We start from the raw sequence: 55,252 nt of genomic DNA, 5'->3' as shown, positions 1-55,252 counted from the left end.
AGGTCCGCGCCGCCTGTGCCCAGCGATCGAGCGCGGCGTTGTCATAGCCGGTGGCGATCTCCTCGACCGCATTCTCCAGCCGGGCGTAGACGAAGTCGCCAGTGATATCGGCGATCGCCGGATATTCGGCGGCGTCGGCATAGACAATCGCGACCCCGACCTTGCGCGCCATGCTCACGAATTCAGGGACATGGAAGCTGTCATGGCGGACCTGTACCGCATGGCGCAGCTTGATGCCGGCATGGGTTGCGGGGAGCAAAGCGAGGAAGGCGGCGAAGTCGTCGGCGTCGAACTTCTTCGTCGCCATGAATTGCCACAGGATCGGACCCAGCTTGTCACCGAGTTCGGTAATGCCCGAGCCGACGAATTTCGCGATCGATTCCCCGGCTTCGGCCAGCACCTTGCGATTGGTGCAGAAGCGCGACGCCTTTACCGCGAAGACGAAGCCATCGGGCGCGGTCGCGGCCCAGTTGGCGAAGCTCGCCGGTTTCTGCGTACCGTGATAGGTCGCGTTGATCTCGATCGCGGTCAGTGCGTGGCTCGCAAACTCCAACTCACGCTTTTGCGGCAGTTTTTCGGGGTAGAAGCTGCCGCGCCATGGCGGGAAGGTCCAGCCGCCGATACCGATGCGAATGGGTGCTTGGGACATGGTGACGAAGGTGTCGCGTCAGCGTGGGTCTGGCAAGGGTCAGTGGGCGGTCACGTCGCTGGAAGTCGTCAGTATTTTCGGATCGACGGTCAGCACCGGCGGCTGTGCGGCGGTCCAAGTTGACAGGGCCGCGCGATATTCGTCGTAGGCGCGGTAGAAATCGATGAACGGCGCATCCAGCGCGGCGATCCCCGGAGTGGCGAAGGCGTCCAGTTCGCCCGCGGGCATGTCCGCCACCTGTGTCAACATCGGCAGCGCCCGCGCGCAAAAGGGTTCGCGGACCGGCGGCTGGGCGAAATAATTATAGACGCGGGTCATCGCGTCGTCGAACCGGTCCTGCCAGTCGCCACCGCCGCGCTTATATTCGGTTTCCAGTGCCTTGAACGCGGCGGCGAAGCGCGCGGCATGGGCCTTGAGCAGCCGGTTGTACGCCGCGACCCCGGCCGGATCGCCGATATTGCACTGGAGCGCGGCAACATTGAGCGCGGCGCGCAAATGCCACAGCGCCGCGTCGGACGTCAGCCCCCGGTTGAGCGTGGCATAGCCGCCATCGGGCGTCGCCGCCGGAATGGTCAGGTTCGGCGCAGCCCCCTGTGGCGGCTTGGGCTTCGGGGCGGGCGGGGGGACCAGGATCGGCGGCGGGGTGACGGTCGCGACCTCGGGCGTCTTGCGGGCGCACCCGCCGAGCAGGGCGACACTGCATGCGATGACCAATAGCAGGCGGGTACGCATGACATTCACTCCCCTTCGTCGCCCCTTCTTCCCCGGCGCGATCAACGTCGCAGCAGGAACACCGCATGTTCGGCGCGGAAATTGGCCGCTGCCGCTGTGGTACGCTTGCCCCCCGACAGGAACCACGCATCGACGACGGTGATCCCCCGCTTTGCGACGAACGCCCGGAAATCGTCGATGGTGACGTGGTGGATGTTCGGCGTTTCGTACCATTCGAGCGGCAACAGCGCGGTCACCGGCATCCGTCCGCCCCACAGCAGCGACGCGCGCACCCGCCAATGCGCGAAGTTCGGGAAGGACACGAATGCCTGCGCGCCGATGCGCAGCAGATGGTCGAGCACGACATGCGGCCGCATCGCGGTCTGCAACGTCTGGCTGAGGATCGCATAGTCGAAACTGGCGTCGGGATAATCGGCAAGGTCGCGATCGGCATCGCCCTGCATCACCGACAGCCCGCGCGCCATCGCATCGGCGACATTGCCCGGATCGATCTCCAGCCCGCGTGCGTCGACGTCACGCGTGTCGCGCAGCGCCGCCATCAACTGCCCGTCGCCGCACCCGACATCGAGCACGCGCGAGCCGCGCGCGACATGGGCGGCGATGATCGCGAGGTCGGGGCGCAGGCTCATATCGTCGCCTCCAGAAAGCCGCGCATGATCCGGTCGAGTTCGGGCGAATCGAGCAGGAACGCGTCGTGCCCGAAAGGCGAGGACAGTTCGACGAAGCTGGCCGGCGCGCCGGCGGCGTTCAGCGCGTGGACGATATTGCGCGACTCCGCGGTCGGATAGAGCCAGTCGGTATCGAAGCTGACGATGCAGAACCGCGCCTTCGTCTGCCGGAAGGCGTTGGCGAGCACGCCGCCATGTTCCTCCGCCAGATCGAAATAATCGAGCGCGCGGGTGATGTAGAGATAGGAGTTGGCGTCGAACCGGTCGGTAAAGGCCAGCCCCTGATGCCGGAGATAGCTTTCGACCTGGAAATCGGCGTCGAAGCCGAAGGTCTTGGCGCCGGCCTGTCCATCGGCGCGCGCCTGCAGCTTGCGGCCGAATTTGGCGGTCAGGCCCGCTTCGGACAGATAGGTGATGTGCGCCGCCATCCGCGCCACCGACAGCCCGGCGGCGGGCGGCGATCCGTCGGCATAATAGTCGCCGCCGCGCCAGTTGGGATCGGCCATGATCGCCTGCCGGCCGACTTCGTGGAACGCGATATTCTGCGCCGAATGGCGCGCGGTCGAGGCGATCACCACCACCGCCTGCACCCGGTCGGGCAGGGTCGCCGACCATGACAGCGCCTGCATCCCGCCCATCGACCCGCCGACCACCGCACGCAGCCGATCGATGCCGAGATGGTCGAGCAGCATCCCCTGCGCGCGCACCATGTCGCGGATGGTCAGCACCGGAAAGCGCATCGCCCATGGACTGCCGGTGGCAGGGTCGATGCTGGCGGGGCCGGACGAACCCATGCAACTGCCCAGCACGTTCGAACAGATGACGAAATGCTTGTTGAGGTCGATCGGCTTGCCCGGTCCCACCATGCGCGACCACCAGCCCGGCTTGCCGGTGCGCGGATGGGTGGAGGCGACATGCTGGTCGCCGGTCAGCGCATGGCAGATCAGGATCGCATTGTCGCGCGCCGGCGACAGTGTGCCATAGGTTTCATAGGCGATGTCGATCGCGGGCAGGGTCGCGCCGCCATCCAGCGCCAACGGGGTGGCGAGGGTCGCGCGGCGATCGGGACCGAAACGGGAATCCATGGGCGCTGCGGTAGATGCGCGGGGCGGCGGGTTCAAGCGTCGCGGCCGGGTTCAGCCGAACGGCGGATGTCGCTACGCCGCCAATGGAAAGCGTAGCAGCCGGTCCTCGAGCGCAATCAGCGCCTCGGCCCCGCCGCCGACCGCGCGGACGATTTCGGGATGATGTGCGTCCAGTCCGCCGGTCAGCGATCCGAAGGCGGGCAGGATCAGCTTGGTCGCGGTCGCCACGAAACAGCGCCGCGACACGCCGCGCCCGCGCAGCTTCACGCGCAGCTTGGGATGGAAATGGCCCGACAGCTCGGGTCGGGTCTCGCGCGGATCGGCTTCGTGGCGCAGCACCAGACCGTCGACCACCGCTTCGTCGATCACCCGCCCGCCGCAATGGTCGGCGACGATCCGGTCGTGATTGCCGGTGATCCACGTCCAGTCGCTTGCCGCCGTCAGCGCGCGCAGCCGCGTCTGCGCTTCGTCGGACAGCCGGTCGCAGCCGCCGATATCGTGGAAACTGTCGCCCAGACACCAGATTTCCGCCGGCTGCGTCCGCGCGACCACCGCCTCGATCCCCGCCAGCGTCTCCAGCGTGTCATAGGGCGGCAGCATCTGCCCGAACTGCGCGAACCAGCTCGCCTTCTCGAAATGCAGGTCGGCGAGCAGCAACGCGCGCCGCGCCGGCCAGAACAAAGCGCCGGCGGCAAGGGCGTCGAAAGCGTGACCGGCGAACGAAAGGCGAACCATGGCGTGCCTATAGCGCAGCCGATGCGGCGCTCAAGCCATGGGGGCGTAACGATCCGCCTGTTTCGATCGGCCGTCGGCGGTGCGTGCGGGCGGCTGGGGCGCTTCGGCCGCCGTTTCGGCCCTTGTGCGGAGCGTTGGGGAGAAAAAGTAGGTTGATTTGCGCAAAGGCGCAAAGGACGCGAAGAGGATGCGTATGCCGCGACTGCGGCTTTCCGTCTGAGCGGGCCGAAAGGAAGCGGCTTCGCTAGGCAGGCTGCGATCGCCTGCTGGATGACGCCTTTGCGTCCTTTGCGCCTTTGCGCGAAACAATCTTCTTCGACAGCGGGACGGGTAGACGCAATCGGCGGTGCAGGCGGGCGAGCGCTGCCGCAGTTTCGCCCTCATGCGGCACGTTCGGGATACAAAGTAAGGTTGTTTCGCGGAGAGGCGCAAAGGCGCAGAGGGGTAGTGTTGCAGGCGATCACGGGCTGCCCGGCGAAGCCTTTCTTCTTATGGGTTGCTCGAATGAAGCGCCGCAGTTGCGGCATGCGCAGCCTATCTGCGCCTCCGCGCCTCTGCACGAAAAACCCTTCTTCTGTACGTATCGGTAAGAACCGCCTCGCCGGACCCTCGCGACGATCGCGCACTACAGCCAGATATCGACGACATGGATCGCAAGGCCCACGGTGCCGCCGACCAGCGTGCCGTTGATGCGGATGAACTGCAGATCGCGGCCGACGGCATTTTCCAGCCGGCCGGTGATCGTCCGCGCATCCCAGCCGCGCACCGTGTCCGACACCAGCCGGACGATGCCGTCGCCATAATCGGCGACCGCGCCCACCACCGCGCGGCGGACGAAGCGATTGACCTTCGCCTTGAGCACCGGATCGTTCTGCAGCGTCTGCCCCAATTGCCGCATCGCGTCGCCGATCGGCCCGGCCAGCGCCCGGTCGGGGTTGCGCGCCGCATTGAGCAGGCCGCCCCGGATCCGCTCCCACACGCCCATCCACCAGCCGGCAAGCGCGGGGTTCTCGATCAGGTCGTTCTTCAGCCGTTCGACCTTCGCCTGCATCTCGGGCGAATGCTGCAGGTCGTGGGCGAGCAGCGCGAGGCCTTCGTTCGCCTTGGCGCGCAAGGGGTGGGCGGGGTCTTCGGCGACATCGGCCAGCATCTTGTGCAGGCCGTTCAGCACCGACGTCGCCAGCGTCGCATCCAGCCCGGTCCAGCGCAGCACCGCGCCCGCGCGCTTCTGGATCATCGCCCGGACCAGTTCCTCGTTCGCGTCGAGTGTCTTGGACGTCCAGCGGATGATCGCATCGATCAGCGGCAGGTGCCGATCCTCGGCGATCGCCGCCTCGAGCGTGCGGCCGAGCGCCGGGGACACCCGCATCGCGCGCAGCCGGTTGGCGAGCGCGCCGCGCACCATCGTCCCGAACTGATCGGGGTCGAGCCCTTCGAGGACGTTCACCGCGAGGCGCGAGGCACCGTGCCGCAGCCGCCCGCTGCGCGTCGCCGGCTCGGCCAGCCATTTGCCGGCGATCGCGGCGGCGTCCATGCGGAACATGCGGCGCGCGACGACATGCGCGGTCAGGAAATTGTCGCGTAGAAAGGCGGCGAGCGTGTCGCCGATCCGGTCCTTGTTGCGCGGAATGATCGCGGTATGCGGGATCGGCAGGCCGAGCGGATGGCGGAACAGCGCGCTGACGGCGAACCAGTCGGCCAGCCCGCCGACCATCGCCGCCTCGGCAAAGGCCTGGACGAAGCCCCATGCCGGATGCACCCCCTCCATCCGTCGCGACAGCAGGAACAGCGCCGCCATCGCGACCAGCATGAGGGTCGCGACCCGTCGCATCCGCCGCAGGGGCAGGGGAACCGTATCGCTGCCATGGGGAAGGGTCGGGGATCGTGGCATCGGCGAAACAATCGCCGGCTGCGGGGAAAGTTCAATAGGCAGATCCCGTCCGGTTCGCTTGTCACGAACCGGACGGGAAATGGATCACTCCGCGGCGGGCAGCGATCGCGGCCCGTCACCCGGCGGCAATTGCCCGCCCGGCTGATGCTCGATCGCCGGGCGGTCGGCGTCGCCCGGACGATAGGTGAGCAGCCGCCGCGACAGGCGCGGACCGACCCAGCGCTCCAGCCCGACGGCAAGGCTGAACGCACCCGGCACGATCAGCAGCGTCAGCAGCGTCGACAGGGTGAGGCCGCCGATCACGGTGATGCCCATCGGCCCGCGAAACGATGCGTCCCCCGACAGCGCCAGCGCGGTCGGCACCATGCCCGCGACCATCGCGACCGTGGTCATCACGATCGGCTGGGCGCGCTTGTGCCCGGCGTCGAGGATCGCGACCTCCTTGTCGACGCCCTTCTCCATCTCCTCCAGCGCGAAGTCGATCAGCAGGATCGAGTTCTTGGCGACGATGCCGAGCAGCATCAGCAGCCCGATATAGACCGGCATCGAGATCGGATTGCCGGTGACCCACAGCGCCAGCAGCCCGCCGAGCGGCGCCAGCAGCAGCGACCCCATGTTCACGAATGGCGGCATGACCCGCTTGTAGAGCAGCACCAGCACGCCGAAGACGAGGAAGATGCCCGATATCACCGCGACGATGAAGTTCTGGATCATCTCGCCCTGCCACTTCGCCTGACCGACGGTCAGTTCGGTGACGCCAAGCGGCAGGTTCTGCATGATCGGCAGGTCGTGGATCGCCTTTTGCGCGACGCCCGACACCACGCCCGGCGCCAGATCGGCACCGACGACCAGACGGCGTTGCTGGTTGATGCGGTCGATCTTGGTCGGGCCCGCGCCGAAGCCGATATCCGCGACCACCGACAGCGGCACCGATCCGCCATTGCCGGTCGGGACCGGCAGGTTCTGGATCGTCGACAGCCGCGACCGCGCATCGCGCGACAGGGCGACGCGGATCGGAATCTGCCGGTCGGACAGCGAGAAGCGCGCGCTGTTCTGGTCGATATCGCCCAGCGTCGCGATGCGGATCGCGCCCGACAGCGCGGCAGTGGTGACGCCGAGGCTGGCAGCGAGGTCGCTGCGCGGACGGATGATGATCTCCGGCCGCTTCAGGTCGCCCGACACGCGCGGGGCGACGATCATCGGCAGCTTTTCCATCTGCTTGACCAGCTGGTTGGCGGTCTCGTTCAGCTTGACCGGATCGTCGCCGCCCAGCGTGATCGACAGGTCGCGGTTGGACCCGCCCCAGCCGAATTGCGACCGGAACGACACCCGCGCATCGGGGATCGCCGCCAGTTGCGGGGCAAGGCCACGCTCGAACTCGGTGCTCTTGGTCGTGCGCTTCGCGGCATAGGTCGCGTCGTCGACCAGGCCGAGGCTGTGGCGCAGCCGTTCGCCAAAGCTCGGCTTGTCGATCAGCTCGGCGGTGACGCGGCCATTGCCGGCATAGCTCGACGAATAGACCGATTTGACCAGCGGCTGGGCGCGCAGCAGATTCTCGACGCGCTTCACGACGACCGCGGTCTGTTCGAGCGTGGTGCCGGGCACCATCTCGACGCTGGCGGTCACGCGCTCGCGATCCTGCGGCGGTTGGAAGGTCTGCGGCAGGACCATGAACATCACCACGGTCAGCACCAGCGCGACGACCGCACCGACGATCGTCGACCAGCGATGGCGCAGCGTCCAGCGCAGCACGCCCATATAGCGGTCCATCAGCCAGCCCTCGCCATGGCTGGCATGCCCATGCGCCTTCAGGAAATAGGCGGCGATCATCGGCGTGATGAGGCGCGCGACGGCAAGGCTCATCAGCACCGATGCGACGACGGTCAGGCCGAAATTCTTGAAGAACTGGCCCGAAATGCCCGGCATCAACCCGACCGGCAGGAAGACCGCGACGATCGCCATCGTCGTCGCCAGCACCGCGATGCCGATTTCGTCCGCCGCGTCGATCGATGCCTGATAGGCGGATTTGCCCATGCGCATGTGGCGGACGATATTCTCGATCTCCACGATCGCGTCGTCGACCAGCACGCCCGCGACCAGGCTGAGCGCCAGCAGCGTCATCTGGTTCAGGGTGAAGCCCAACATGTCCATGAACCAGAAGGCGGGGATCGCCGACAACGGGATGGCCAGCGCCGAAATGATCGTCGCCCGCCAGTCGCGCAGGAACAGGAACACGACGACGATCGCGAGCAGCGCGCCTTCGACCATCGCGGTCATCGCCGAATGATACTGGATCTCGGTGAACTTCACCGAATTGGACAGCAGCGCGAAGCGGACCTGCGGATTGCGCTTCTGCAACTCGGCAATGCGCTTTTCCGCCTCGTGGAACACGGTGACGTCGGACGCGCCCTTGGCACGCTTGATATCGAACGCCAGCACCGGGCGGCCATTATATTCGGCGCGGCTCTTCGGCTCGGCATAGGCGTCGCGCACCTCGGCGATGTCGGCGAGGCGGACCGAGCGGCCACCGCCGACCGGCACCTGCGTCTGCGACAGGGCATAGGCGGTGGCGGCGTTGCCCAGCACGCGGACCGATTGCTGCGACCCGGCGATTTCCGCCTGCCCGCCCGCCGCGTTCAGATTGACCTGGCGCAGCGCCTGATTGACCTGGCTCGCGGTCAGGCCCTGCGCCTGCAGGCGCGCAGGATCGAGCGTAACCCGAATCTCGCGGTCGACGCCGCCGACCCGCTCGACGGTCGCCATGCCGTCGATCGACAGCAATTCCTTGGCGACGGTATTGTCGACATACCAGCTGAGCTGTTCGGGCGTCATGTCGTCGCCAATCGCGGTCCACGACGCGATATCCGAATCGGTCGTGTTGGCGCGATAGATTTGCGGTTCCAGAATGCCGTCGGGCAACTGGCTGCGGATCTGGTTCACCGCCTCGCGCACGTCGTTCACGGCGCGGTCGATCGGCGTGCCGATGTCGAGCTGGATGACGGTGGTCGAGGTGCCTTCGGTCACGCTCGATTCGATCTGGTCGATACCCTGCAACGCGCGCACGGCGGACTCGACGCGCTGCGTCACCTGCGTTTCGAGTTCGGTGGGGGCGGCGCCGGGCTGGGTGATGACGACGATCGCGACCGGGAATTCGATGTCCGGGTCCTGGTTCACGTCCATGCGCATGAAGCTGACGATCCCGGCGATCGTCAGCGCGAGGAACAGCACCAGCGGCGGTACCGGGTTGCGGATCGCCCATGCCGAAATGTTGCGAAAGCCCATGGCGCTATTCCTTGCGAGCGGCGGCGGCGGCGGCGCGGATCGGCACCACCTCCTGCCCGACATTGAGGAACGCGCCGGCGCTCGCCACCACACGTTCGTCACCCATCAGCCCGGAGGCGATGAGAGCTCCCTCGTCCGACACCTCGGCCACGCGGACGTCGCGGCGCACGACCTTGTTCTGCGCATCGACCAGATAAACATAGCTGCCCTTGTCGTCGCTCAGCACCGCCGATTCGGGCAGCAGCGGCGCGGTCGACGCCCCGGCACCGATGCGGGCGCTGGCGAAGCCGCCGGGGCGCAGGGCAGGGTCATAGTTGAGCGCGATGCGGGCGATGCCCTGCCGCGTCTGCGGATCGATGACCGGCGCGACCTGCCACACCTGCCCCTTGAATACGCGGGTGTCGCCGACCGGCACGACCTGCGCCACCGAACCGGCACGGACATTGGCCAGATCGGCTTCGGAAAGCTGCGCGCGCATTTCCATCTGCCCGCCCATCGCGATGCGGAACAGCACGCCGCTGCCGCTGCCGACGACCTGTCCCGGCTCGACCGCGCGGGTCAGCACCAGCCCGGCGGCGGGCGCGCGGATGTCTAGGCGACGGTTGCGCGCCTGCGTCTCGGCAAGCTGGGCCTGCGCCACGCGGACGCGGGCATTGGCGGCGTCGCGGGTCGCGGTCTTGCGATCGATATCGGCCTTCGACACGAAGCCGCGCTCGACCAGCTGGTTCGACCGGTCGAGTTCGGTCTGCGCGATCTGCGCATCGGCGCGGGCGACGCGGACCTGCGCCGACAGCGATTCGGCGGTTTGCGCCTGTACCGAGCGATCGACCGTGGCGAGAATTTGTCCAGCGCTTACCCAGCTACCCGGCTCGACCAGCACTCGCGTGACCAGACCGCCTTCGCCGACGACCCCGACCGGCATTTCGCGCCGCGCGGCGAGCGATCCGGTGCCGGTCACCGCACGGGTCACCGTATCGCGGCCGGGGACGACCACCGTCACCTTGGGCAGCGCGCCCGCCGCCGCAGGCGCCGCACCCTTTGCAGCAGGCGCCTCCGATCCCTTGCGACCAAATGCCCAGACGGCGCCGACCATGACGAGCAGGACGATCACGATCCCGACGATGACGGCGCGGCGGCGCGACCGCGGCGCGCCGTCGGGTCCGGTCAGCAACTGGCGGTCACCCGCGATCGACGTCGATTCGTAATTCATCCACCCCATCCTGTTGGAGGGCCCCCAGCCCGTTTCGTGCTGTATTACATCAATACAGCACTACCCTCAAGCATAGACATCGCGTTTTTCGATAAGAACAGCAAGCGCTGCATCGATTGCGTTCATGTCACGTTTTACGGCGGGTGCGTAACGACCGATCGTTCGTCGTGATTGTATTCGAAAGGGAAATGTCGATGCTCCGTTCCGTCTTGATCCTCGCCGCCATCGGAACCGCGCTGCCTGCGACGGCACAGCAGGCGGTGCCGGCATCGGCCCCGATGTTGACCGACGGAACGCTGCTCGACGTCAGCGCGACGGGAAAGGCGACGCGCGTACCCGATATCGCCACCATCCGTTCGGGGGTGGTCAGCCAGGCGGCAACCGCCGCCGCGGCACTGTCGGACAATGCCCAGCGCATGACCCGCGTCGTCGCCGCGCTGCGCCGGGCCGGCGTCGCCGATCGCGATATCCAGACCGCGCAGATCCAGTTGCAGCCGCAATATCGCTATGCCGAGAATCAGCCGCCGGCGATCACCGGCTATCAGGCGAGCAACAGCGTCTCGGTCCGCTTCCGCGACGTGGCAAAAAGCGGCGCGATCCTCGACGCGCTGGTCGCACAGGGGGCGAACCAGATTGACGGGCCGACGCTGTCGGTCGATGCCGCCGACGCCGCGCTCGACGAAGCGCGCACCGACGCGATCCGTCGCGCCCGCGCCCGCGCCGACCTCTATGCGCGCGCCGCCGGGCTGCGCGTCGATCGCATCCTGCTGATCTCGGAAGATGGCGGGCAGTTGCCGCAGCCGCCGATGCCGATGCTGCAAATGGCGCGCGCGGCGAAGATGGCCGATTCGACTCCCGTCGCGGCGGGGGAGCAGGATCTGACGGTCAATGTCTCGGTGCGGTTCCTGTTGCGGTGAGCATGGTCACCCACCGTTCGTGCTGAGTAGGGGCTGAGCGCAGTCGAAGACCCGTATCGAAGCACTTGGTCAGCGGTCCTTCGATACGCCGCTTCGACAAGCTCAGCGGCTACTCAGGACGAACGGGGACACCCGGGCGATTCAGATCAGCGCGTAAACCGCTCCACCACCTCGGCCGGTACGCGCAGCAACCGGCCGCTCGCCCGGTCGAGCAACGCCCATGTCGTCCGCGCCTCGACCTTCACCCGGCCATCGGCCCCGGTGAAGCGCATCAGCCGGTCGAACCGGGCACCCTTGGGCGCATCGTCGACCCACGTCTCCGCCGTCACCGTCTCTCCGGCCACCACATTGCCCCGATAGTCGATCTCGTGGCGGGTGATGACCCAGACATAGGCGGCATGCTGTTCGGGCGTGGCCAGCGCATGCCAATGCTCGACCGCCACGTCCTGAATCCAACGGACCCAGACCGCGTTGTTGACATGGCCCAGTTCGTCGATGTCGTCGGGACCGGCGGTGATCGTCCGGGTATAGCGGGGCGAGGTCATTGCTGCGTGGCGGGGTCCGTTGCGGGGCGCGGCTTCAGGCCGCTGGTCTGGATCCGCCATGAACGTTGTTCGGCGGTCGCGCCATCGATATCGCCGGAACGGTGCAGCGTGACCGGCCCGGCCAGCGACACCGGCGTCCCGTCGCGCAGGCGTCCGGTAACCCGCACCGGTATCTCGATATAGCGCTGTCCCGCACCGGCATCGATCCGGCCGGGCGTGCCGATCGTCGCACGATACTCGGCATATTTCGCGAAGGAGTCGGCGAACGCCTTGGCCGACATGCCCGATGCTTCGCCCCGGCCGTTCCACAGGCGATAGGCATCGTCGTAACGCCGGGCGGCGATCGCGGCAAAATAGTCGGTCAGCACCGCCACGGCCTCCTGCGGTCCGGCCTCGGTCGCGACCGGCGCGCCGGCGTCGGCCGGGCGAACCTCGTTGGCGGGCAGCGGTGCAGAGACTCCCGGAATGCCATCGCCGGCGGGCAGGGGCGTCGACGGCGTCACCGGCGTCGGCTGACCCGCGATCGGCGTCGGTTCGGCCGCGGCGGCGTTGTCCGCCGCCGCCCCGTTGCCTTCATCGCCACCGCCGCAGCCGCTCAGCAGCAGCGCCAGCCCCGCGACGGCAAGCGTCCTCACGGTTCGATCGCGTCGCGATCGGCGTCGTTGAGATCGCCGTCTTCGGCAAGATTGTCGTCGTCGAAATCTTCCTGCAACTCGTCCTCGGTCTGGTCGCCCTGACCGGTGATCGTCACATCCTCATCCTCTTCGGCAAGTTCGTCGTCGACCATGTCGAGTTCGTCCTCATCCTCGTCGTCGGACATGCCGAGATCGGGTTCGAGGTCGGTCAGGATCGTGCCGTCGCTGGGTCCGTCGCGGGTCGCTTCGAGGATTTCGGCGCGCTGGCTTTCGTCATAGCCGTCCTCGTCATAGCCGTCGTCGCCCGATCCCTGACCATTTACCTGATGACCGCCCATCGAATGACTCCTGCTGGTTAGGACAGGGAAACCCGTTGCGGGCGGCGCCGGTTCCTATCCGCGACGGAACAGCCGGCCATGTTCGGTACGAAACACGACGAATACCGCGATCAGGCCGAGGAACAGGAACCCGCCGTACAGCGGCACGGTGGTCCCGTCGAACGCCTGCCCGATCACCGCCCCCAGCACCGCCCCGCCGAGCATCGACACGAAACCCTGCAGCGACGACGCCGTACCCGCGATCGACCCCATATTCTCCATCGCCATCGCCGAAAAATTGGAGGAGGCGAGGCCGAAACAGGCCATCATGATCGCCTGCAGGATGATGAAGCTGGTCAGCGACTCGACCCCCGCCAGCGTGATCGCGAGGTGGATCGCCGCGACCGCGACCAGCCCGAGCAGGGCCGCGTGCGAGATCAGCCGCGTGCCGAAGCGCATCACGATCCGCGAGTTAAAGAACGACCCCGCCGCCATCGTACCGGCGACACAGGCGAAGACGACGGTCAGCAGCTTGGGCTTGCCGAACGTCACCTCCATGATCTGCTGGATCGATCCGACGAACCCGAACAGTCCGCCCGACAGCAGCGCCGCCGCGACGGTATAGCCGACCGCATAGCGATCGCGCAGCACGATGCGATACCCCTCCATGATCCGGCCGGGGTCGAGCGGCTGGCGTTCGGCAACGGGCAGCGTCTCGGGCATGCGCAGCACGAACCACGCGAACACGGCGGCGGTGACGATCGCGATCCCGCCGAAGATCCACCGCCACGAGGCGAAGGCGAGCACGAATTCGCCGAAGGTCGGCGCCAGCACCGGGGCGGCCATGAAGAAGATGAAGGCGAGGCTCATCACCCGTGCCATCGCCCGGCCCGAATAACAGTCGCGCACCAGCGCCACCGTCACCACACGCCCGCCCGCGACCGCCGCACCCGATGCGAAGCGCGCGATCAGCAGCAGCAGGAAACTGCCCGATACCGCCGCGACCAGATTGGTGATCGTGCTGGCGATCAGCGCGAAGATCAGCACCGGCCGCCGGCCATAGCGATCGGCGAGCGGACCATAGGCCAGCTGCGCGATCGAGAAGCCGAGCAGGAACGAGGTGACGACGAACTGCCGCGTATTGGGTTCGGCGACGCCCAGCGCGTCGCCGATCGCGGGCAGCGCCGGCAGCATGGAATCGATGCCGAGCGCGGTTAGCGCCATCAGCGCCGCGATCAGCGTCACGAACTCGCCGAACGGCAGCGGTGAACGGTCCGCCGACCCACTGCCGCTCGGGGCAGGAGCGGCGTCGGTCAGCGCGGCGGAGGTATCGGGCGACAGGGGATCGGTTCTTTGTTGCATCGCATCATCCCCATGCCGCAACTCGCGGCTCGCGTCACGTAAAGGATGACCCTGTTCGGCGGCGGGCCGTGCGTCTATCTTGATGGCTTCGTTCCGGTATCTTTCAGGATTTGAGACCAATGGCCGACACGCCGCTTTCGCAGGTTCCGCTGATTTCGATGGCGCAGGCCGAGCGGGACCCCGATGGCTTCGCCCGCGACTTTGGCGAGTCGTTTCAACGCTTCGGTTTCGCGATGGTATCCGACCATGGCGTCGACCAGGGCGTCATCGACCGCGCCTGGGCGATGACCAAGGCGTTCTTCGACCTGCCCGAAGCCGAAAAACGCGGCTATTTCGTTGAGGGCGGCGGCGGTGCGCGCGGCTATACCCCGTTCAAGACCGAGATCGCCAAGGGTGCGACCCATGTCGATCTGAAGGAATTCTGGCATGTCGGTCGCGAGCTGGCCGCCGGCCACCGCTATGGCGACGTCATGCCCGCCAATGTCTGGCCCGACCGGCCCGAGGGGTTTCGCGAGGCGTTCCTTGACCTGTTCGCCGCGCTCGATGCCGCGGGCGACCGGCTGCTGTCGGCGATCGCCCGCTATTTGGGGCTGGAGCCGAACTGGTTCGACCGCGCGGTGAAGGACGGCAACTCGGTGCTGCGCCTGCTCCATTATCCGCCGGTCGCCGCCGATGCGCCCGAAGTACGTGCCGGCGCGCATGAGGACATCAACCTCATCACCCTGTTGCTGGGGGCGGAAGAGGCTGGGCTCGAACTGCTCGACCGCGACGGGCGCTGGCTGCCGGTCGCGCCGCCGCCGGGCGCGATGGTCGTCAATGTCGGCGACATGCTGCAGCGACTGACCAACCACGTCCTGCCCTCGACCACCCACCGCGTCGTCAATCCGGCGCCCGAACGGCGCGGCCATTCGCGCTATTCGATGCCGTTCTTCCTCCACCCCGCGCCCGATTTCCTGATCGAGACGCTGCCCGGCTGCATCAGCGAGGAACGCCCGAACCGCTATCCCACCCCGATTAGTTCGCACGACTATCTGTACGAGCGGCTGGTCGAGATCGGCCTCATCAAGAAATAGCGCCCTTCCGGCGGCGGCAGGCAAACCCTTCCCCTCCCGCGCCACAGCTACTAGAGACACGAAACCGGCCGGGGCGATGCTCCGGCCGCAATTTTGTTACGTCAACAAGTTGAGGGACCTATGACCGAACCGCTCCGCGTCGCCATCGCCGGCCTTGGAACCGTGGGTGCGGGCGTGATTCGGTTGATCGAGACTAATGGCGAACTGATCGCGCGCCGCGCCGGTCGCCCGATCGAGATCGTCGCGGTATCGGCGCGCGACCGCAGCCGCGACCGCGGCGTCGATCTGTCGCGCTATCAATGGGTCGACGATACCGCTGCGCTGGTGCAGGCGGGCGATGCCGATGTCGTCGTCGAGCTGATCGGCGGATCGGACGGACCGGCGCTGACGCTGGCGCGCGGTGCGCTCGCGGCGGGCAAGGGCTTCGTCACCGCCAACAAGGCGATGATCGCGCATCACGGCCTCGAACTCGCCCAGGCTGCTGAGGACAAGGGCGTCGCGCTGAAGTTCGAAGCGGCGGTCGCCGGTGGCGTCCCGGTCATCAAGGGGCTGCGCGAAGGGGCGGCGGCCAACGAGATTTCGCAGGTCTTCGGCATCCTCAACGGCACCTGCAACTTCATCCTCTCGAAGATGGAGGCGGAAGGGCGCGACTTCGCCGAGGTGCTGGCCGAGGCGCAGGCGCTGGGCTTTGCCGAAGCCGACCCCAGCTTCGACATCGACGGGGTCGATGCCGCGCACAAGCTGTCGATCCTCGCCAGCCTCGCCTTCAATACACAGCCGGCGTTCGATGCGGTGGCGGTCACCGGCATCCGCCACGTGCTGGCCGCCGATATCGCCGAAGCCGCGGCGCTCGGCTATCGCATCCGGCTGGTCGGGGTCGGCGAAGCGGGGCCGCGCGGTCTGTTCCAGCGGGTCCATCCGCACCTCGTGCCGCTCGACCATCCGCTGGCGCATGTCACCGGTTCGCTCAACGCCGTCGTCGCCGAGGGCAATTTCGTCGGACGGCTGTTCTTCCAGGGGCGTGGGGCCGGCGACGGTCCGACCGCGAGCGCGGTGGTCGCCGACCTGATCGATATTGCTCGCGGCGAATTCGGCCCGCCCTATGCGATGCCGGTCGCCGACCTGACCCCCGCCGCACCCGAACCGACCGGCGAACGCCGCGGCCGCGCCTATCTGCGCCTGCAGGTCGCCGACAAGGTCGGGGTGCTGGCGGAGATCGCAGCGGCGATGCGCGATGCCGGAGTGTCGATCGAAAGCCTGATCCAGCGCGGCGCAAATGCCGATGGTAGCGTGCTGGTTGCGATCGTGACGCACGAAGGGCCGGAACGCTGCGTCGCGCAGGCGCTGGAAAAGCTGGAAAGTTCGGCCAGCGTGCTCGGCCAGCCGATGTGGATGCACGTGCTCGGCGGATAAGATCCGGGCGCCGGGCCCGACGGCGGATCAGGGCAGCGGGATTGCCGCTTCCGCATCCCGCCGCGCCCGGCGTTCCGCCCGTGCGGCATTGGCGCGCTGGATGAAGCAGCCCGTCTGTCCGCCGACCCCGGCGGTCGAGCAGCTGCCGATCCCGCTCGACCCGGCGTTCAGATTGTCCTGCACCCGCGTCGCCCAGCTTTCGCCGTCGCGGGTCGGTTCGACGTCGCGCAATTCCTTGGGGATACGGAAGCGTTCCTGCTCGCCCCGGCGGACGCAGACCACGATTTCCTCGCCATCGGCGTTGGTCGGGCATTTGTCGTTGCCATAGATGACGAGCGTGCCGTTGCGGACCTGCGCAGCGGCGGGCGCGGTCGGCATGGCAAAGGCGACGATCGCGGCGGCACCGGCCAGAAGCGTGCGGGTCATCACAAAATCCTCCTGTCCGGGTAACGCCCGGACGATCAAATGCGTTTCGAAACTTCGATGGCGATGCGGCAGCCCGCGCGGATCGCCGCCGACAGCAGGGGATAGGCGGGCGCGCGTTCGGCGCCATGCGCCAGCGCCGCTTCCTTATGCTCCAGCTCCTCGGCCTGGAACTTGCGGATCGCGGCACCCAGTTCGGGATCGTCGTCGCCCAGTTCGGCGAGCTGATCCTCATAATGTTTGTCGATTTCGGTCTCGACCGCCGCCGTGCAGGCCATTGCCGCCTCCGGCCCGATCGCCGCCGTCGCCGCACCCAGCGCAAAGCCGGCCACGTCCCAGATCGGCTGGATGATCGTCGGGCGTACGCCGCGTTCGGCGATCAGCGCGTCGAAATAGGCGCGATGTTCGGCCTCCTGCAACGCCATGCCCTGGATCGCCGCCGACATCGGACTGCGGTCGCCCATCACCGCCAACTGTCCGGCATAGATGCGCGTCGCGCCATATTCGCCGGCTTGATCGACGCGGATCATCGATTTGATTCCGCCGGGCCGGGGATCGCCGGGTCGCCACTTGCTCATGTCCGCCTCCGTGTCGCCAGCATCAGCACCACCAACGCGCCGACGATCGAAAAGATCGCGTTGAATCCGGCCAGCGAGATGCCGAGGAACGACCATTGCGGCACGTCGCAGCGGACCACCGGTTGCCGCACGATCGCCGCCAGCAGGTCGTCGCCGGTCGCGTGCAGCGTATTGGCGCAGGCGGTGACCCCCTGCCACCAATGATATTCGACGCCGGCATGGAACACCCCGATCGCCCCGCTGGTCAGGATCGCCAGCCCGGCAAGGATCACCAGCAGCCGCTTGGCCGAGGTGCGCGGCGCGAAGAAGGACAAGGCCGCCAGCACGATCGCCGCATAATGCGGCCAGCGCTGCCAATGGCACATCTCGCACGGGTACAGCCCGCCCAGAACTTGCGAGCCGAGCGCCCCCGCGATCAGCGTGAGCGGTAGCAGCAGCGCGATCCAGCGCGCGAGCGGCAGGTCGTTGGCACGCATCGGTTCAGCGCTTGCCGGGCTTGGGAGCAGCCGCCGCCATGCGCGTCGGCGGACCGACCCGGCCCATCGTCTGCAACGCATAATAGAGCTGGAAATCGTCGATGCCGCGCTTCTTGAGCGACTCCGCGGTCTCGGCAAAGCGCGGATCGTCCTTGGTATCCTCGGTCAGCGTCTTGTCGTCGATGCCGGCCTCGTTGACCAGATGGCGGCGCAGATCGGCCTCGCGATAGACCGGGCGGCTCTTGTAATCGGGGTCCGAAATCTGCGGCACCTTCAAATCGGGGTCGATGCCGCCTTCCTGCACCGACCGGCCCGACGGCGTGTGGTAACGCGCGGTGGTCAGGCGCAGCGCGGTGTTCTTCGACAGGTCGAAGATCGACTGCACCGATCCCTTGCCGAAGCTGCGCTCGCCCATCACGATCGCGCGGTGATGGTCCTGCAGCGCGCCGGCGACGATCTCCGATGCCGATGCGGTGCCGGGATTGGTCAGCACGATGATCGGCAGCCCCTGCGCCAGATCGCCCGGCACCATCTCCTCGGCGAAATAGCGTTCGGTATCCGCCTTGTCGCGCCCGCGCTGCGACACGATCTCGCCGCGCGCCAGGAAGGTGTCGGATACCTCGATCGCCTGGGTCAGCAGCCCGCCGCCATTGTCGCGCAGGTCGATGACATAGCCCTTGGGCTTGTGGCCCAGCGCCTTGTCGATCCCGGCGATCGCGGCGCGGGTGTCGGCGCCGGTCGTCTCGCTGAAGGTGTTGATGTTGATGACGCCGATGCCGTCCTTTACTTCCCATTTGACCGGCTTCTGCACGATCGTGCTGCGCACCAGCGTCAGTTCGATCGGCTTGTCGCGGCCGGGGCGGACGATGGTCAGCGACACCTTCGATCCCGTCGGCCCGCGCATCTGCGCGACCGCTTCGTCGAGCGTGCCGCCGACGATCAGCTTGCCATCGACATGGGTGATGTAATCGCCCGATTTGATGCCGGCACGCGCCGCCGGCGTATCCTCGGTCGGGGTGATGACCTTGACCGCGCCGTCCTCCAGCGTGACCGACAGGCCCAGCCCCGAATAATTGCCGGTCGTGGCGATGCGGAGATTCTCGAAATCCTTGGCGTCGAGATAGCTCGAATGCGGGTCGAGCGCCGCCAGCATGCCGCGCATCGCGCCTTCCATCAGCGTCTTGTCATCGACCTTGTCGACATAGGACGCCTTCACCCGGTTGTAGACGTCCATGAAATTGTCGAGTTCGCGGAAACTTCCCGCATCGGCCTGCGCCATCGCGCCGGTGGCGACGGGGACCAGCGCGAGCGCACCGACGATCGCGGTTGCCTGAAGGAACGGACGGGACATACGCATATACGCTTGATGCTTTCGACTGCGGTACGGAAGCCACACTAGCGGGAAATCGTTCGGCGATCAAAGCGCCGTCTCGCTGAACCGGACCTGACGTTCGACCACGGCCGCACAACGCCCACGCCGGATGCCGGAATCGAACCGGCACCCGACCATGTCGTCGCGCCGGATGAAGTCGAGATCGCTGCGAAAGTCCGTGTCACCGTATCGCCGCAAAGGCGGGGATCCGGGACCTTACCCGCAAACCCTTGTTTTGCTTTCCTCTGGACCCCCGCCTTCGCGGGGGTACGGAAGGATTCCGGGATCGGCGAAGAACGTTCGCAGAAGTCTCCAACAAGTCCGTGGTAACGCCAAGGGACTTCGATTCGTTGAGCGCGATCCGCACTAGAATGCCGACCAGTCGTCCTCCGCCACCGCCAGCGCGGTGTTGCCGGCACTGCGCGGGCGCATCGGGACGACGGTGGCCGGCGCGCGGGGCGGCGGGGCGACGCGATGCCCGGTGTCGCCAAGGCGGAAGCTGCTGATCTGTCGCGCCATGCCGTCGGCGTCGGACGCGAGGCTGCGCACCGCCGCGGTCGCTTCCTCGACCATCGCCGCATTCTGCTGCGTCATGCCGTCCATTTCCGACACGGCGGTATTGATCTGATGCAGGCCCGTCGCCTGACGCTCGGCCGAGGCGGCGATGCTGGCGACCAGTTCGTCGATCTGTCCGATACGGCTGATGATCCGCCCCAGCGCGTCGCCGGTATCGACCACCAGCTGCACGCCGGTGTCGATCTGGCTGGACGATGCGGTGATGCGGGTCTTGACGTCCTTGGCGGCATCGGCGGAGCGTTGCGCCAGCGCGCGAACCTCGTTGGCGACGACGGCAAAGCCCTTGCCCGCATCGCCCGCCCGGGCCGCTTCCACCCCGGCATTCAGCGCCAGCAGGTTGGTCTGGAACGAGATGCCGTCGATCACGCTGATGATGTCGCTGATTTCGCTCGAGGCGCGTTCGATGCCGTGCATTGCCTCCACCGCGCGACGGACGATCTCGCCCGACTGGTCCGCCTCGGCGCGTGCCTCGCTGACGATGCGGTTGGCCTGGGCCGCGCCGGCCGCGGTTTCGCGCACGGTCGAGGTGATCTCGTCCATCGCCGCCGCCGTCTCTTCGAGGCTCGCCGCCTGTTGTTCAGTCCGCTGCGACAGGTCGTCGGACGCCTGACGAATGTCGTCGGCCCCGTTGTTGATGCTGCCCGCCGCTTCGGTCACGGTCGCCAGCGTCGATTGCAGCGCGGCGACGGCGGAATTGAAGTCCGCCTTGATCCGACCGAACGGCCCGGTCAGCTCGGCATCGACGCGCGAGACCAGATCGCCTTGCGCCAGTCGCGCCAGTGCCGAACCGAAGCTGTCGACGATCAGCGTCGTCTGTTCCTCCTTGGCACGTTCGGCCGCGACGAGCTGGTCGCGCAGTGCCTGGGTCGCGCCGGCCAGCTGGCCCAGTTCGTCGCGCCGGCCGCCGGCCGGGATCGCGACCGCCATGTCGCCCGACGTCATCCGCTTCAGCGCCGCGACGAGGGCCAGCAGCGGCACGACGATGAACCGGCGGGTGGCAAAACCGATGGCGAGAACGACGGCCAGGGTCGCACCCGTGGTGAAGACGAGCAGGATATTGGCCAACCGGGCGATCGCGTTCGCTTCGGCGCTGACCTCGGCCAGATGCGCTTCGATCGCATCGGACAGGGTGCTCATCCCGCCCTCCAGCTTTTCGAACGCTTTCAGAAAGCCGGGCAGCAGCGCCTTGGCGTGGGCAGGGTCGGCGGCGGCGGCATCGGCGATCCGTTCGGCGGTGTCGATATAGGCGACGGCCAATGGCTGGATATGGCGGGCCTGTGCCGAGATGGCGGGAGCATCGGCATAGGCGGCGTCGGCCGCCAGCGCCTTGCGCAGCGCCGCCGAGTCGTCGGTCAGGGCCTTGCGATTTGCCGCCAGATCGAGATCGCCGGTCGAGCCGGCGCGCAATACCGAAAGCACGTCACCGCGGATCGCGTCGTGCATCATGTCGGCGGTCATGTGGTTGCGCAGCAGCGCCGTTCCCCGGCTGATGCTTTCGCGCGCGTCGGATTGGCTGCCGTTCGACCAGACTCTGGCACCTGCCGATCCCAATACCAGCAGCGCGATCGCAGCGATTGCCGCCAGTACCATCCGGTTGATCGATTGCATGCGGCCGTACTCCGATTCGTTCGTTCGGTACGGTCTGGACGAAATCGGATAATATACGGTTATCGGGCTGTTGACCGTGCGCCTACAACATGGCCGCCAGGTCGACCGGTACGCCGTGACGGCGCAGTTCGATCGTCACCACCGGCCCCTCGCCCTGCGGTGCGCGACCGATCGGCGTGCCGGCGACGACCCGCGCGTCGACCGGCCCGACACTGGCCGCAAGACCGGAAACCGTCGTCGTCCAACCGCCGCCATGGTCGAGGATCACCACCCGGCGATAGCCCCGGAACCGCTTGCTGAACGCGATTCGCCCCGGCGCGGGTGCGATGACGGTGGCCCCCGGGGCAACGGTCAGCGTCAACCCGCGCGCCCGCACGCCGCTGTCGCTGATCTCGCCGAAGCCGGTCGCGACGCTGCCGCTGACCGGCAGGCGATAGGCAGGCGGCGGCAGCGCCGGGGTTGCGGCATCGGGCCGGGGGAGCGGCCCGGGCAGGGCGGTCAACGCCGCGCGGGTGTCGCGCGCCTCGCCCAGTTCCTCCAGCCGGTCGACGATGTCGCGCGCCTGTTCGCCCAGCGCGATCGCCCGGTCTGATTCGATCAGCGCGCCGCGTGCCAGCGCCCGCGAACGCAACCGCTGTGCCGCCTCCGCCTGCACCAGGGCCAGCCGCTCATTCTCCAAGCGAGCATTGCTGGCCGCCAGTGCCGCGAGCGCGACACCGGCCTGCGAGCGCAATCGCGCCGCATCGGCGATGGCCGTGCGGACCGCGGCGGTGCGCTGCTGCATCGCCGGGACGACGGTGCCGAGCACGGCGCGGACATGGACCAGATCGTCGGTCGATCCCGGTTGCGCGACCGCCAGCCATGCCGGGCGGCTGGCGAGCGACTGCAACGCCCCGACCAGCCGCGCCACCGGGGCCTGCCGGGTCGCCAGTTCGCCGCGGCGGCGGGCGAGCAATTCGCCGATCAGCGCGACGCGCGCCTGTGCGGCCTTGCGGTCCGCTTCGGCCGCGACGATGCGGGCGGTCAGCGCCGCCTGCGCGGCCCGGCTACGCTTGGCCCCGGCGTTGGCGGCTCGTGCGGCGCGGTCGAGCAATTGCGATCGCGCGCTGGCCGCCGCCGCTGCCCGGCGCGCGTTTTCCAGCCGTTCGCGGCCCGCGGCGACCGGATCGTCCTGCGCCCACGCCGCCGCACCCGCCAGCGCGGCCAGAGCAACGAACAGGGCGAGCGCGCGCCTCATCCCTCGCGGTGATAGGGGTGGCCGGCGAGGATGCTGGTCGCACGCCATAATTGTTCGGCCAGCATCGCCCGCGCCATCAGATGCGGCCATGTCGCGCGGCCGAATGCCAGCAACAGGTCGGCCTGCGCCCGCTGCGCATCGTCGAAGCCATCGGCGGCGCCGAGCAGGAACCGGGTCTCGCGCACCCCGTCGTCACGCCACCGGCCGAGCTGGGTCGCGAACGCCATCGACGGCAGGTCGCGCCCCTTTTCGTCCAGCATCACGATGCGCGTGCCCGGATCGACCGGCGGTATTTTGCCCCCGCTATCGGGCAGTTCGGTGATCTTGGTCGGCCAGCCGACCCGCTTCAGATAGCGGTCGATCAGCTCGGCTTCGGGACCACGCCCGATCCGCCCGCGCGCGACGATATGCAGCAGCACGGGCGGACAGGCTTTACGCGTGCGCGGTCGGGTTCAGCGTATCGCCGAACGCCCACATCCGCTCCAGATTGTAGAAGGTGCGGACTTCGGGGCGGAACAGGTGGACGATCACGTCGCCGGTGTCGATCAGCACCCAGTCGGCGGTCGGCAACCCTTCGATGCGCGACGGGCGGCCGAACTCGGCCTTGACCCGCTCGGCCAGCTTGGTCGCCATCGACGCCACCTGCCGACTCGACCGGCCGCTGGCGATGACCATGTAATCGGCGATGCTCGACTTGCCCGCGAGCGGGATCGACACCGTCTCGACCGCCTGGTCGTCGTCGAGGCTGGCGAGCACCATGCGGTGCAGCGCTTCGGTCTCGCTCATGGCATCGGTCGGGTCGGTAGGGGTCGGCAAGGGTATCAGCTTTCAGGGGCCTGTGCGCCGGACCGGGCGGGTGGAATTACCCGACGGTGCCAGGCGGGATCGGCGGCGCGGATCGCGGTCGCCGAGGTTGGATCGGGGCGGAAGCGTAAGCGGACCAGTGCCGGCAAACTCCACATCGTCCATCGTCTCGCCTGGCCTGCGGGCCGCGCATGGCGCCGCAACCAGCCCATCGCAGGACTAGCGAGGGCGCGGCCATCATAGCCCGGACGCGCGACGACCGCAATCGCCACCGTCCGCGCAATGCCGCGCCAGTCGCGCCAGCGGTGAAACTCGGCGAGATTGTCGGCCCCCATCAACCAGATGAAGCGATGCTGCGGGTAGAGCCGCACCAGTTTGCGCAGGGTATCGACGGTATAGCGCGTTCCCAACCGCCCTTCGATCGCGGTCGGCCGGATCGGCGCATGCCGCGCGACCCGCCGTGCCGACGCCAGCCGCGCGTTGAGCGGTGCCATGCCGGCGGCGGGCTTCAGCGGGTTGCCCGGCGACACCAGCCACCACACCTCGTCCAGCGCCAGCGCGCGCTTTGCCGCCAACGACACCCGGCGATGGCCGCGATGGGCCGGGTTGAACGATCCGCCGAGCAGGCCGATACGGCTCATCTATCCCAGTCCTCACGATCATGGCGGATGCGCAGGATTTCGACCTGATCGGGCAAGGTACGGTAGATCAACAGATAGGGCGCGCCGCGAACCCGCAGCACGCGGCTGCCTCCGCTGACCGGCCGTCCGACGCCTGGAAAACTGTCGAGGATCGCGGAGCGCTGCGCCACCGCAGTCAGCATTTCAGCTGCCACGATCGGTGCTGCGTTATCCGACAGCCACTGGTTGATCCGGCGAAGATCCTCAAGCGCGGGTCTTGTCCAAACGATCAGCGGACTCGGCTCCGGTGCCGTTCGATCATCGCGTCGAGTTCCGCCATGACGACTTCGTGCGGAATCAGTTCGCCCCGGTTGGCCGCATCGATGCCGACTTGAACGAACGCCGCCAGTTCCTCATCCGCCCGCACCGCGCGACGCAGCGCATCAGCGGCGAATTCGTCGCGGGTGATGCCGCGTCCGGCAGCCAGCCGACTGATCGCATCATCGGTCGCGGCATCGATGGCAGTGGTGATCGGTCGCATCTCCATCCACCCAACCTATGCCGCGCGACCCCCGCCATCAAGGCCGGGTCTGACCGGTCCCGCGCACGATCCACTTGTACGTCGTCAGCCCCTCCAGCGCGACCGGGCCGCGCGCATGGAGTCGGCCGGTGGCGATGCCGATCTCCGCACCCAGCCCGAATTCGCCGCCATCGGCGAACTGGGTCGATGCGTTCCACATGACGATCGCCGAATCGACGCGGGCGAGGAAGTGCTCGGCGGTCGCGTCGTCGGACGTGACGATCGCGTCGGTATGGTGCGATCCGTGCGCGGCGATATGCGCGATCGCGTCGTCGACCCCATCGACCAGCTTCACCGACAGGATCGCATCGAGATATTCGGTGTCCCAGTCGTCGTCATTCGCTTCGAGGATAGCGGGATGCAGCGCCCGCACCTCGGCATCGCCGCGCAATTCGCAGCCGGCATCGAGGAGACCGGTCAGGATCGGCAGCGGATCGGCATAGGCACGGTCGATCAGCAGCGTCTCCGTCGCGCCGCAAACGCCGGTCCGCCGCAGCTTGGCATTCACGACGATCTCCCGCGCCATCGCCGGATCGGCGGCACGGTCGACATAGCTGTGGTTCAACCCGTCGAGATGCGCCAGCACCGGCACCCGCGCCTCTGCCTGAACCCGCGCGACCAGGCTCTTTCCCCCGCGCGGCACGATCAGGTCGATCAGCCCTTCGGCCGCCAGCATCGCGCCGACCGCCGCACGATCTGTCGTCTGGATCAGTTGCACAGCCGCTTCGGGCAGTCCGCCCGCGACCAGCCCACGCACCATCGCCGCGTGGATCGCGCGATTGCTGTGGATCGCCTCGCTCCCGCCGCGCAGGATCGCCGCGTTCCCGGCCATCACCGCCAGCGCCCCGGCATCGGCGGTAACGTTCGGCCGGCTTTCGTAGATGATGCCGATCACGCCGATCGGCACACGGACCCGGGTCAGCACCAGTCCGTTCGGCCGCTCGCTGCGGTCGATGACCTCACCGACCGGATCGGCCAGTCCCGCCACCGCCTCGACCCCCGCCGCCATCGCCTCCAACCGGCCCGGGTCGAGCCGCAGCCGGTCGAGCATCGCACCCGACAGGCCGTTCGCCTGCGCAGCCGCGATATCGCGTGCGTTGGCGGCGAGGATGGCGGCGGCGTCGTCGCGGATCGCCGCGGCGGCGCGGCGGAGCGCGGTGGATTTGGTCGGGGTGGGCGTCGCGGCAAGTCGCTGCGCTGCGATCCGGGCGTCAGCGCCATAGCGGGCGATCATGTCGGCGGTGCTGTGTTCGGCGGTCATCGCGCTACCCCATCGGTTTGCGCCGCTTTCGCGCAACCGGCAGGCCGCGTCCAGTCGACAAAAAGGGGGCGCCCTCTCGGACGCCCCCTTCCTCCCTTGGCGTTATCGATTAGAAATTGACGCGCGCACCGGCATAGAAATACCGCCCGGTCACCGGGAATATCCCGCTGTCCGTCCCGGTGCCGGTCAGGCCATAGGGCGGCAACTGGTCGTTCACATTGTCGACGCCGACGTAAAGGCGGAAATTCTTGTTGGCGCGGATGCCGAACTGAATGTCGTGAATGAACACTTCCGGCAAATAGATGATCGGAAAGGCGTCGGCATTGGTCGGCGGCCGATCCTGTTCGTAATTCTGCAGGTTCCACGACCCCAGCGTCTGGCGACCGATATACTGGGTGGTCAGCGCGATATCGAACGGCCCGGCAAAGAAATTGGCGGAGAACAGGCCACGCCATTCGGGATCGCCCAGCACATTGTTCCGGCGCGTATAGCGGTCGGGATCGGTCAGGAACGTATATTGCCGCCGGGTTTCCAGCCAGCTGACATTCGCCGACAGGTTCAGGCGGATGTCGTCGGTGAAGCTGTGACGATAGGCGACTTCGGCATCGATGCCCGACGTGGTCAACTTCGCATAGTTGAATGGCCCGTTGGTGAAGCCATTGCCCTGCAGGCCGATGTTGAAGTCCGGGAAGCCGGCGAAGCGGCGGCCCTGCTGTCCCGCAAAGGTGAAGTCCGCGATCGGATCGCTCGACCGGCGGCGAATGACCTGCGCGCAGAACGGATTATTGATGCCGCCCGGATCGTCATAGCAACGATTCACCAGCGCCTGCGGGGTGATCGTGTCGATCGCCTGCTTGATCTCGATATTATAGTAATCGACCGTCACCGAGAAGCCCGGCAGGAAGCGCGGCGCGAACACGCCGCCCAGCACGAAGCTGCGGCTGACTTCGGGTTGGAGCCCGGTATTGCCGCCATTGGTGCCGAGGATGCCCGAGGTAGGCGCATTGGTCCACGGAACGACTTGCCCGTCGGGTAGGGTGATAGTGGTCGGGATGCCCGCCGCCGCGCAGTTGCGCGCCCGGTTCGGGTCCTGGTTGATGACGGTCTGGCTACACGGATCGGTGAAGCTGTTGGCGAAGGTCTGGCTGGTACCGGCATAGAGTTCGGCCAAGTTCGGTGCGCGCGTCGCCTGTGCATAGCTTGCCCGGAAACGCAGACCGCGCACCGGCGAATAGATGCCGGCGACGGTGTAGGCATAGACCGCGTCCGGGAGGAAGTTATACTTGGACGCGCGTCCCGATGCCTCGACCGACAATTCCTGGACGAAGGGCAGGTCTGCCAGGACCGGTACGCGGATTTCGCCGAATGCTTCCGTGACGCTCACCGCATCGGGATTCGAATCCTGGATCGAATTCAGGAAGGTATTGGATTGGCCTGGTGCATATTCGCCCTTGGTAAAGTCGTCATATGCGGAAAAATAATCCTCACGGCGATATTCGACGCCGAAGGCGATGCCGACCGGACCGCCCGGCAGGCGCAAGAATCCCGATGTATCGCCCGACACCGAATAGACGGCGTTAAGCTGTTCGGCCCATTGCTTCCGCGACGAGGTGTAGAGCGAATAGGCGATGCCGTCGGGCGTGGTCAGCGGGGCACCTTCGCCAAACAGGTTCAGCGGTCGGCAGCTTGCATCATCATTTGCCGCGCTGGCATCGGCGTTGATCCGACACACGATCTGGCCCGATACCGGGTCGCGTACGGCATTGGCGGCGTTGTTGAACTTGCGGATGTCGACGTTGCCGCCGGTTTCGTAATAGGTTTCGGTCCGGCCGTAATTGACGAACGCGTCGTAATTCCAGTTGCCGGTGTCGAGCAGCACGCCTCGCGCACCGGCGACCGCGCGATAGGTCTGGCGTTCATGCTGTTCGGCGCGGGTGCCGATGTCGTTGTTGAAGCGGAAGAAGGTGAACGCGCTACTATTGTCGGTCGCGGCCAGTCCGTTGAGCACGCGGATCGTCGAACGTGCCTGTTCGGTCAGATACGGATTGTCCAGATAGAAGGTCGGCGTCAGGCGACCATTCACAAAGGTCGGCTGGGTCGAGGTCTGGTTGGCGGTGACCTTGACGTACTTCGCTTCGATATAAGGTTCGAACGCGCTCGACACCTCGAAACGCGACAGCAGATTGACGTTGATGCGGTCCAGCCCCGGCAGGAGCATCGCGCCTTCGACGCCGCTCGCGGTGCGGCCGCCCAGGACGCCGCCGCCAGTCGGGCGAAGGTCGATGGTCGGCGTATCGCGGACCAGCGTGCCGTCGGGTAGGAAGATATAGTTGCTGTTGATGCGTCCGTTGGTCGGGGACAATTGTCCGGTACAGACTGCGGCACGGCGCGCGCCGTTGGTCGCGGTCGCGACCGGGCAGGCGGTGATGACGGTGCCGCCCAGCGAGATGATGCCGAACTTCGATCCCGGGTTGCGGAAGAAGGTCGCGTCGGGGATGCCGTCGCCCGCCGGCGGTTCGTTGCGCGCCGTGCCGTCCGGGTTGACGAAAGTGGTGCGCTGCGTCTGATAGAATCCTGGAACGCCCGAGAAGGCGCCGGTCTGCTCATCCCGGTCGCTGAACAGCACCTGGTCGGAATAGGCATATTCCGCCGAGATCGCGATGTTGCCGCGGCCTTCAGCGAAATTCTTGCCCCACAAACCGGTCACCAGATAGGATCCGCGGTCGCCACGGCTTGACACGCCGCCCTGCACGCGGGCGTCGAAGCCCTCGTAATCGCGCTTCAGCACGAAGTTGACGACGCCCGATACCGCGTCCGACCCGTACACGCCCGAATTGCCGCCGGTGACGGTTTCGACGCGTTCGAGCAGGGCGTTCGGAATGGTATTGGTATCGACGCTGAAGGTGCCGGGGTTGCCCGATACGTGGCGACGCCCGTTGACCAGCACCAGGGTCCGCGCAGGGCCGAGACCGCGCAGATCGAGCGCGTTGATACCGGCAGTGCCAATGCTCGCGGTCGAGTTCGCCTGGTTGAAGGTCGAGCGGAGCGCGGGCAGGCGGTTCAGCGTTTCGCCGACCGACACCTGACCGACATTTTCGAACTGCTGCACGGTAAGCGTCGTGACCGGAACGGCGGTATCGAGGTTCGGCCGCGCGATGCGCGATCCCGTGACGGTGATGACCTGCGTCGGGTCCTCCGCATCGTCGGTAGACTGGCATTCGACGCGCGTATCGCCAGCAATGCAATCGGCGGGACGCGGCGATGTCGCGGTGTCGGTGGTCTGCGCGAAGGCGAGTTGCGGTAGCAGCGCGACGCCGGCAAGCGCCGTCGCACCGAGAAGACGGTGTGTTTTCATTGATTGCCCCGTTTTGAACGCGGGAAATATCCAGCGTTTGCAGCAGGAAAATCAATAATCGCGGCCTTGGCAAGCCGTACCCGGCCTTCCGTACGGCAAGGCAACAAATTGTTACAGAATCGTGATCAGCGCATCAACGCGCCGCGCAGCACTCGCAACATACATAAAAAATACGCGTTGAGATTATAATAATGCTGCACGGCAACGCTTTGTTACAACGGTAGGATCAACGCTCGACGCACATCGCGATACCCATGCCGCCACCGATGCACAGAGTCGCCAGCCCCTTCTTCGCGTCGCGGCGCTTCATCTCATAGATCAGCGTGGTCAGCACGCGCGCGCCCGATGCGCCGATCGGGTGGCCGATCGCGATCGCTCCGCCGTTCACATTCACCTTGTCGGCGCTCCAGCCCATGTCCTTGCCGACCGCCAACGCCTGTGCGGCAAAGGCTTCGTTGGCTTCGACCAGGTCGAGATCGTCGACGCTCCAGCCGGCCTTTTCCAGCGCGCGGCGCGAGGCGGGGACGGGGCCGATGCCCATGATCGACGGATCGACGCCGGCCGTCGCCCAGCTCTTGATCGTGGCGAGCGGTTCGAGGCCGCGCTTGGCGGCCTCGTCGGCGGACATCACGACCAGCGCGGCGGCACCGTCGTTCAGGCCCGATGCGTTGGCGGCGGTGACCGACCCGTCCTTCTTGAACGCCGGGCGCAGGCCCGACACGCCGTCGATGGTCGCACCGGCGCGGATATATTCGTCCTGATCGACCACGGTGTCGCCCTTGCGGCCCTTGATCGTGACCGGCGCGATCTCGTCGGCGAAGCGGCCCTCGCCGCGCGCGGCTTCGGCGCGGTTCTGCGAGCGGACGGCGAATTCGTCCTGCTCGGCGCGGGTCACCTGATATTGCTCGGCGAGGTTCTCGGCAGTGATGCCCATGTGATAGCCGTTGAAGACGTCGGTCAGCCCGTCCTTGATCATCGTGTCGACCATCGTGCCGTCACCCATCTTGGTGCCCGCACGCATCTGTACGGCATGCGCCGACAGCGACATGCTCTCCTGACCGCCCGCAACCACGATCGTCGCGTCGCCGGTCTGGATCGCCTGCGCCGCCAGCGCCACGGCGCGCAGCCCCGATCCGCAGACCTGGTTCAGCCCCCATGCCGGCACTTCCTTCGGTACGCCCGCCGCCATCGATGCCTGCCGCGCCGGGTTCTGGCCCTGCCCGGCGGTCAGCACCTGGCCGAGGATCACTTCCGACACGTCCTCCGGCGCGACGCCGGCTTGGGTCAGCGCGGCGGCGATCGCCTGCCGGCCCAGTTCGTGCGCGGGGACCGCGGCAAAGGCGCCGAGAAAGCTTCCGACGGGGGTACGCTTGGCGGCAACGATGACGGCGTCGGTCATGGGCAATCCTTCTCCTAAAGCTTCGCAGGCTATCTAATGTGGGGCGCGTCGCTTAGCCAGCGCGCAAGCGGTTCCCACAGGACGCTTCGTCCGCGACTGCCGACGATCATGCCGACATGGCCGGCGGGGACGATGCGCCGGTCGGCGAGGCCGATCGCGCTGGCGGCGGGGACGATCCGGTCGCTTTCGGCGACGAACTCGACCATCGGCACGGCGTGCGCGGCGGAGGCGACGCCGCCCGCGACCCGCCAGCGTCCGCCGCCCGGCAGGTCGGCATCGAACAGGTCGTCGAACAATTCGCGTCCTGCCGCATAGGGAAGCGGCGCCCCGGCATTGGCCCAGTCCTCTAGCGCGAGGAACGCCTGCGCCTTCGCCGATGCGGGATCGAGATCGGCGAAGGCGACATATTTGTCGACGGTGCGCCCCGGATCGAGCTGCCAGAACATCGCCTGGAGAAACTCCATGGGGACCAGCCCCATCTGTTCGGCGGTCGGTTGCGCCATCGTCCATTGATCGGCGATGGCGGCACGCGTCGCCTCGCCGAAGCCGGCGAAATGCCATGGCGTCGCGATCAGCGCGATGCCGGCGGTGTCGACGAACCCCGCCGCGGCCAGCGCGATCGTGCCGCCCAGACAATATCCGACCAGCAGCGGCGGCACGTCGAGCGTCGCGCACAACCGCGCCGCCGCCTGCGCATGATCGCCAAGGTCCATCGATCGATCCTCTGGTCCCGGCGTTCCCCAATCGACCAGCAGCACCCGCAACCCCCGTCCCGCCAGCCAGCGCAGCAGCGAATTGTCCGGCGACAGGTCGAGGACGAAGGGCGGATTGATCAGCGAAGGGACCACCACCACCGGTCGCCCGGTCCCGCCATAATCGCGCAGCACGATCCGCCCGTCGCGCGCGACCGGTTCGGGCATCGGTGCGCGCGGCAGGCGCGGCGCGTCCTGATAGGCGCGCAAGCCGGCCAGCGCACGGGCGCGCCGGGCCGGGTCGTCGGCGGTTTCGCTGCGCAACATCGAGAGAAACAACGGTAAAGGCCGTGGCCCGTGTTGCGGCGCGGTATCAACCGGTGTAGCCATGAGCATATCTTTCGCGCAAGGATTTCGCATGAAGAAGGCAGCGGCCGACGGCAGCCCCGTCATCATCAAGAAATACGCCAATCGTCGGCTCTATAATACCGAGACGTCGTCCTACATCACGCTCGAGCATCTGGCGGCGATGACGCGCGAGCATCGCGACTTCAAGGTGGTCGACGCCAAGACCGACGACGACATCACCCACAACGTGCTGACTCAGATCATCATGGAGGAAGAGAGCCGGGGCCAGACGCTGTTGCCGGTCAGCTTCCTGCGGCAACTCATCACGCTGTACGGCGATTCGATGCAGGCGATGGTCCCGGGTTATCTGGAGGCGTCGATGGACAGCTTCCGCCGCAACCAGGAACAGTTCAAGACCGCGGTCGAGGGCGCCTTCGCCCATTCGCCCTTTGCCGAGATCGCCAAGCGCAACCTCGCGATGTTCGAGGCGGCGGCCCATGCGTTTAAGCCGGGCGCGGCCGGTACGCCGACCCCCGCGACCTCGACCGAGGCGCCCGCCACCAAGGTCGACGAAATGGCCGCGCTGCGCGCCGAACTGGCGCGGTTGCAGGACAAGGTCGACAAGCTGGGTTGAGCCGGGCGGGGGAGGGGCCGGGCGAACGGCGTTCCGCCGGGGCAACCCTATCGCTTCCCCCGATAGGCCGGGAGCGCGATGCGGAACCGGATCGCCGCCCCGCGCAGTGCGAACCCCGCCGTCGCCGCCGGCAGCGCGGCCATGAACGGCGGCAGCCCCGCCGCCACCAGCACGACGTGCAGCCCCGCCGCCAGCGCCGCCGCCGTCACATATAGCTCGGGTCGCATCAGGATCGACGGCACGCCGGCCAGCACGTCGCGGATGATGCCGCCGACGCACGCGGTCAGCACCCCCATCAGCGCCGCCTGAAGCGGTGGCACGCCATAGGTCAGCGCCTTGGCGGCACCGAACACCCCGTACGCCGCCAGCCCCGCCGCATCGAGCCAGTCGAGCGCCTTCTCATGCCACCAGCGTTCGGGCGTGAACCACACCAGCAACGCCATCCCGACACAGATCGCCGCGACCGGCGATCCATGGACCCAGAAGACCGGCGCCCCGATCAGGAGGTCGCGCACCGTCCCGCCACCGACCCCGGTGATGAGGGCGAAGAAGGCGGCGGTGACGAAGGTCTGTGCCGCCCGGGTCGCCGCCAGTGCGCCCGACGCCGCGAACACCGCGATACCGATCATGTCGAGCGCGCCGAGCATCTGCCCCAGCGCCTGCGGAGAAGGAACCATGGCGTCTCGCTAACGTACCGCAGGATATGTGGCGAGCGATAGCTTGCCGCACCACCGCCCGATCGGGCAAAGGAACGCCATGCGACGCCTGTCCTCCGCCGCCACGCTTACCACCGTCCTGTTGGCCGCGCTGGCCGGTACCGTCGACGCGCTGGCGTTCAGCGGGCTGGGCGGCTTCTTCGCCTCGTTCATGAGCGGCAATTCGACGCGTTTCGGCGTCGGCCTCGCCCATGGCTGGGACTATACCGCCGCGACCGCCGCCGCGCTGGTCCTGTCCTTCGTCGCCGGGGCGATGCTCGGCACCATCGCCGGTGCGGCGGCGGCCGAACGGCTGGGGCAGGGGCGGCGGGCGGAGGCGGTGATGGGCCTCGTCACGCTGATGCTCGCGATCGGCGCGGCGATGGCCGCCTTCGCGCCGCTGACGCTCGCCATGCTGATGCTGGCCGGCGCGATGGGCGCGCAGAACGGCGTCGTCGCCCCCGATGGCGAGGTTCGGATCGGCCTGACCTATATGACCGGTACGCTGGTCCGCATCGGCCAGCGCCTCGCCCGCCGCCTGCTGGGCGACCGCTCCGCCCCCGGTCTGCGCCGCGACGCGCTGTTGTGGCTCGGCTTCGTCGCCGGGGTGACGATCGGTGCGATCGGCTGGAACTGGCTGGGACTGGCGGCCTTGTGGGTCGTCGCCGCGCTGTCGGCGCTGCTGACGATGCTGGTCGCCCGCGTCGAGCTGCAATAGCCGCGCGTTCCCATCGCTGTTCTCCCCCGTTCGGTTCGAGCAGCTTCGAGCCTGTCGAGAACGCCGTTGTTTGGAGGGACCCCCTTCTCGACTGCGGTTCCCGACAGGCTCGAAGCGAACGGGGGCGGGGGAGGCGGTGGAAGGCGTTACGCCTCCCCCTCCAGCGGCAACAATCCGCGGACCTCGCCGATGAACCGCACCACCGAAATCGGCTTGGTGACATAGGCGTTGGCCCCTGCCGCGCGTACCCGGTCCTCGTCGTCGCGCCCCGAATAGGCGGTGACCGCCATGATCGGGATCGTGCGCAGCCGCGTATCGCCCTTCAGCATGGTGATGAGTTCCAGCCCGGTCATATGCGGCAGCTGGATATCGGTGATGATCAGGTCCGGCAGGAAACCGCGCGCCTTCGTCACCGCCTCGCGCCCGTCGCGGACCGGTTCGGTATCATAGCCATGCGCGCGCAACAGGTCGCAGAACAGCTTCAGGTTCAGTTCGTTGTCCTCGACAACGAGTACCCTTTTTGCCACGCGCGTTGCATCCTTTGATGATCGTGGGGACGGTGTAGGCGATGCGGCAGCGTGAGACAAATATTGACGCAGCGACACTTGCTTTACAAGCACTTGCTTGGATCATCGGCGATGAAGGCCGTGCGTCGCGCTTCCTTTCGCTGACCGGTGTCGACCCGGCCGACCTGCGCGAGCGTGCCGGACAGCCGGCATTTCTGGTACAAGTGCTCGCCCATCTCGAATCCTACGAACCCGATCTGATCGCCTGTGCCGATGCGCTGGACGTGCCGCCCCCGGCGTTGGTGCGTGCCCGCGCCGAACTGGAGAATGCATGAAACCCTTGCTCATCACCGATTGCGACGAAGTCCTGCTGCACATGGTCCGCCATTTCGGCACCTGGTTGAAGGACGCACATGCGATCGACTTCCGTCTGCACGGTGGCGGCTTCGCCGAATCGATGACGCGTGCGGACGGCACGACGCTCGAACCACTGGAAATGTGGGGCCTGCTCGACGGCTTCTTCCCCGCCGAAATGGCGCGGCAGACGCTGGTCCCGCATGCGCGCGAAGCACTGGCCGCGCTTGCCGAACAGGCCGATATCGTCGTCCTGACCAACTTGCAGGATCATTGCCGCACCCATCGCATCAATCAGCTCGCCACGCACGGCATCGTCCACCGCGTCGAATGCAATCAGGGGGGCAAGGGGCCGCCGGTCGCACGGCTGGTCGCCGAATATGGCCCCAGCGTCACCGTGTTCGTCGACGACCTGGCGGTCCATCACCAGTCGGTCGCCGACACCGCGCCGCAGGTCTTTCGCCTGCACATGGTGTCCGAACCCGACCTCGCCGTCCATGTCGCCCCGGCGCCCGCCGCCCATGCCCGCATCGACGACTGGGTCGAGGCGCAGGGCTGGATCGAGGCCCGCTTCGCCGAAGGGCGTGGGCCACAGGCTTGACCTCGTCCCCGATCAACGGAAAGGAACGCATCCATGGCATATGACATCCCCGCAAAGCTGGCCGAACGCGGCCTTTCGCTCCCCGCCGCCGCCGCCCCGGTCGCCGCCTATGTCCCGGCGGTCGAGGCCGGCGGGCTGCTCCACCTCTCGGGCCAGCTGCCCTTCGAGGACGGCAATCTGATGACCGGCCGCGCCGGCGAGGACCGCGACCTCGCCTATGCGACCAGCGCCGCCCAGAAATGCGCGCTGATGATCTTGGCGCAGGCCGAAAAGGCGCTCGGCAGCCTCGACCGCATCGAACGCGTCGTGAAGCTCGGCGTGTTCGTCAACTCGGCCGGGACCTTCACCGACCAGCCCAAGGTCGCCAACGGCGCATCGGAACTGATGGTCGAGCTGTTCGGCGATGCCGGCCGCCATGCCCGCAGTGCGGTCGGCGTGCCCGTCCTCCCGCTCGGCGCCGTGGTCGAAATCGACGCGATCCTCGCCATCCGCGCATAAGCCCGTTCGGACCCGCTGCTGTTGCGATCGCGCAACAGCGGCGGGCCACTGCGTGTCTCACAAGCAATTTCCGTTGTGCGGCGCGGCACGCTGGGACATATTCGGTCGCAGGGCGTCAGACCGCACGGGCCGGAAAGGTCCACCGAATCGCGGCGACGTTCGAACGCAGGAGAATCACCACGGAACCTAGAAAGGGTTTACGATGCGATTCTCGACCTTCCTTCCGGCCGTCGTCCTGGCCGCCACCACCGCGATGCCTGCCTTTGCGCAGGAGGAAACCGCCCCGCCCGAACCGATCACGATCAGCGGCAGCGCGAGCGTCGCCTCCGACTATCGTTTCCGCGGCGTGTCGCAGACCGACAAGAACGTGGCGGTACAGGGCGGCATCACCATCGCCCATGAAAGCGGCGTCTATATCGGCACCTGGGGTTCGAATCTCGCCGGCTGGGGCACGTTCGGCGGCGCCAATCTCGAACTCGATCTGATCGCGGGCTACAAGAAGACCTTCGGCACCGCGACCGTCGATGCCGGCGTCACCTGGTACACCTATCCGGGCGGTGCCGACGAAACCGACGTCGTCGAATTCTATGGCAAGCTGTCGGGCACCGCCGGTCCCGCCACGCTGACCGCCGGGGTGTTCTACGCGCCCAAGCAGACCTCGCTCGGCTATTTCACCGCCTCCGCCACGCCGCCGGTCGCGGGCGACGGCAGCCGTCAGAAGAACCTGTACCTGTCGGGCGACGCCGCCGCCGGCATCCCCGAAACCCCGGTGACGCTGAAGGCGCATATCGGCTATTCGGACGGCAATCCCGGCCTCGGCCCCAACGGCACCAGCCTTGCCCCCACCGGCAAATATTGGGACTGGCTGATCGGCGCCGACTATACCTACAAGAATCTGACGCTGGGCGTCGCCTATGTCGACACCGACATCTCGCGCGCCGAGTCGGCCTATATCGAGCCGAACTTCAGCAAGACCACCAACGGCAGCCCGATCGCGGCGAGCACGGTCGTGGTATCGCTGACCGCGGCGTTCTGATCGGGGGCGGGCGGAACGCCGCCCGCCAACCGGACTGCGGTCCATCCCGACGTCATCCCAGCGCAGGCTGGGATCTCCTGCGGATAGCAGGACACCCTTGTCCCGGGAGACCCCAGCCTGCGCTGGGGTGACGTTGCTGGTAGGGGCGAAACACAGGTTCGCAAGCGGCCTTTGGCACCTCCCGTCATCCCGTTCGGTTCAAGCAGCTTCGAGCTTGTCGAGAAGAGGGTCGGGTGAACCATGCCCCGCATGGTTCAGGATTGTCCGGGGGACAATCCGACCCGCCCCTCGTCGAGAACGGGGTCGCTTGTGGCACCGCCTTCTCGACAGGCTCGAAGCGAACGGGGAGGGGGAGAACACAAGGAAAAAGGCCGGCCGCCCCCTCGGGCAGCCGGCCTTTTTCCTTAACCAAACCGCAAACCCTTACGGCGTGGTCGTCCGCGCCGTCTGTCCATCGCCCGCCGGCGCCGCGATGATGTCGCGGGTCGTCGCCCCCTTGTCGATCACATTGGTGTTCGGATCGGCCACGCCCGAACGGATACCGGTATCGGCATCGGCATTGCCCGCCTGTTCCAGCGTCAGCCGCTCGGTCGCGCTGCGCGGGGCCGGGCCACCGAACAGCGCCTGCATCGCCTGGGTCGACGCGGCGGTGTCCTGCGGACGCGCCGCGCCCGGTTGCGGCGGCACCAGCGAATAATCGGGCGGGATCACCAGCGGCGCCTGTCGTGCGACCGCGAACTCGTCGGGGCGCGACCGGTTGAGGGCATTGCCCTGACACCCGGCAAGGATCAGGCCCAGGCTGCCGAGAATGATGAACTTACGCATTGGCCTTCTCCACAGGAACATCGGTCTTCGGCTTGGGGGTGAACAATGCCCGGACGAGCAGGATCACGACGCCGATCGAAATCGCCGCATCGGCGATGTTGAATACCAGAAACAGGCTGTAGCCGAAAACATGCAGGTCGGCATAATCGACGACATAGCCGAAGCGCACCCGGTCGACGATATTGCCCAGCGCCCCGCCCAGCACCAGCCCCAGCCCGATCAGCTCGGGGCGTTGCGTCTCGCGTCGGATCCACACCGCCACGCCGGTCGCGATCAGCGCGGTCATCGCCACCAATGCCCAGCGCGCGGTCTCGCTCCCCGCCTGCAACAGCCCCAGCGACACGCCGAAATTCTGCACGAAGCGTAACGTGAAGATCGGCAGCACGTTCAGTTCGGCGCCGGGATAGTCGATGCCCATCGGCCCGGTGACCCAGTATTTCACCAACTGGTCGACCGCGAAGACGAGCAGCGCGATCCCGATCGCCATCTTTCGCATCACGCCACCACCTTCGCGCATCGCCCGCACAGATCGCCGTCGGTCGCGACATCGGGCAGGTGCCGCCAGCACCGCCCGCACTTGGCTTCCGCCGTCCGCGTCACCGCGATCTCGCCATCGGCCTCGCCGACTTTCGCCACGATGAACAGCTCGGCCAGTTCGTCCGTCGGCAACGGCAGCGTCGGCACCGTGACCTCGGCCTCGAGGCTGGAACGCACCGTCTTGGCTCGACGCAACGGCTCGATCGCCTCGGTAACCTGTTGGCGCAACCGCCGCACATCGGCCCATTCGGTGCCGAGCGGCTGGTCGGCGGGCAGATGCGGCAATTCGGGCCATTCGAGCAGATGGACCGACCCGTCCTCGCTCGGGAAGCGCGCCTGCCACACTTCCTCCGCCGTGAACGCCAGGATCGGCGCGGCATAGCGGACCAGCGCGTGGAACAATATGTCCAGCACGGTGCGATACGCCCGCCGCCGCACGTCGTCGGCCGCGTCGCAATAGAGCGAATCCTTGCGGATATCGAAGAAGAAGGCCGACAGGTCCTCGTTGGCGAAGTCAGTCAGCGCGCGGGCATAGCGGTTGAACTCGAACGCTTCCGCCGCACTACGCAATTCGGTGTCGAGCTGCCCCAGCAGATGCAGGACATAGCGTTCCAGCCCCGGCATCGCCGCGACCGCAACCCGCTCCTCCTCGCCGAACCCGTCGAGCGCGCCCAGCATATAGCGGAACGTGTTGCGCAGCTTGCGATAGGTATCGCCGGTGCCGGCCAGCACTTCCTTGCCGATCCGCACATCCTCGAAATAATCGGTCTGCGCGACCCACAGCCGGAGGATGTCCGCGCCCGATTCGCCGATCACCTTCAACGGATCGACGACATTGCCGAGCGATTTCGACATCTTGCGGCCATTGCCGTCGAGCGCGAAGCCGTGGGTCAGCACCGCCTTGTACGGTGCCTGCCCCCGCGTGCCCGAACTCTCCAGCAGCGACGACTGGAACCAGCCGCGATGCTGGTCCGACCCTTCGAGATACAGGTCGGCCCGCGTGCCCTCGCCGAAGCGCTTCTCGATGGTGAAGACATGGGTGCAGCCTGAATCGAACCACACGTCGAGAATGTCGGTCACGACCTCATAGTCGGCGAGGTCGTAATCGGACCCCAGCAGCGCCTGATGATCGGCCGCATACCACGCATCGGCCCCGCCCTCGCGGAAGGCGGCCAGGATGCGATCATTGACCGCTTCGTCGCGGAGGTAATCGCCGGTCGCCCGGTGCACATACAGCGCGATCGGCACGCCCCAGGCGCGCTGCCGGCTGATGACCCAGTCCGGCCGCCCCGACACCATCGCCCCGATCCGGTTGCGCCCCTTCTCCGGCACGAACCGCGTATGCGCGATCGCATCCATCGCGATTTCACGAAGCGTAGCGCCATTCGACGAAGCAGACGCCACCCCGGCCCCACCCGTCACCCCAGCGAAGGCTGGGGTCTCAAGCGATTCCAAGCCGACGCTCGCCAGCAACGGATCGCCCGCATCGCCGACAGATGCCCCAGCCTGCGCTGGGGCGACGTTCCTGGTGACGGCGCTCCGGTCCATCGGAATAAACCACTGCGGCGTAGCCCGGAAAATCACCTTCGCCTTCGACCGCCAGCTATGCGGATAGCTGTGCGCGAAGTCGTCCGACGCCGCCAGCAACGCGCCCGCTTCGCGCAGGTCGCGACAGATCGGCCCTTCCTCCAGCTTGCCGCCACGCCCGGCGGCAACGAATTTCGGGTTGATGACGCTGCCTTCGCCGCCCAGCCATGCCCAGTCGTCGCGATACCGCCCATCGCCCTGCACCGCGAACACGGGTTCGATGCCATGCGCCTTGCACAGCTCGAAATCGTCCTCACCATGATCGGGCGCCATATGGACGAGGCCGGTACCGGCATCGGTCGTAACGAAGTCGCCCGGCAGCAGCGGACGCGGCTTGGCAAAGAACCCGCCGCGTGCGTGCATCGGGTGACGGGCGGTTGCGCCGGCGAGGTCCGAGCCTTTACCTGACCAGACAATCGACCAGCCGGAACCATTAGAGAGCCACGGGCTGCTGCCATATCGGCCCAGAGCCGAAGCGACCAATTCGGTGGCGAGCAAATACACTCGATCGCCAGCCCGAACAGCCGAATACTCAACGTCCGGCCCATAAGCCAAAGCCTGGTTCACCGGAATCGTCCACGGCGTCGTCGTCCAGATCACCGCATGCGCGCCGACCAGTTCCGGTGCATTCGGCGCATCGACGATCTCGAATGCCACGTCAATTTGAGTGGAAACGACATCCTCATACTCGACCTCGGCCTCGGCCAGCGCGGTCTTTTCGACCGGCGACCACATCACCGGCTTGGCCCCGCGATACAGCTGCCCCGACATCGCGAACTTCAACAACTCCTCGGCGATGGTCGCCTCGGCGTCGAACTTCATGGTTAGATACGGGTCGTCCCAATCGCCCATGATGCCCAGCCGCTGGAACTGGCCCTTCTGCACATCGACCCATTTGGCGGCATAGGCGCGGCATTCGGCGCGGAACTCGGCCGGGGGAACCTCGTCCTTGTTGCGCTTCTTGGCGCGATACGCCTCCTCGATCTTCCATTCGATCGGCAGGCCGTGACAGTCCCAGCCCGGGATGTACGGCGCATCCTTGCCCATCAGCGACTGGGTGCGGACGACGATGTCCTTGAGCACCTTGTTCATCGCATGGCCCATATGGATGTCGCCATTGGCGTAGGGCGGGCCGTCGTGCAGCAGAAAGCGTTCGCGCCCCGCGCGTTCGGCGCGCAGCCGCTCGTACAGCCCGATCCGCGCCCAGCGGTCGAGGATCGCCGGTTCCTTGGCGGCAAGGCCCGCCTTCATCGGGAAGTCGGTCTTCGGCAGGAAGACGGTGTCGCGCCAGTCGCGCGTGGTGTCGGGCGTATCGGTCATAGGAATGCCCGCGATTAGCCGATGCCGCGCCGCTACGCCAGCGGGTGATATCGCGGCGACCGCGGCGCTTTCCTACATGCCGGCGACCGGTCAGGATGGCGGCGTTCTTTGCATTGTCGATCTCCCTGCCACATCGGACAGAAATGTTCGCGCGAAGGCGCAGAGGACGCGAAGGGGTCGCGTCCGGGGCAGGTGTCCCGCGACCGGGAGACCCTGCCGCCCGCCCAAACAACGAACGATCGTGGGAGCCGCCGGGCTCGCCCGGAACGCAACCCCTTTGCGTCCTTAGCGCCTTCGCGCGAATCCAATTTCTTCTTCCAAGCGCCACCGGCGCCAACTTCCGCGCCCGAAAGTGACGGACCAGCCCTTCAAGCCATTTAAAAGACTTAAGCGAACGGCCCGTGCAAATCCACGAACCGTGTCACCTTCGCCAACTTCCGCCGCTACCCCAGCGCCGCCCGCGCGCGCTCGCAGTCCAGCGCCATCTGTACCTTCAGCGCATCCAGCGACTCGAACTTCGCCTCCGGCCGCAGATAGTCGATCAACGCGACCTCGATCGTCTGCCCATAAAGATCGCCGGAAAAATCAAAGAAATACGGCTCGAGCAACTCGATCGGCTCGCCCGCGATCGTCGGCCGGATGCCCAGATTGGCCGCACCCTTCAACACCCGCCCATCCCCCAGCCGCCCGGTCACCGCGTAAATGCCATAAGCCGGTCGCAGATACTTGCCCATCGACAGGTTCGCCGTCGGATAACCAAGTTGCCGTCCCAGTTGCGCGCCCGGTTCGACCACCCCCTCGACAGCGAACGGCCGGGTCAGCATCGCCGCCGCCTCGCGCGGGCGCCCTTCGCGCAACGCATCGCGGATGCGCGACGACGATACCACCGCCTGTCCGTCCCCGACCGGCGCAACCGTCTCGGCGACGAAGCCATATTGCGCACCCAGCGACCTGAGCACAGCGACATCCCCGCTGCGACCTTTGCCGAAGGTGAAGTCGGTTCCGGTCACCACCCCCGCCGCCCCGACCATGCCGGCCAGCCGTTCGGCCGCGAACGCCTCCGCCGACAGCCCGGCCAGCGCCGCGTCGAAACCGAATACCAGCATCGCATCGGCCCCGGCCTGGCCGAACAGCCGCTCGCGCTGGTCGAGGCTGGTCAGCCGGAACGGCGGCAGATGCGGCTGGAAATAGCGCCGCGGATGCGGGTCGAACGTCGCGACGATCGCCGGCCGCCCTTCGGCCCGCGCGCGCGCGACCATGCGGGCGACCACCGCTTGGTGCCCGGCATGGAAGCCGTCGAAATTGCCGAGCGCGACGATCCCCCCGCGCATCGCCGCCGGAATCGCCGCCCCTCCGTCGAGACGCTGCATGGGGTCGCCCCCTAGCGCCCGGCGGGCGCGGACGAAAGGGGCTGCATGCCCGCGCGCAGCACGCGCAACGCGTTGCCGCCCATGACCTTGCCGATCTCGCCCTCGTTCAGCCCCTGCGCGTGCAGCGCTTCGGCGACCAGCGCGACCCATGCCGTATCGAACCCGGTCGTCACCGCCCCGTCGAAATCGGACCCCAGCGCGACATGATCGATTCCGGCAATGTCGCGGACATGGACGATGGCGCGGGCGATCGCCTGTGGATCGGTCGAACATACCGCGCCCGGCCAGTAACCGATGCCGACGATCCCGCCGGTCCGGGCGATGCCCCGCACCTCGGCATCGGTCAGGTTGCGGTTGACCTTGCACGTCGCCTGCACCCCGCCATGGCTCGACACCACCGGCCGCTTTGCCACCGCCAGCACATCGGCCAGCGCGGCATGGCTGGCATGGGCGACGTCGACGATCATGCCCATCGCCTCCATCCGCGCCACGACCTGCCGCCCGAACGGGGTCAGCCCGCCCTTCGCCACGCCATGCATCGACCCGGCGACCTCGTTGTCGTAGAAATGGGCGAGGCCGGCCATGCGAAACCCGCTGCGGTACAGCCGGTCGAGATTGGTCAGGTTGCCGTCCAGCCCGTTCAGCCCCTCGATCGACAACATGCCGCCGACCGGCCGCACCGGCCCGCCCGCCGCCCGCGCCGCCAACAGCGCGTCGAGCTCCCTGGCGCTGGTCACTACCCGCAACTGCCCGTCCGACGCGTTGGCCGCGCGCCGCAGCCGGGTGGCGTGCCACAGCGACCGGTTGAGCAGCGATCCCCAGGTGCGCACCGGCTGCAACTGTGCGATCACCAGCGGGGTGATATTGTCGCTGTTACCGTCGTTCGCGTCGTAATTCTGCCCGCGCGGCGTTTTCGTCACCGACGAAAAGATCTGCAGCGCGACATTGCCCTCCTGCAATCGCGGCAGGTCGACCTGTCCCCGCGCCGCCCGCGTCAGCAGGTCGCGCGACCATAGCAGCGTGTCGGCATGCAGGTCGACGATCGGCGCGGCGAAGCGCGGGCGGGGCGGGGTCGCCATCCGCTTTGCCAGCGCCGCCGACGGCTCGACCCGGTTCATCGACCGTTCGACGATCCCGGGCACCAGCGCGAAAAAGGCAGCCGCCAGAACCGCCAGCAACGCGACGCCCCACCAAACCGCCTTCCGCATCGATCGTCCCCGCAGCGCCGGGTTCGGCGCCGGCGCGTCCCTTAGCGGTTCGGGGCGGTGCGGAGCAATGTGACGAAGCTGTACGCCGGGCGATCTCCGTCCGCACTGTGCTCCTCGCGCCACGTTTCATGCCAACCGGTAAAGGGCGGAACGACCGCGTCGCCCTCCGGCGCGGCATGGACCTCGGTGAGTTCGACCCGTTCGATCCGCGGCAACAGCAGCGCGAAAATCTCCGCCCCGCCGATCACCGCCGCTTGCGGACCGGCGAGCGTCAGTGCCGAATCGACGTCATGCGCCACCTCCGCCCCGGCCGCCTGCCAGTCGCGGTCGCGGGTCAGCACGATATGGCGGCGGCCCGGTAGCGGCGACGGAAAACTCTCGAACGTCTTGCGCCCCATCACCATCACCCGGCCCATGGTCAACGCCTTGAACCGCTTCAGATCGGCGGGCAGATGCCAGGGCAGCCGCCCGTCGACGCCGATCACGCCATTGTCGGCGCGGGCGAGGATCGCGTCGATCATATCGCCACCGCCGCCTTGATATGCGGTTGTGCGACATAATCGTGCAGCACGAAATCCTCGTATCGATAGCCGTCGATCGCCTCGGGCCGCCGCGCGATCTCCAGCCGGGGCAGCGGACCGGGCGTCCGCGCCAATTGCTCGCGCGCCTGGTCGAGATGGTTTTCGTAGAGGTGGCAATCGCCACCGGTCCAGATGAACTCCCCGACCTCCAGATCGCATTGCTGCGCCAGCATATGCGTCAGCAGCGCATAGCTGGCTATATTGAACGGCACGCCGAGAAAGATGTCGGCGCTGCGCTGATACAGTTGCAACGACAGCCTGCCGTTCGCGACATGCGTCTGGAACAGGCAGTGGCACGGGCTGAGCGCCATCGCCTGCAACTCGCCCGGATTCCATGCGGTCACGATCTGTCGGCGCGAGGCGGGATTGGTGCGGATGGTGTGGATCAGCTCGGCGATCTGGTCGATATGCCGCCCGTCCGCCGTCTCCCAGTCGCGCCACTGCTTGCCATAGACCGGACCGAGATCGCCATTGGCATCGGCCCATTCGTCCCAGATGCTGACCCGCTGCTCCTGTAACCAGCGGACATTGGTATCGCCGCGCAGGAACCACAGCAATTCGATGATGATCGAGCGCAAATGCAGCTTCTTGGTGGTCAGCACCGGGAACCCGGCCGACAGGTCGAACCGCATCTGGTGCCCGAACACCGACCGGGTGCCGACCCCGGTGCGGTCGTCGGTCGGTACGCCATGGTCGAGGGCGCGCTGCATCAGCTCTAGGTAAGGGGTCATGGTCGTCGTCTTAAGCCGCAAAGCAGAAGAAGAAAGAGGAGTTCGCGCAGAGGCGCGGAGGCGCGGAGGGGGTGCTTGCGGCACGGTCCCTCCGCGCCAGTGGCCTCATCCCCGCCGCCAGCAGGCGAATAGAGAGCGCTAACGCGCAACAGCACCTTCGAACGCAACCCCTCCGCGTCTCCGCGCCTCCGCGCCTCCGCGCGAACCCAATCTTCTTCCCTTCGAAGCCCGAACAAAAAAAGGGCCGATGCGTCGCCGCACCGGCCCAGGGGTTTTCCGCAGGAGGAAACTGTGGTCCGGGCGGCAGGGGACTAGGCCGCCGCCCGGTAGAGAAACTCAGTAGTTGTAGGCGCGCTCGCCATGCTCGCCGAGGTCGAGACCTTCCAGTTCGACTTCCTTCGAGACCCGACCGCCGGTCAGCGCCTTGGCGACGAACCATGCGATGGCGGTGCCGACCGATGCCCACACGATGGTGACCAGCACCGCGAACACCTGCACGCCCAGCTTGGCGCCCATGTCGTAGTCGGCCGCACCCGGGCCGCCCAGCGACGGGGCATAGACGACCGCGGTGCCGATCGCGCCGATGATCCCGCCGACGCCATGGATGCCGAACGCATCGAGCGAGTCGTCATAGCCGAGCTTGGGCTTGAGCACGGTCACCGCGAAGAAGCAGACGACCGAGGCGACGGCGCCCAGCACGATCGCGCCGAACGGACCGGAGTTGCCGGCAGCCGGGGTCACCGCGACCAGCCCGGCGATGATGCCCGAGCAGAAGCCGAGCGCCGAACCCTTATGCCCCGAGAATTTCTCGGCCAGCATCCAGAACAGCCCGGCCGAAGCGGTGGCGACGAAGGTGTTGATCATGGCCAGACCCGCGGTGCCGTTGGCTTCGAGCGCCGAGCCGGCGTTGAAGCCGAACCAGCCCACCCACAGCAGCCCGGTGCCGACCATGGTCAGCGTCAGCGAATGCGGTGCCATGCGCTCGGTCGGGAAGCCCAGCCGCTTGCCCAGCAGGATGGCGAGCACCAGCGACGACACGCCGGCATTGATGTGGACCACGGTACCGCCCGCGAAGTCGAGCGCGCCCGCCTTGAAGAAATAGCCGCTGGCCGCCCACACCATGTGCGCGATCGGGAAATAGGTGATCGTCAGCCACACGATGGCGAAGACCATCACCGCGGCGAACTTGATGCGTTCGACCACCGACCCCAGCACCAGCGCGATGGTAATCGCGGCGAAGGTCATCTGGAAGCTGATGAAGACATATTCGGGGATTTCGACCCCGGCGGTGAAGGTTGCGGCCTGCGACGCCGAGGTCACGCCCGCGAGGAACGCCTTGCCCGGGCTGGAGATGAAGTTCGACAACGTCGCGTTGGTCACGTCGGGACCGAAGGCGAGCGAATAGCCGTACATCACCCAGATCAGCATCGCGAGCGAGGCGACCGCGCCGATCTGCGTCATCACCGACAGCATGTTCTTCGTCCGGGTCAGGCCGCCATAGAACAGCGCGAGGCCGGGGACGATCATCATCAGCACGAGGACGGTCGACACCATCATCCACGCCGTGTCGCCCTTGTTCACCGTCGCGACCGGTGCGGCGGCGGCGGCCGGCGCCTGCAGCGCGGCGTCCTGTGCCCAGGCGGGCAGCGCGGCGAACAGGCCGAGTGCCGCGCCCGCCATCAATTTCTTCGGATGTTGCATGATGCCCCCCATCACAGCGCGGTCAGGTCGGTTTCGCCGGTGCGGATGCGCACCGCCTGTCCGACGTCGAGAACGAAGATCTTGCCGTCGCCGATCGCGCCGGTGTTGGCGGCGGCCTGCACCGCTTCGACCACGCGTGCGGCGATGTCGCTGTCGCACACCACCTCGATCTTGATCTTGGGCACCATGTTGGTGCTGTATTCCGCGCCGCGATAGATTTCGGTCTGGCCCTTCTGCCGGCCGAATCCCTTGACTTCGGTCACGGTCATGCCTGCGACACCGATCTCGGTCAGTGCTTCGCGTACCTCATCCAGCTTGAACGGCTTGATGATGGCGATGACTAATTTCATGTCGCCCCCTCGTCGCATGATTGCTCAAGGGGACGCCTCGCAACCTCCGTGCCAAACCGCATTTCGCCGGTTTCGAACGGGTTGCCGGCTGGCAACCATGGTTACCAAGCGGTTAATTTGTGCAACGCGGCGCGATTGCCTGTTTTTCAGGCAGGTTGGTCGACGATCTTCCGGGCACCGTCCAGATCGTCGGCATCGACCATGACCCGGACCGGGATCAGCAGCCAGCTGCCGTCGCCGATGCTCGCCTCGCCATCGAAGGCGACCGCCGGAATGCCTTCGCTTTCCAGCCGCCCGACGATGATCTGCGCCTCGACGCGCGGAAAGCGACCCAGCTCGACCAGCGCCATCAGGCGGTGCCGCCGACGGTCAGCCCGTCGATCAGCAGCGTCGGCTGCCCCACGCCCGCGGGCACCGACTGCCCCGACTTGCCGCACATGCCGACGCCCTCGTCGAGCGCGAAGTCGTTGCCGATCCCGCGCACCTGCTTCAGCACCTCCGGCCCGTCCCCGATCAGCGTCGCGCCCTTGATCGGCGCACCAATCCGCCCATTCTCGACGCGATACGCCTCGGTGCAGGAAAACACGAACTTGCCCGACACGATGTCGACCTGCCCGCCGCCGAACGACTTGGCGAAGATGCCGTTCTTCACCCGCGACAGCAGCTCGGCGGGATCGTCCTTGCCCCCCGACAGGAAGGTGTTGGTCATGCGCGGCATCGGCGCATGCGAAAAGTCCTGACGCCGGCCATTGCCGGTCGGCGCGACGCCCATCAGTCGGGCGTTCAGGCGATCATGGATATAGCCTTTGAGGATGCCGTCCTCGATCAGAATATTCTCCTGCGTCGGCGTGCCTTCGTCATCGATCGACAGCGATCCGCGCCGGTCGGCGATCGATCCGTCGTCGATCACCGTCACGCCCGGCGCCGCGACCCGCTCGCCGATCCGCCCCGAAAAGGCGCTGGTGCCCTTGCGGTTGAAATCGCCCTCCAGCCCGTGGCCGATCGCCTCGTGCAGCAGGATGCCGGGCCAGCCATTGCCCAGCAGCACCGTCATCTCGCCCGCCGGCGCGTCGACCGCCTCCAGATTGATTAGCGCCTGCGCCAGCGCGACGTCGATCGCGCGGTTCCACGTCTCGGGCGCGAACAGCGAGTCGTAGAGATAGCGCCCGCCAATCCCGAAGCTGCCGCTCTCGCGCCGCCCGTTCGATTCGACGACGATCGACACGTTCAGCCGCACCAGCGGCCGCACATCGGTGGCGACGAAGCCATCGGGACGCACGATCTCGACCACGCTCCACGATCCGAGCAGGCTGGCCGACACCTGCACCACGCGCGGGTCGCGGGCACGGGCAGCGGCATCGATCGACTGGCACAGCGCCACCTTGTCGGCGAACGGGATCAGGTCGAGCGGATCGGCGGCGGTATAGAGGTGGCGGTTGTTGCCGCGCGGCGGCGATGCCTTTGCCCCTTTGGCCGGATCGATCAGCGCCATCGTCTCGCCTGCCCGGCGGATCGCCGCTTCGGACAGTTCGTTGGCATGGGCGAAGGCGGTCGTCTCCCCCGACACCGCGCGCAGGCCGAAGCCGGCATGGGTGTCGTAGGACGCTGTTTTCAAACGCCCGTCGTCGAAGCCGAACGCTTCCGAGCGGCGATACTGGAGATAGAGCTCGCCATCCTCGGCATTCGCGAGCGTCGCCTGCGTGGCGCGCAGCGCAGCGGCGGGATCGAGGTCGCCGGAATAGAGGTAGGAGCGGGGATCGGTCGGGGTCATCGGTGGAATATAGGGTGGCGGTGGCGTGGGGGAATGGGGGCGCATCGCCGTTCGATGCTATCGATCCTCCGCACGGATTGTCCCGACACGAATGAACTGGCGGAATTCTTTCCATGGGGCGCAGACGACAGGAACGGGCGAAGCTCGCCGGGCAACGGTGGCCGCTGCTCTCCAATTTGCTTCTCTGTTACTTCAACCAGGACTTCGACATCCTCTACGGCTCCCTCGCCGGCGCGTTCGACGCCGCCGTACGAGACGGCTCGCTCGAACACAGGCGTGCCCTCCTGATCGAATGGCGCGACTGGAACGCATCGGAAGGCGCGATCGACGATGTTCGGTCCAGCCTGTACTACGGTTTCTTGATTTCCGTCCGGCTGAAGAAGCCTATCGACGGACGCAACTTCATGAACCGTCTTTACGATGGCTTGATGGAAGGGGTTCGGAAGGAAACCGCCTTACGCAGAAATCAGGACATGCCGGATCGGTAGCTGGCGAAAGTGCCTGTTCGCTCGATACCGTCACCCCAGCGAAGGCTGGGGTCTCTACCGGCTCCTGTCCCGCGCTATCACCATGAGATCCCAGCCTGCGCTGGGATGACGTGCGGAACAGGGGCGGGACCTTCTACCGCCGCGGCGAAGCCGCGTCGTCGGTCGACGGGCAAGGGCGAGCTTGCCCGTCGCCGGCCGGGCGCGGGCCTCGCTGGTCGTCCGAACTGCGTTCGGCCTTACCGGCCCGCGCCGTCCCCATGATCCTTCAGCTTGCTCTGATCCGCGCCATCCGCCGGGCCGCCGATGAGCACGAAACGCCGGTCGCAATAGCCGCAATCGACATAGCCCGTCTCGTCGATCTGCAGCCACACGCGCGGGTGGCCGAGCGCGGGGGCGATCTCGCCGGCTCCGTCGCAGGCGACGCGGGGGGTGGTGACGCGGAGGAGTTCGGGCGGAGGCAGCATGTCTGCGCGAATAGCAACGCCGCGAACCCTCGACAAGTCGGTGCTTGGCTTGGGGACGGGGCGGGCGTATCGGACGACCCCATGGAAACCCAAGCCGCCATTTCGATCCGCGACCTGTGCAAGACCTACGCCGCGGGGAAGGGCGGGGCGCCCGCCAAGGTCGCGCTGGACGGCGTGTCGTTCGACGTGCCCCGCGGCCAGATCTTCGGACTGCTGGGGCCGAACGGCGCGGGCAAGTCGACGCTGATCAACACGCTCGCCGGCCTCGTCAACAAGACCAGCGGTTCGGCGTCGATCTGGGGCTTCGACATCGACCAGCATCCGCGCAATGCCAAGGCGTCGATCGGTATCGTCAATCAGGAAATCCTGTTCGACCCGTTCTTCACGCCGGCCGAGACGCTCGAGATTCAGGCCGGCCTGTACGGCGTGCCCAAGGCGCAGCGCCGCACCATGGACCTGCTGCGCGCGGTGCATCTGGAGGACAAGGCCGATGCTTATGCCCGCACCCTGTCGGGCGGCATGAAGCGGCGGTTGATGGTCGCCAAGGCGATGGTCCATTCGCCGCCCGTGCTCGTCCTCGACGAACCGACCGCAGGCGTCGACATCCAGCTTCGCCAACAGCTATGGGACTATGTCCGCGAACTCAATGCCGATGGCGTGACGGTGGTGCTGACGACGCATTATCTCGAGGAAGCCGAGCAATTGTGCGACCGCATCGCCATCATCAACCATGGCCGCGTCGTCGCCAACCAGCCGACCCGCGAACTGGTCGGCATGGCGCAGGAAAAGGCGGTCGAGCTGACCCTCGACCGCGACGTCGCCGACCTGCCCGATGCGAGCTGCTTCGAGAAGGTCGAGCGCAAGGGCGACCGGTTGCTGGCGATCACCTATCGCAAGGACGTCGCGAACGCGGGTGAGGTGCTCGCGGCGGTCAGTGCGCAGGGCTATGGCATCGTCGACGTCGTGACGCGCGAGGCGGACCTCGAGGACGTGTTCCTCAACCTGACCAATAGCTGAGCGCCCATACCGCGCGTAACGTACCCCCGCGCAGGCGGGGGTCCAGTGCCCAACAAGTCAACGTTGGTGCTCGTGCCCCTGGACCCCCGCCTGCGCGGGGGTACGGGGGGCGTCTATTCGCCTTTTGTTCTTGCGCGTGTCTCCGCCACAGGGCAAACCCGCGGGCAGGCCACTGAAATCGCGCAGCATGTCGGACCCCACCCGCAAGATCATCCATGTCGACATGGACGCCTTCTTCGCGTCGGTCGAACAGCGCGATGCGCCCGAGCTGAAGGGCAAGCCGGTCGCGGTAGGCGGGTCGAGCGGGCGCGGCGTGGTCGCCGCCGCTTCGTACGAAGCGCGCGTGTTCGGGGTGCGCTCCGCCATGCCCTCGGTCACCGCGATCCGCCGCTGTCCCGACCTGATCTTCGTCCGCCCCCGCTTCGAGGTGTACAAGGCGGTGAGCGGCCAGATCCGCGATATCTTCCACGACTATACCGATCTGGTCGAGCCGCTGTCGCTCGACGAAGCCTATCTCGACGTCACCGCCAACCGGCGCGGCCTGCCCAGCGCCACCGCGACGGCCGAGGAGATCCGCGCCCGCATTCTGGAGACCACCGGCCTCACCGCCTCTGCCGGGATCAGCTACAACAAGTTTCTCGCCAAGCTGGCCTCCGACATGAACAAGCCCAATGGGCAGTTCGTCATTCCGGTAAAGGCCGGCCCACGCGTCGTCGCGTCGCTGCCGGTCGGCAAGTTCCACGGCATCGGCCCCAAGACGGTCGAGCGGATGGAGGCGCTCGGCATCCGCACCGGCGCCGACCTCGCCGGCTGGAGCCTGCCCGACCTGCAACGCACCTTCGGCAAGGCGGGCGGCTGGTATTACGGCATCGCCCGTGCCGAGGATCACCGCCCGGTCCGCCCCAACCGCGTGCGCAAGTCGTCCGGCTCCGAAACCACCTTCCACCACGACCTGACCGACCCGGCAGCGATCGAGGAGCGGGTGCTGGCGATGGCGGACGACGTCTGGGACTGGGTCGAGAAGACCGGACAGCATGGCCGCACCGTGACCGTGAAGGCGAAATATGCCGATTTCCGCATCGTCACCCGCAGCCGAACGCTGGGCGCCCCCGTCGCCGACCGCGCGACGCTCCACGCCACCGCCCGCAGTCTGATCGCGACCCTTTATCCCCTACGCATGGGATTGCGGCTGGTCGGGGTGACGATGGCCGGCTTCGGCGCGGGCGAAGCCCCCAGCGGCCAGCTCGACCTGTTGTAGTGACCGCCCAGCCCGTACCCCCGCGCAGGCGGGGGGCCAGAGTCATCGGCGCCCATGGCAGTTTGCTTGGCCCTGGATCCCCGCCTGCGCGGGGATACGGCGCGCAACACTTTGACGCCCACGCTCAAGGCGCCTACAACCGCACCGTCCCCGGGGGAGCGTTTCGTCACGCTTGAGAGGAAGGCCGCAGCCTTCGACCCGCTGAACCTGATCCGGCTGACACCGGCGTAGGGAGGGAGCGGCCAATTCAGTCCCGCCCCCTCCGCATGGAGTGGAATATGGCAGACATCCCCGCAAAGGCCGAAATCGGCGTCACCACCGGCCCGATCCGTGGCAGCCGCAAGATTCACGTCGGCCCGCTGAACGTCGCGATGCGCGCGATCGACCTCGACCCCGGCTGCGGCGAACCGCCGCTCAACGTCTATGACACGTCGGGGCCGTACACCGACCCCAATGCCCGCATCGACATCATGGCCGGCCTGCCGCAGCTTCGCCGCGACTGGATCATGGCCCGTGGCGATGTCGAGAGCTACGACGCCCGCGAAATCCGCCCCGAAGACAACGGCCAGCTCGGCCCCGACCGTTCGGGCGGCGTCCAGCCCTTCCCCAACGTCGTCAAGCGTCCCCTGCGCGCGAAGGCGGGCGCGAATGTCAGCCAGATGCACTATGCCCGTCGCGGCATCATCACCCCCGAGATGGAATATGTCGCGACCCGCGAAAATCTCGGCCGCGAGATGCTGCGCGACTATGTCCGCGACGGCGAGAGCTTCGGCGCGAGCATCCCCGATTACGTGACCCCCGAATTCGTCCGCGACGAAGTGGCGCGCGGGCGGGCGATCATCCCCAACAACATCAACCATCCCGAAACCGAGCCGATGGCGATCGGCCGCAATTTCCTGGTCAAGATCAACGCCAATATCGGCAACAGCGCGGTCGCATCGAACGTCGCCGCCGAAGTCGACAAGCTGGTCTGGTCGATCCGCTGGGGTGCCGACACGGTCATGGACCTGTCGACCGGCCGCAACATCCACGACACCCGCGAATGGATTTTGCGCAACTCGCCGGTGCCGATCGGCACGGTGCCGATCTATCAGGCGCTCGAAAAGGTCGGCGGCATCGCCGAGGAACTGACCTGGGACATCTTCCGCGACACGCTGATCGAACAGGCCGAACAGGGGGTGGATTACTTCACCATCCATGCCGGCGTCCGCCTGCCGTACATCCCGATGACCGCGAAGCGCGTGACCGGCATCGTGTCGCGCGGCGGGTCGATCATGGCCAAATGGTGCCTCGCCCATCACCGCGAATCGTTCCTCTACGAACATTTCGACGAGATTACCGAGATCATGAAGGCCTATGACATCGCCTATTCGCTGGGCGACGGTCTCCGCCCCGGTTCGATCGCCGATGCCAATGACGAAGCGCAGTTCAGCGAGCTCTATACGCTGGGCGAACTGACCCACCGTGCGTGGGCGCAGGACGTACAGGTCATGATCGAAGGCCCCGGCCATGTGCCGATGCACAAGATCAAGGAGAATATGGACAAGCAGCTGCAGGTCTGCGGCGAAGCGCCCTTCTATACCCTCGGGCCGCTCACCACCGACATTGCGCCGGGCTACGACCATATCACCAGCGGGATCGGCGCGGCGATGATCGGCTGGTACGGCACGGCGATGCTCTGCTACGTCACGCCCAAGGAGCATCTGGGCCTGCCTGATCGCGACGACGTGAAGGTCGGCGTGGTGACCTACAAGCTCGCCGCCCATGCCGCCGATCTGGCGAAGGGCCACCCCGCCGCCAAGATGCGCGACGATGCGCTGAGCCGCGCCCGCTTCGAATTCCGCTGGCGCGACCAGTTCAACCTGTCGCTCGACCCCGACACGGCGGAAAGCTACCACGACCAGACGCTCCCGGCCGAAGGCGCCAAGACCGCGCATTTCTGTTCGATGTGCGGCCCCAAATTCTGTTCGATGAAGATCACGCAGGAAGTGCGCGACTTCGCGGCGAAGCAGAACGCGCCGGCGGACACGTTCATTGCGGCCGACAAGGCGGACGCGGAGCGCGCAGCGTTCGCGGGCGGATCGGCTGCGGCGGACGCCGGCATGGCGCAAATGAGCGAGAAGTTCCGTGAGAAGGGCGGGGAGGTTTACCTGCCGGCGGAGTGAGGTAGCGGGCGGGGGGTGTTTCACCCTCCCGCCCGTTCGTCCTGGTAGTCGCTGGGCTTGTCGAAGCGACGTATCGAAGGACCGCTAAAGGCGCTTCGATACGGGTCTTCGACTTCGCTCAGCCCCTACTCAGCGCGAACGGTTGCGTTGAAATGCCCGACCCAAAAATCCTCCCCGCTATGCGGGGAGGGGGACCATGCGCAGCATGGTGGAGGGGGCGTGGCCGCAATCGGGCAGCAGTTGCATCCCTCCACCCAGTCGATTCATTCAGCGGGCAGTCGAGAAGCCTCAGCAGGTTGTTGGGCTGTTCGCCGTCATTGTCGGTGCTTATTTCCTATCGGCTTCGCTAGTTTTTGCCTCGTCCCGTACACGCTGTTCGTCAATCAATGCGTTTGCAGTCTTGTCGACATGTTTCGCGAACGTTGTAGCTTCAACTATCAGTCTTAATGGTACAATATCTACCGCCAATCGACCGAAGCTTTCCGCAGCTTCGAATGGTAGAAAGACCAGCCGGTCGGGTGCCGTAAGAAATCCAACGCAAGCAGCGTGTGCAATTGTATTTCGCGGTTCCGAATGCTTCTCGTATTGATCCTTAAGTTTTCGAAGCGCCTTTGCATTATCAAGTCGCCCAAGTTGTAAATTCAGTTCGCGCATTTTACGCAGGCGATCGGGAACAGGTGTGCGCTTGAAAACAACAGCGCCTACCGTAGGATCCATGCCGAATGCGGCCGTGGCCAACTGAGCGATCGTCGTGTCGACCCGCGCCCACGCAAGCACTAGGTCGAGCATGGCCAGCCGGACGCGCTTGGGGATGTAGCGATCCATCTCCGCGATGACGGCGGAGAAGTCGCCATCGCTACCCGGCGCTGTCATTGAAAGCGGGCAACGATGGCATCGCCTTGCGCTTCTGCCCGTTTCGCTTCGGTGTCCCGGTTCACCAGCTCCACGCACGCGACCGCGGCCATGTGATAGAATGTCAGGATGCCCTCTACAA

General features: G+C 66.9%; 55 protein-coding genes and 1 riboswitch (1 of these 56 cut by a window edge). Of the genes, 13 read left to right on the top strand and 42 right to left on the bottom strand.

Features of this window, described 5'->3' with window-relative positions; all coding sequences use genetic code 11:
- The 8 genes from ACZ1JS_RS14265 to ACZ1JS_RS14230 form a co-directional block, all read right to left on the bottom strand.
- On the bottom strand, positions 1-649 hold the 5' portion of the coding sequence (locus ACZ1JS_RS14265) for a DUF72 domain-containing protein (protein ID WP_465166633.1). Its footprint begins 149 nt before the window's first position; only the first 649 of its 798 coding nucleotides appear in the window; it begins with the start codon at positions 647-649; the stop codon falls past the left edge of the window.
- A 39-nt stretch (positions 650-688) separates the two neighbouring features.
- Entirely contained in the window at positions 689-1,381 is a 693-nt protein-coding gene (locus ACZ1JS_RS14260; protein ID WP_465166632.1) for a hypothetical protein, read from the bottom strand.
- A 41-nt stretch (positions 1,382-1,422) separates the two neighbouring features.
- Positions 1,423-2,010, bottom strand: a complete 588-nt coding sequence (gene metW, locus ACZ1JS_RS14255; RefSeq protein ID WP_465166631.1) for a methionine biosynthesis protein MetW — start codon at positions 2,008-2,010, stop codon at positions 1,423-1,425.
- A complete protein-coding gene (gene metX / locus ACZ1JS_RS14250) occupies positions 2,007-3,134 on the bottom strand; it encodes a homoserine O-acetyltransferase MetX (RefSeq protein ID WP_465166630.1) in 1,128 nt (375 codons plus the stop codon). Before metX ends, metW begins: the two co-directional genes overlap by 4 nt.
- A gap of 72 nt (positions 3,135-3,206) precedes the next feature.
- Entirely contained in the window at positions 3,207-3,869 is a 663-nt protein-coding gene (gene pdeM, locus ACZ1JS_RS14245) for a ligase-associated DNA damage response endonuclease PdeM (protein WP_465166629.1), read from the bottom strand.
- A gap of 625 nt (positions 3,870-4,494) precedes the next feature.
- Entirely contained in the window at positions 4,495-5,760 is a 1,266-nt protein-coding gene (locus ACZ1JS_RS14240) for a DUF445 domain-containing protein (protein ID WP_465166628.1), read from the bottom strand.
- An 84-nt stretch (positions 5,761-5,844) separates the two neighbouring features.
- Positions 5,845-9,042, bottom strand: coding sequence for an efflux RND transporter permease subunit (locus tag ACZ1JS_RS14235; protein ID WP_465166627.1), 3,198 nt, complete (start codon positions 9,040-9,042; stop codon positions 5,845-5,847).
- A 4-nt stretch (positions 9,043-9,046) separates the two neighbouring features.
- Entirely contained in the window at positions 9,047-10,252 is a 1,206-nt protein-coding gene (locus ACZ1JS_RS14230; RefSeq protein ID WP_465166626.1) for an efflux RND transporter periplasmic adaptor subunit, read from the bottom strand.
- A 188-nt stretch (positions 10,253-10,440) separates the two neighbouring features.
- Between ACZ1JS_RS14230 and ACZ1JS_RS14225 the strand changes: the two genes are divergently transcribed.
- Positions 10,441-11,169 (top strand): SIMPL domain-containing protein, encoded by a 729-nt coding sequence (locus tag ACZ1JS_RS14225; protein WP_465166625.1) that lies wholly within the window; start codon positions 10,441-10,443, stop codon positions 11,167-11,169.
- A 146-nt stretch (positions 11,170-11,315) separates the two neighbouring features.
- Here the strand turns inward: ACZ1JS_RS14225 and ACZ1JS_RS14220 are convergent, their stop codons facing one another.
- Genes ACZ1JS_RS14220 through ACZ1JS_RS14205 form a run of 4 tightly spaced genes read right to left on the bottom strand, consistent with a single transcriptional unit; the run spans position 11,316 to position 14,028 of the window.
- A complete protein-coding gene (locus tag ACZ1JS_RS14220; RefSeq protein WP_465166624.1) occupies positions 11,316-11,714 on the bottom strand; it encodes an acyl-CoA thioesterase in 399 nt (132 codons plus the stop codon).
- Positions 11,711-12,349 (bottom strand): hypothetical protein, encoded by a 639-nt coding sequence (locus ACZ1JS_RS14215; RefSeq protein WP_465166623.1) that lies wholly within the window; start codon positions 12,347-12,349, stop codon positions 11,711-11,713. The genes ACZ1JS_RS14220 and ACZ1JS_RS14215 overlap by 4 nt, the downstream gene beginning before the upstream one ends.
- Positions 12,346-12,687, bottom strand: coding sequence for a DNA primase (locus ACZ1JS_RS14210; protein ID WP_465166622.1), 342 nt, complete (start codon positions 12,685-12,687; stop codon positions 12,346-12,348). Before ACZ1JS_RS14210 ends, ACZ1JS_RS14215 begins: the two co-directional genes overlap by 4 nt.
- A gap of 54 nt (positions 12,688-12,741) precedes the next feature.
- The gene (locus ACZ1JS_RS14205) at positions 12,742-14,028 is read right to left on the bottom strand and encodes a multidrug effflux MFS transporter (RefSeq protein ID WP_465166621.1); all 1,287 of its coding nucleotides are present in this window, start codon (positions 14,026-14,028) and stop codon (positions 12,742-12,744) included.
- A 119-nt stretch (positions 14,029-14,147) separates the two neighbouring features.
- On the opposite strand from ACZ1JS_RS14205, the gene ACZ1JS_RS14200 reads away from it, so the two are divergent.
- Positions 14,148-15,101, top strand: a complete 954-nt coding sequence (locus ACZ1JS_RS14200) for an isopenicillin N synthase family dioxygenase (RefSeq protein WP_465166620.1) — start codon at positions 14,148-14,150, stop codon at positions 15,099-15,101.
- A 120-nt stretch (positions 15,102-15,221) separates the two neighbouring features.
- The gene (locus tag ACZ1JS_RS14195) at positions 15,222-16,514 is read left to right on the top strand and encodes a homoserine dehydrogenase (RefSeq protein ID WP_465166619.1); all 1,293 of its coding nucleotides are present in this window, start codon (positions 15,222-15,224) and stop codon (positions 16,512-16,514) included.
- 27 nt (positions 16,515-16,541) lie between these two features.
- Here ACZ1JS_RS14195 and ACZ1JS_RS14190 read toward each other — a convergent pair whose 3' ends face one another.
- From ACZ1JS_RS14190 to ACZ1JS_RS14120, 15 genes are all read right to left on the bottom strand, one after another.
- Positions 16,542-16,940 carry a hypothetical protein gene (locus ACZ1JS_RS14190; RefSeq protein ID WP_465166618.1) on the bottom strand — a complete coding sequence of 133 codons (399 nt, stop codon included), beginning with the start codon at positions 16,938-16,940 and terminating at the stop codon, positions 16,542-16,544.
- Between the two features lie 35 nt (positions 16,941-16,975).
- Complete coding sequence (locus tag ACZ1JS_RS14185) at positions 16,976-17,515, bottom strand: demethoxyubiquinone hydroxylase family protein (protein WP_465166617.1); 540 nt, start codon at positions 17,513-17,515, stop codon at positions 16,976-16,978.
- The gene (locus ACZ1JS_RS14180) at positions 17,512-17,991 is read right to left on the bottom strand and encodes a disulfide bond formation protein B (RefSeq protein ID WP_465166616.1); all 480 of its coding nucleotides are present in this window, start codon (positions 17,989-17,991) and stop codon (positions 17,512-17,514) included. The genes ACZ1JS_RS14185 and ACZ1JS_RS14180 overlap by 4 nt, the downstream gene beginning before the upstream one ends.
- Positions 17,992-17,995: 4 nt before the next feature.
- Positions 17,996-19,342, bottom strand: coding sequence for a S41 family peptidase (locus ACZ1JS_RS14175; protein WP_465168705.1), 1,347 nt, complete (start codon positions 19,340-19,342; stop codon positions 17,996-17,998).
- Positions 19,343-19,729: 387 nt separating this feature from the next.
- Entirely contained in the window at positions 19,730-21,547 is a 1,818-nt protein-coding gene (locus ACZ1JS_RS14170; RefSeq protein ID WP_465166615.1) for a methyl-accepting chemotaxis protein, read from the bottom strand.
- 82 nt (positions 21,548-21,629) lie between these two features.
- Positions 21,630-22,784, bottom strand: coding sequence for a murein hydrolase activator EnvC family protein (locus ACZ1JS_RS14165; RefSeq protein WP_465166614.1), 1,155 nt, complete (start codon positions 22,782-22,784; stop codon positions 21,630-21,632).
- Positions 22,781-23,203 (bottom strand): 23S rRNA (pseudouridine(1915)-N(3))-methyltransferase RlmH, encoded by a 423-nt coding sequence (locus ACZ1JS_RS14160; RefSeq protein WP_465166613.1) that lies wholly within the window; start codon positions 23,201-23,203, stop codon positions 22,781-22,783. Before ACZ1JS_RS14160 ends, ACZ1JS_RS14165 begins: the two co-directional genes overlap by 4 nt.
- Before the next feature lie 13 nt (positions 23,204-23,216).
- Complete coding sequence (gene rsfS, locus ACZ1JS_RS14155; RefSeq protein WP_242119482.1) at positions 23,217-23,570, bottom strand: ribosome silencing factor; 354 nt, start codon at positions 23,568-23,570, stop codon at positions 23,217-23,219.
- 35 nt (positions 23,571-23,605) lie between these two features.
- On the bottom strand, positions 23,606-24,229 hold the full coding sequence (locus tag ACZ1JS_RS14150) for a nicotinate-nucleotide adenylyltransferase (RefSeq protein WP_465166612.1): 624 nt from the start codon (positions 24,227-24,229) through the stop codon (positions 23,606-23,608).
- Complete coding sequence (locus ACZ1JS_RS14145) at positions 24,226-24,498, bottom strand: type II toxin-antitoxin system RelE/ParE family toxin (RefSeq protein WP_465168704.1); 273 nt, start codon at positions 24,496-24,498, stop codon at positions 24,226-24,228. Before ACZ1JS_RS14145 ends, ACZ1JS_RS14150 begins: the two co-directional genes overlap by 4 nt.
- The gene (locus ACZ1JS_RS14140) at positions 24,498-24,755 is read right to left on the bottom strand and encodes a CopG family transcriptional regulator (protein WP_465166611.1); all 258 of its coding nucleotides are present in this window, start codon (positions 24,753-24,755) and stop codon (positions 24,498-24,500) included. The genes ACZ1JS_RS14145 and ACZ1JS_RS14140 overlap by 1 nt, the downstream gene beginning before the upstream one ends.
- 31 nt (positions 24,756-24,786) lie before the next feature.
- Entirely contained in the window at positions 24,787-26,049 is a 1,263-nt protein-coding gene (locus ACZ1JS_RS14135) for a glutamate-5-semialdehyde dehydrogenase (RefSeq protein WP_465166610.1), read from the bottom strand.
- A gap of 109 nt (positions 26,050-26,158) precedes the next feature.
- On the bottom strand, positions 26,159-29,404 hold the full coding sequence (locus ACZ1JS_RS14130) for a TonB-dependent receptor domain-containing protein (protein ID WP_465166609.1): 3,246 nt from the start codon (positions 29,402-29,404) through the stop codon (positions 26,159-26,161).
- A 226-nt stretch (positions 29,405-29,630) separates the two neighbouring features.
- Positions 29,631-30,803 (bottom strand): acetyl-CoA C-acetyltransferase, encoded by a 1,173-nt coding sequence (locus tag ACZ1JS_RS14125; protein WP_465166608.1) that lies wholly within the window; start codon positions 30,801-30,803, stop codon positions 29,631-29,633.
- Between the two features lie 29 nt (positions 30,804-30,832).
- Entirely contained in the window at positions 30,833-31,822 is a 990-nt protein-coding gene (locus tag ACZ1JS_RS14120; RefSeq protein ID WP_465166607.1) for an alpha/beta fold hydrolase, read from the bottom strand.
- A 91-nt stretch (positions 31,823-31,913) separates the two neighbouring features.
- Between ACZ1JS_RS14120 and phaR the strand changes: the two genes are divergently transcribed.
- Entirely contained in the window at positions 31,914-32,477 is a 564-nt protein-coding gene (gene phaR / locus ACZ1JS_RS14115; RefSeq protein WP_465166606.1) for a polyhydroxyalkanoate synthesis repressor PhaR, read from the top strand.
- Between the two features lie 47 nt (positions 32,478-32,524).
- On the opposite strand, the gene ACZ1JS_RS14110 is transcribed toward phaR, so the two are convergent.
- On the bottom strand, positions 32,525-33,154 hold the full coding sequence (locus ACZ1JS_RS14110; RefSeq protein WP_465166605.1) for a trimeric intracellular cation channel family protein: 630 nt from the start codon (positions 33,152-33,154) through the stop codon (positions 32,525-32,527).
- 79 nt (positions 33,155-33,233) lie between these two features.
- On the opposite strand from ACZ1JS_RS14110, the gene ACZ1JS_RS14105 reads away from it, so the two are divergent.
- Positions 33,234-33,890, top strand: coding sequence for a YoaK family protein (locus ACZ1JS_RS14105; RefSeq protein WP_242119492.1), 657 nt, complete (start codon positions 33,234-33,236; stop codon positions 33,888-33,890).
- Between the two features lie 146 nt (positions 33,891-34,036).
- Here ACZ1JS_RS14105 and ACZ1JS_RS14100 read toward each other — a convergent pair whose 3' ends face one another.
- Positions 34,037-34,417 carry a response regulator gene (locus tag ACZ1JS_RS14100; RefSeq protein WP_345877268.1) on the bottom strand — a complete coding sequence of 127 codons (381 nt, stop codon included), beginning with the start codon at positions 34,415-34,417 and terminating at the stop codon, positions 34,037-34,039.
- A gap of 41 nt (positions 34,418-34,458) precedes the next feature.
- On the opposite strand from ACZ1JS_RS14100, the gene ACZ1JS_RS14095 reads away from it, so the two are divergent.
- The 4 genes from ACZ1JS_RS14095 (at position 34,459) to ACZ1JS_RS14080 (ending at position 36,885) form a co-directional block, all read left to right on the top strand.
- Positions 34,459-34,731, top strand: coding sequence for a DUF3572 domain-containing protein (locus tag ACZ1JS_RS14095; protein ID WP_242119494.1), 273 nt, complete (start codon positions 34,459-34,461; stop codon positions 34,729-34,731).
- Entirely contained in the window at positions 34,728-35,351 is a 624-nt protein-coding gene (locus ACZ1JS_RS14090; RefSeq protein WP_465166604.1) for an HAD family hydrolase, read from the top strand. The genes ACZ1JS_RS14095 and ACZ1JS_RS14090 overlap by 4 nt, the downstream gene beginning before the upstream one ends.
- Positions 35,352-35,384: 33 nt before the next feature.
- Positions 35,385-35,849: a RidA family protein gene (locus ACZ1JS_RS14085; RefSeq protein WP_242119497.1), complete on the top strand. Its 465-nt coding sequence runs from the start codon at positions 35,385-35,387 to the stop codon at positions 35,847-35,849.
- A 202-nt stretch (positions 35,850-36,051) separates the two neighbouring features.
- Complete coding sequence (locus ACZ1JS_RS14080) at positions 36,052-36,885, top strand: TorF family putative porin (protein WP_465166603.1); 834 nt, start codon at positions 36,052-36,054, stop codon at positions 36,883-36,885.
- A gap of 423 nt (positions 36,886-37,308) precedes the next feature.
- Here ACZ1JS_RS14080 and ACZ1JS_RS14075 read toward each other — a convergent pair whose 3' ends face one another.
- The 11 genes from ACZ1JS_RS14075 to tldD form a co-directional block, all read right to left on the bottom strand.
- Positions 37,309-37,710, bottom strand: a complete 402-nt coding sequence (locus ACZ1JS_RS14075; RefSeq protein ID WP_465166602.1) for a DUF3035 domain-containing protein — start codon at positions 37,708-37,710, stop codon at positions 37,309-37,311.
- Positions 37,703-38,206, bottom strand: coding sequence for a signal peptidase II (lspA, locus tag ACZ1JS_RS14070; RefSeq protein WP_465168703.1), 504 nt, complete (start codon positions 38,204-38,206; stop codon positions 37,703-37,705). Before lspA ends, ACZ1JS_RS14075 begins: the two co-directional genes overlap by 8 nt.
- Entirely contained in the window at positions 38,206-41,154 is a 2,949-nt protein-coding gene (gene ileS / locus ACZ1JS_RS14065; protein ID WP_465166601.1) for an isoleucine--tRNA ligase, read from the bottom strand. Before ileS ends, lspA begins: the two co-directional genes overlap by 1 nt.
- 443 nt (positions 41,155-41,597) lie before the next feature.
- Positions 41,598-42,524, bottom strand: coding sequence for a bifunctional riboflavin kinase/FAD synthetase (locus ACZ1JS_RS14060; RefSeq protein WP_465166600.1), 927 nt, complete (start codon positions 42,522-42,524; stop codon positions 41,598-41,600).
- A gap of 11 nt (positions 42,525-42,535) precedes the next feature.
- Positions 42,536-43,732 carry a dipeptidase gene (locus ACZ1JS_RS14055; protein WP_465166599.1) on the bottom strand — a complete coding sequence of 399 codons (1,197 nt, stop codon included), beginning with the start codon at positions 43,730-43,732 and terminating at the stop codon, positions 42,536-42,538.
- A gap of 41 nt (positions 43,733-43,773) precedes the next feature.
- Positions 43,774-44,253 (bottom strand): dihydrofolate reductase, encoded by a 480-nt coding sequence (locus ACZ1JS_RS14050; RefSeq protein ID WP_465166598.1) that lies wholly within the window; start codon positions 44,251-44,253, stop codon positions 43,774-43,776.
- Entirely contained in the window at positions 44,250-45,044 is a 795-nt protein-coding gene (locus tag ACZ1JS_RS14045; protein ID WP_465166597.1) for a thymidylate synthase, read from the bottom strand. Before ACZ1JS_RS14045 ends, ACZ1JS_RS14050 begins: the two co-directional genes overlap by 4 nt.
- A 336-nt stretch (positions 45,045-45,380) precedes the next feature.
- Positions 45,381-46,745 (bottom strand): ammonium transporter, encoded by a 1,365-nt coding sequence (locus ACZ1JS_RS14040; protein ID WP_345877258.1) that lies wholly within the window; start codon positions 46,743-46,745, stop codon positions 45,381-45,383.
- 11 nt (positions 46,746-46,756) lie between these two features.
- The gene (locus tag ACZ1JS_RS14035; protein WP_056458445.1) at positions 46,757-47,095 is read right to left on the bottom strand and encodes a P-II family nitrogen regulator; all 339 of its coding nucleotides are present in this window, start codon (positions 47,093-47,095) and stop codon (positions 46,757-46,759) included.
- Between the two features lie 146 nt (positions 47,096-47,241).
- Positions 47,242-47,445, bottom strand: a complete 204-nt coding sequence (locus ACZ1JS_RS14030) for a putative signal transducing protein (RefSeq protein ID WP_465166596.1) — start codon at positions 47,443-47,445, stop codon at positions 47,242-47,244.
- Complete coding sequence (gene tldD, locus ACZ1JS_RS14025; protein ID WP_465166595.1) at positions 47,445-48,866, bottom strand: metalloprotease TldD; 1,422 nt, start codon at positions 48,864-48,866, stop codon at positions 47,445-47,447. Before tldD ends, ACZ1JS_RS14030 begins: the two co-directional genes overlap by 1 nt.
- A gap of 113 nt (positions 48,867-48,979) precedes the next feature.
- Between tldD and ACZ1JS_RS14020 the strand changes: the two genes are divergently transcribed.
- Positions 48,980-49,354 (top strand): contact-dependent growth inhibition system immunity protein, encoded by a 375-nt coding sequence (locus ACZ1JS_RS14020; protein WP_465166594.1) that lies wholly within the window; start codon positions 48,980-48,982, stop codon positions 49,352-49,354.
- A gap of 236 nt (positions 49,355-49,590) precedes the next feature.
- Here ACZ1JS_RS14020 and ACZ1JS_RS14015 read toward each other — a convergent pair whose 3' ends face one another.
- A complete protein-coding gene (locus ACZ1JS_RS14015) occupies positions 49,591-49,818 on the bottom strand; it encodes a zinc-finger domain-containing protein (protein ID WP_242119522.1) in 228 nt (75 codons plus the stop codon).
- Between the two features lie 81 nt (positions 49,819-49,899).
- Here ACZ1JS_RS14015 and ACZ1JS_RS14010 point away from each other — a divergent pair, with 81 nt between their 5' ends.
- The 3 genes from ACZ1JS_RS14010 (at position 49,900) to thiC (ending at position 54,258) form a co-directional block, all read left to right on the top strand.
- Complete coding sequence (locus tag ACZ1JS_RS14010; protein ID WP_465166593.1) at positions 49,900-50,835, top strand: ABC transporter ATP-binding protein; 936 nt, start codon at positions 49,900-49,902, stop codon at positions 50,833-50,835.
- Between the two features lie 187 nt (positions 50,836-51,022).
- The gene (gene dinB / locus ACZ1JS_RS14005) at positions 51,023-52,093 is read left to right on the top strand and encodes a DNA polymerase IV (RefSeq protein ID WP_465166592.1); all 1,071 of its coding nucleotides are present in this window, start codon (positions 51,023-51,025) and stop codon (positions 52,091-52,093) included.
- Positions 52,094-52,235: 142 nt separating this feature from the next.
- A riboswitch (TPP riboswitch) is annotated at positions 52,236-52,344 on the top strand.
- A 27-nt stretch (positions 52,345-52,371) separates the two neighbouring features.
- Positions 52,372-54,258, top strand: a complete 1,887-nt coding sequence (thiC, locus tag ACZ1JS_RS14000; protein WP_465166591.1) for a phosphomethylpyrimidine synthase ThiC — start codon at positions 52,372-52,374, stop codon at positions 54,256-54,258.
- A 327-nt stretch (positions 54,259-54,585) separates the two neighbouring features.
- On the opposite strand, the gene ACZ1JS_RS13995 is transcribed toward thiC, so the two are convergent.
- Positions 54,586-55,131: a hypothetical protein gene (locus tag ACZ1JS_RS13995; protein WP_465166590.1), complete on the bottom strand. Its 546-nt coding sequence runs from the start codon at positions 55,129-55,131 to the stop codon at positions 54,586-54,588.
- Positions 55,132-55,252: the final 121 nt, after the last annotated feature.

Source organism: Sphingomonas sp. BL-S-05, from assembly GCF_055521695.1.
This window is presented reverse-complemented; position numbering and strand designations above follow the sequence as displayed.

What these genes read in the sequence shown, in the direction of transcription:
- ACZ1JS_RS14260 (WP_465166632.1), bottom strand. Translation starts at nt 1,381, where the DNA reads ATGCGTACCCGCCTGCTATTGGTCATCGCATGCAGTGTCGCCCTGCTC.
- metW (WP_465166631.1), bottom strand. Translation starts at nt 2,010, where the DNA reads ATGAGCCTGCGCCCCGACCTCGCGATCATCGCCGCCCATGTCGCGCGC.
- metX (WP_465166630.1), bottom strand. Translation starts at nt 3,134, where the DNA reads ATGGATTCCCGTTTCGGTCCCGATCGCCGCGCGACCCTCGCCACCCCG.
- pdeM (WP_465166629.1), bottom strand. Translation starts at nt 3,869, where the DNA reads ATGGTTCGCCTTTCGTTCGCCGGTCACGCTTTCGACGCCCTTGCCGCC.
- ACZ1JS_RS14240 (WP_465166628.1), bottom strand. Translation starts at nt 5,760, where the DNA reads ATGCCACGATCCCCGACCCTTCCCCATGGCAGCGATACGGTTCCCCTG.
- ACZ1JS_RS14235 (WP_465166627.1), bottom strand. Translation starts at nt 9,042, where the DNA reads ATGGGCTTTCGCAACATTTCGGCATGGGCGATCCGCAACCCGGTACCG.
- ACZ1JS_RS14230 (WP_465166626.1), bottom strand. Translation starts at nt 10,252, where the DNA reads ATGAATTACGAATCGACGTCGATCGCGGGTGACCGCCAGTTGCTGACC.
- ACZ1JS_RS14225 (WP_465166625.1), top strand. Translation starts at nt 10,441, where the DNA reads ATGTCGATGCTCCGTTCCGTCTTGATCCTCGCCGCCATCGGAACCGCG.
- ACZ1JS_RS14220 (WP_465166624.1), bottom strand. Translation starts at nt 11,714, where the DNA reads ATGACCTCGCCCCGCTATACCCGGACGATCACCGCCGGTCCCGACGAC.
- ACZ1JS_RS14210 (WP_465166622.1), bottom strand. Translation starts at nt 12,687, where the DNA reads ATGGGCGGTCATCAGGTAAATGGTCAGGGATCGGGCGACGACGGCTAT.
- ACZ1JS_RS14205 (WP_465166621.1), bottom strand. Translation starts at nt 14,028, where the DNA reads ATGCAACAAAGAACCGATCCCCTGTCGCCCGATACCTCCGCCGCGCTG.
- ACZ1JS_RS14200 (WP_465166620.1), top strand. Translation starts at nt 14,148, where the DNA reads ATGGCCGACACGCCGCTTTCGCAGGTTCCGCTGATTTCGATGGCGCAG.
- ACZ1JS_RS14195 (WP_465166619.1), top strand. Translation starts at nt 15,222, where the DNA reads ATGACCGAACCGCTCCGCGTCGCCATCGCCGGCCTTGGAACCGTGGGT.
- ACZ1JS_RS14190 (WP_465166618.1), bottom strand. Translation starts at nt 16,940, where the DNA reads ATGACCCGCACGCTTCTGGCCGGTGCCGCCGCGATCGTCGCCTTTGCC.
- ACZ1JS_RS14185 (WP_465166617.1), bottom strand. Translation starts at nt 17,515, where the DNA reads ATGAGCAAGTGGCGACCCGGCGATCCCCGGCCCGGCGGAATCAAATCG.
- ACZ1JS_RS14180 (WP_465166616.1), bottom strand. Translation starts at nt 17,991, where the DNA reads ATGCGTGCCAACGACCTGCCGCTCGCGCGCTGGATCGCGCTGCTGCTA.
- ACZ1JS_RS14175 (WP_465168705.1), bottom strand. Translation starts at nt 19,342, where the DNA reads ATGTCCCGTCCGTTCCTTCAGGCAACCGCGATCGTCGGTGCGCTCGCG.
- ACZ1JS_RS14170 (WP_465166615.1), bottom strand. Translation starts at nt 21,547, where the DNA reads ATGCAATCGATCAACCGGATGGTACTGGCGGCAATCGCTGCGATCGCG.
- ACZ1JS_RS14165 (WP_465166614.1), bottom strand. Translation starts at nt 22,784, where the DNA reads ATGAGGCGCGCGCTCGCCCTGTTCGTTGCTCTGGCCGCGCTGGCGGGT.
- rsfS (WP_242119482.1), bottom strand. Translation starts at nt 23,570, where the DNA reads ATGAGCGAGACCGAAGCGCTGCACCGCATGGTGCTCGCCAGCCTCGAC.
- ACZ1JS_RS14150 (WP_465166612.1), bottom strand. Translation starts at nt 24,229, where the DNA reads ATGAGCCGTATCGGCCTGCTCGGCGGATCGTTCAACCCGGCCCATCGC.
- ACZ1JS_RS14140 (WP_465166611.1), bottom strand. Translation starts at nt 24,755, where the DNA reads ATGGAGATGCGACCGATCACCACTGCCATCGATGCCGCGACCGATGAT.
- ACZ1JS_RS14135 (WP_465166610.1), bottom strand. Translation starts at nt 26,049, where the DNA reads ATGACCGCCGAACACAGCACCGCCGACATGATCGCCCGCTATGGCGCT.
- ACZ1JS_RS14130 (WP_465166609.1), bottom strand. Translation starts at nt 29,404, where the DNA reads ATGAAAACACACCGTCTTCTCGGTGCGACGGCGCTTGCCGGCGTCGCG.
- ACZ1JS_RS14125 (WP_465166608.1), bottom strand. Translation starts at nt 30,803, where the DNA reads ATGACCGACGCCGTCATCGTTGCCGCCAAGCGTACCCCCGTCGGAAGC.
- ACZ1JS_RS14120 (WP_465166607.1), bottom strand. Translation starts at nt 31,822, where the DNA reads ATGTTGCGCAGCGAAACCGCCGACGACCCGGCCCGGCGCGCCCGTGCG.
- phaR (WP_465166606.1), top strand. Translation starts at nt 31,914, where the DNA reads ATGAAGAAGGCAGCGGCCGACGGCAGCCCCGTCATCATCAAGAAATAC.
- ACZ1JS_RS14110 (WP_465166605.1), bottom strand. Translation starts at nt 33,154, where the DNA reads ATGGTTCCTTCTCCGCAGGCGCTGGGGCAGATGCTCGGCGCGCTCGAC.
- ACZ1JS_RS14105 (WP_242119492.1), top strand. Translation starts at nt 33,234, where the DNA reads ATGCGACGCCTGTCCTCCGCCGCCACGCTTACCACCGTCCTGTTGGCC.
- ACZ1JS_RS14095 (WP_242119494.1), top strand. Translation starts at nt 34,459, where the DNA reads ATGCGGCAGCGTGAGACAAATATTGACGCAGCGACACTTGCTTTACAA.
- ACZ1JS_RS14090 (WP_465166604.1), top strand. Translation starts at nt 34,728, where the DNA reads ATGAAACCCTTGCTCATCACCGATTGCGACGAAGTCCTGCTGCACATG.
- ACZ1JS_RS14085 (WP_242119497.1), top strand. Translation starts at nt 35,385, where the DNA reads ATGGCATATGACATCCCCGCAAAGCTGGCCGAACGCGGCCTTTCGCTC.
- ACZ1JS_RS14080 (WP_465166603.1), top strand. Translation starts at nt 36,052, where the DNA reads ATGCGATTCTCGACCTTCCTTCCGGCCGTCGTCCTGGCCGCCACCACC.
- ACZ1JS_RS14075 (WP_465166602.1), bottom strand. Translation starts at nt 37,710, where the DNA reads ATGCGTAAGTTCATCATTCTCGGCAGCCTGGGCCTGATCCTTGCCGGG.
- lspA (WP_465168703.1), bottom strand. Translation starts at nt 38,206, where the DNA reads ATGCGAAAGATGGCGATCGGGATCGCGCTGCTCGTCTTCGCGGTCGAC.
- ileS (WP_465166601.1), bottom strand. Translation starts at nt 41,154, where the DNA reads ATGACCGATACGCCCGACACCACGCGCGACTGGCGCGACACCGTCTTC.
- ACZ1JS_RS14060 (WP_465166600.1), bottom strand. Translation starts at nt 42,524, where the DNA reads ATGCAGCGTCTCGACGGAGGGGCGGCGATTCCGGCGGCGATGCGCGGG.
- ACZ1JS_RS14055 (WP_465166599.1), bottom strand. Translation starts at nt 43,732, where the DNA reads ATGCGGAAGGCGGTTTGGTGGGGCGTCGCGTTGCTGGCGGTTCTGGCG.
- ACZ1JS_RS14050 (WP_465166598.1), bottom strand. Translation starts at nt 44,253, where the DNA reads ATGATCGACGCGATCCTCGCCCGCGCCGACAATGGCGTGATCGGCGTC.
- ACZ1JS_RS14045 (WP_465166597.1), bottom strand. Translation starts at nt 45,044, where the DNA reads ATGACCCCTTACCTAGAGCTGATGCAGCGCGCCCTCGACCATGGCGTA.
- ACZ1JS_RS14040 (WP_345877258.1), bottom strand. Translation starts at nt 46,745, where the DNA reads ATGCAACATCCGAAGAAATTGATGGCGGGCGCGGCACTCGGCCTGTTC.
- ACZ1JS_RS14035 (WP_056458445.1), bottom strand. Translation starts at nt 47,095, where the DNA reads ATGAAATTAGTCATCGCCATCATCAAGCCGTTCAAGCTGGATGAGGTA.
- ACZ1JS_RS14030 (WP_465166596.1), bottom strand. Translation starts at nt 47,445, where the DNA reads ATGGCGCTGGTCGAGCTGGGTCGCTTTCCGCGCGTCGAGGCGCAGATC.
- tldD (WP_465166595.1), bottom strand. Translation starts at nt 48,866, where the DNA reads ATGACCCCGACCGATCCCCGCTCCTACCTCTATTCCGGCGACCTCGAT.
- ACZ1JS_RS14020 (WP_465166594.1), top strand. Translation starts at nt 48,980, where the DNA reads ATGGGGCGCAGACGACAGGAACGGGCGAAGCTCGCCGGGCAACGGTGG.
- ACZ1JS_RS14015 (WP_242119522.1), bottom strand. Translation starts at nt 49,818, where the DNA reads ATGCTGCCTCCGCCCGAACTCCTCCGCGTCACCACCCCCCGCGTCGCC.
- ACZ1JS_RS14010 (WP_465166593.1), top strand. Translation starts at nt 49,900, where the DNA reads ATGGAAACCCAAGCCGCCATTTCGATCCGCGACCTGTGCAAGACCTAC.
- dinB (WP_465166592.1), top strand. Translation starts at nt 51,023, where the DNA reads ATGTCGGACCCCACCCGCAAGATCATCCATGTCGACATGGACGCCTTC.
- thiC (WP_465166591.1), top strand. Translation starts at nt 52,372, where the DNA reads ATGGCAGACATCCCCGCAAAGGCCGAAATCGGCGTCACCACCGGCCCG.
- ACZ1JS_RS13995 (WP_465166590.1), bottom strand. Translation starts at nt 55,131, where the DNA reads ATGACAGCGCCGGGTAGCGATGGCGACTTCTCCGCCGTCATCGCGGAG.